55 protein-coding genes (2 of these 55 cut by a window edge) are annotated in these 57671 nt (G+C 48.1%); 33 read left to right on the forward strand and 22 right to left on the reverse strand.

Features of this window, described 5'->3' with window-relative positions; translation table 11 throughout:
- Positions 1-814: the 5' portion of an MBL fold metallo-hydrolase gene (locus KJS52_RS20770; RefSeq protein ID WP_213519113.1), read on the reverse strand. Its footprint begins 107 nt before the window's first position; the window shows 814 of its 921 coding nt (coding positions 1-814); the start codon lies at positions 812-814; its stop codon lies beyond the left edge, outside the window.
- 150 nt (positions 815-964) lie between these two features.
- Between KJS52_RS20770 and KJS52_RS20775 the strand changes: the two genes are divergently transcribed.
- Positions 965-1114: a hypothetical protein gene (locus tag KJS52_RS20775; RefSeq protein WP_213519115.1), complete on the forward strand. Its 150-nt coding sequence runs from the start codon at positions 965-967 to the stop codon at positions 1112-1114.
- A gap of 57 nt (positions 1115-1171) precedes the next feature.
- On the opposite strand, the gene KJS52_RS20780 is transcribed toward KJS52_RS20775, so the two are convergent.
- The 3 genes from KJS52_RS20780 to KJS52_RS20790 form a co-directional block, all read right to left on the reverse strand.
- Positions 1172-1948, reverse strand: a complete 777-nt coding sequence (locus KJS52_RS20780) for a sporulation protein (RefSeq protein ID WP_246563829.1) — start codon at positions 1946-1948, stop codon at positions 1172-1174.
- A 139-nt stretch (positions 1949-2087) separates the two neighbouring features.
- Positions 2088-2774: a PspA/IM30 family protein gene (locus KJS52_RS20785; protein ID WP_281425666.1), complete on the reverse strand. Its 687-nt coding sequence runs from the start codon at positions 2772-2774 to the stop codon at positions 2088-2090.
- A gap of 49 nt (positions 2775-2823) precedes the next feature.
- On the reverse strand, positions 2824-3042 hold the full coding sequence (locus tag KJS52_RS20790; protein WP_213519119.1) for a PspC domain-containing protein: 219 nt from the start codon (positions 3040-3042) through the stop codon (positions 2824-2826).
- 625 nt (positions 3043-3667) lie between these two features.
- Here KJS52_RS20790 and KJS52_RS20795 point away from each other — a divergent pair.
- Positions 3668-4561: an Rpn family recombination-promoting nuclease/putative transposase gene (locus KJS52_RS20795; RefSeq protein ID WP_213519121.1), complete on the forward strand. Its 894-nt coding sequence runs from the start codon at positions 3668-3670 to the stop codon at positions 4559-4561.
- 114 nt (positions 4562-4675) lie between these two features.
- Positions 4676-5293 (forward strand): hypothetical protein, encoded by a 618-nt coding sequence (locus KJS52_RS20800; protein WP_213519123.1) that lies wholly within the window; start codon positions 4676-4678, stop codon positions 5291-5293.
- Positions 5294-5303: 10 nt separating this feature from the next.
- Here KJS52_RS20800 and KJS52_RS20805 read toward each other — a convergent pair whose 3' ends face one another.
- The 5 genes from KJS52_RS20805 to KJS52_RS20825 all read right to left on the reverse strand — a co-directional run bounded on the left by KJS52_RS20805 (position 5304) and on the right by KJS52_RS20825 (position 10419).
- Positions 5304-6053, reverse strand: a complete 750-nt coding sequence (locus tag KJS52_RS20805; protein ID WP_213519130.1) for an NAD-dependent protein deacylase — start codon at positions 6051-6053, stop codon at positions 5304-5306.
- Positions 6054-6060: 7 nt separating this feature from the next.
- Entirely contained in the window at positions 6061-7293 is a 1233-nt protein-coding gene (locus KJS52_RS20810; protein WP_213519132.1) for a benzoate/H(+) symporter BenE family transporter, read from the reverse strand.
- Positions 7294-7390: 97 nt separating this feature from the next.
- Positions 7391-8581: an NAD(P)/FAD-dependent oxidoreductase gene (locus KJS52_RS20815; RefSeq protein ID WP_213519134.1), complete on the reverse strand. Its 1191-nt coding sequence runs from the start codon at positions 8579-8581 to the stop codon at positions 7391-7393.
- A 35-nt stretch (positions 8582-8616) separates the two neighbouring features.
- Positions 8617-9039: a helical membrane plugin domain-containing protein gene (locus KJS52_RS20820; protein ID WP_213519136.1), complete on the reverse strand. Its 423-nt coding sequence runs from the start codon at positions 9037-9039 to the stop codon at positions 8617-8619.
- Between the two features lie 753 nt (positions 9040-9792).
- On the reverse strand, positions 9793-10419 hold the full coding sequence (locus tag KJS52_RS20825) for a metallophosphoesterase (RefSeq protein ID WP_246563831.1): 627 nt from the start codon (positions 10417-10419) through the stop codon (positions 9793-9795).
- Positions 10420-10817: 398 nt separating this feature from the next.
- On the opposite strand from KJS52_RS20825, the gene KJS52_RS20830 reads away from it, so the two are divergent.
- A complete protein-coding gene (locus tag KJS52_RS20830) occupies positions 10818-11279 on the forward strand; it encodes a hypothetical protein (RefSeq protein ID WP_213519138.1) in 462 nt (153 codons plus the stop codon).
- Positions 11280-11399: 120 nt separating this feature from the next.
- On the opposite strand, the gene KJS52_RS20835 is transcribed toward KJS52_RS20830, so the two are convergent.
- Genes KJS52_RS20835 through KJS52_RS20845 form a run of 3 tightly spaced genes read right to left on the reverse strand, consistent with a single transcriptional unit; the run spans position 11400 to position 15423 of the window.
- Positions 11400-12569: an ABC transporter ATP-binding protein gene (locus tag KJS52_RS20835; RefSeq protein ID WP_213519140.1), complete on the reverse strand. Its 1170-nt coding sequence runs from the start codon at positions 12567-12569 to the stop codon at positions 11400-11402.
- The gene (locus KJS52_RS20840; RefSeq protein WP_213519142.1) at positions 12569-14293 is read right to left on the reverse strand and encodes an ABC transporter permease; all 1725 of its coding nucleotides are present in this window, start codon (positions 14291-14293) and stop codon (positions 12569-12571) included. The genes KJS52_RS20835 and KJS52_RS20840 overlap by 1 nt, the downstream gene beginning before the upstream one ends.
- 14 nt (positions 14294-14307) lie before the next feature.
- A complete protein-coding gene (locus KJS52_RS20845) occupies positions 14308-15423 on the reverse strand; it encodes an extracellular solute-binding protein (protein ID WP_213519144.1) in 1116 nt (371 codons plus the stop codon).
- Between the two features lie 170 nt (positions 15424-15593).
- Here KJS52_RS20845 and KJS52_RS20850 point away from each other — a divergent pair, with 170 nt between their 5' ends.
- From KJS52_RS20850 to KJS52_RS20865, 4 genes are all read left to right on the forward strand, one after another.
- Positions 15594-16514 carry a LysR family transcriptional regulator gene (locus KJS52_RS20850; protein ID WP_213519146.1) on the forward strand — a complete coding sequence of 307 codons (921 nt, stop codon included), beginning with the start codon at positions 15594-15596 and terminating at the stop codon, positions 16512-16514.
- Between the two features lie 11 nt (positions 16515-16525).
- Positions 16526-17041 (forward strand): peptide deformylase, encoded by a 516-nt coding sequence (def, locus tag KJS52_RS20855; RefSeq protein WP_213519148.1) that lies wholly within the window; start codon positions 16526-16528, stop codon positions 17039-17041.
- A 193-nt stretch (positions 17042-17234) separates the two neighbouring features.
- Positions 17235-18119 (forward strand): Cof-type HAD-IIB family hydrolase, encoded by an 885-nt coding sequence (locus KJS52_RS20860; RefSeq protein ID WP_213519150.1) that lies wholly within the window; start codon positions 17235-17237, stop codon positions 18117-18119.
- 142 nt (positions 18120-18261) lie between these two features.
- Positions 18262-18969, forward strand: coding sequence for a DNA alkylation repair protein (locus KJS52_RS20865; RefSeq protein ID WP_213519152.1), 708 nt, complete (start codon positions 18262-18264; stop codon positions 18967-18969).
- A gap of 171 nt (positions 18970-19140) precedes the next feature.
- Here the strand turns inward: KJS52_RS20865 and KJS52_RS20870 are convergent, their stop codons facing one another.
- The 3 genes from KJS52_RS20870 to KJS52_RS20880 are packed head-to-tail and all read right to left on the reverse strand — an operon-like array spanning position 19141 to position 21402.
- Complete coding sequence (locus KJS52_RS20870; protein ID WP_213519154.1) at positions 19141-19482, reverse strand: AzlD domain-containing protein; 342 nt, start codon at positions 19480-19482, stop codon at positions 19141-19143.
- A complete protein-coding gene (locus tag KJS52_RS20875) occupies positions 19479-20189 on the reverse strand; it encodes an AzlC family ABC transporter permease (protein ID WP_213519155.1) in 711 nt (236 codons plus the stop codon). Before KJS52_RS20875 ends, KJS52_RS20870 begins: the two co-directional genes overlap by 4 nt.
- 43 nt (positions 20190-20232) lie before the next feature.
- Complete coding sequence (locus KJS52_RS20880; protein ID WP_213519157.1) at positions 20233-21402, reverse strand: MFS transporter; 1170 nt, start codon at positions 21400-21402, stop codon at positions 20233-20235.
- A gap of 128 nt (positions 21403-21530) precedes the next feature.
- On the opposite strand from KJS52_RS20880, the gene KJS52_RS20885 reads away from it, so the two are divergent.
- From KJS52_RS20885 to KJS52_RS20895, 3 genes are all read left to right on the forward strand, one after another.
- The gene (locus KJS52_RS20885) at positions 21531-22220 is read left to right on the forward strand and encodes a Crp/Fnr family transcriptional regulator (protein ID WP_213519164.1); all 690 of its coding nucleotides are present in this window, start codon (positions 21531-21533) and stop codon (positions 22218-22220) included.
- Positions 22221-22314: 94 nt separating this feature from the next.
- Complete coding sequence (locus KJS52_RS20890; protein WP_213519166.1) at positions 22315-22737, forward strand: Rrf2 family transcriptional regulator; 423 nt, start codon at positions 22315-22317, stop codon at positions 22735-22737.
- Positions 22738-23210: 473 nt separating this feature from the next.
- On the forward strand, positions 23211-23843 hold the full coding sequence (locus tag KJS52_RS20895; protein ID WP_213519168.1) for an NAD(P)-dependent oxidoreductase: 633 nt from the start codon (positions 23211-23213) through the stop codon (positions 23841-23843).
- A 143-nt stretch (positions 23844-23986) separates the two neighbouring features.
- Here KJS52_RS20895 and KJS52_RS20900 read toward each other — a convergent pair whose 3' ends face one another.
- Positions 23987-24736 carry a MerR family transcriptional regulator gene (locus KJS52_RS20900; protein WP_213519317.1) on the reverse strand — a complete coding sequence of 250 codons (750 nt, stop codon included), beginning with the start codon at positions 24734-24736 and terminating at the stop codon, positions 23987-23989.
- Positions 24737-25682: 946 nt separating this feature from the next.
- Here KJS52_RS20900 and KJS52_RS20905 point away from each other — a divergent pair.
- From KJS52_RS20905 to KJS52_RS20940, 8 genes are all read left to right on the forward strand, one after another.
- Positions 25683-26621 carry an ABC transporter ATP-binding protein gene (locus KJS52_RS20905; protein WP_213519170.1) on the forward strand — a complete coding sequence of 313 codons (939 nt, stop codon included), beginning with the start codon at positions 25683-25685 and terminating at the stop codon, positions 26619-26621.
- A 10-nt stretch (positions 26622-26631) separates the two neighbouring features.
- Positions 26632-27972, forward strand: a complete 1341-nt coding sequence (locus KJS52_RS20910) for an ABC transporter permease (protein ID WP_213519172.1) — start codon at positions 26632-26634, stop codon at positions 27970-27972.
- Complete coding sequence (locus KJS52_RS20915; protein ID WP_213519174.1) at positions 27965-29107, forward strand: ABC transporter permease; 1143 nt, start codon at positions 27965-27967, stop codon at positions 29105-29107. The genes KJS52_RS20910 and KJS52_RS20915 overlap by 8 nt, the downstream gene beginning before the upstream one ends.
- 4 nt (positions 29108-29111) lie before the next feature.
- The gene (locus tag KJS52_RS20920) at positions 29112-29795 is read left to right on the forward strand and encodes a response regulator transcription factor (RefSeq protein ID WP_213519176.1); all 684 of its coding nucleotides are present in this window, start codon (positions 29112-29114) and stop codon (positions 29793-29795) included.
- Between the two features lie 2 nt (positions 29796-29797).
- The gene (locus KJS52_RS20925) at positions 29798-30796 is read left to right on the forward strand and encodes a sensor histidine kinase (RefSeq protein WP_213519184.1); all 999 of its coding nucleotides are present in this window, start codon (positions 29798-29800) and stop codon (positions 30794-30796) included.
- 81 nt (positions 30797-30877) lie between these two features.
- Positions 30878-31561: an ABC transporter ATP-binding protein gene (locus KJS52_RS20930; protein WP_213519186.1), complete on the forward strand. Its 684-nt coding sequence runs from the start codon at positions 30878-30880 to the stop codon at positions 31559-31561.
- Positions 31558-34203: an ABC transporter permease gene (locus KJS52_RS20935; protein ID WP_213519188.1), complete on the forward strand. Its 2646-nt coding sequence runs from the start codon at positions 31558-31560 to the stop codon at positions 34201-34203. Before KJS52_RS20930 ends, KJS52_RS20935 begins: the two co-directional genes overlap by 4 nt.
- Positions 34204-34240: 37 nt before the next feature.
- Complete coding sequence (locus KJS52_RS20940; protein ID WP_213519189.1) at positions 34241-34459, forward strand: hypothetical protein; 219 nt, start codon at positions 34241-34243, stop codon at positions 34457-34459.
- Positions 34460-35312: 853 nt separating this feature from the next.
- Here the strand turns inward: KJS52_RS20940 and KJS52_RS20945 are convergent.
- Positions 35313-35609, reverse strand: coding sequence for a hypothetical protein (locus tag KJS52_RS20945; protein ID WP_213519191.1), 297 nt, complete (start codon positions 35607-35609; stop codon positions 35313-35315).
- A 150-nt stretch (positions 35610-35759) separates the two neighbouring features.
- Here KJS52_RS20945 and KJS52_RS20950 point away from each other — a divergent pair, with 150 nt between their 5' ends.
- Entirely contained in the window at positions 35760-37184 is a 1425-nt protein-coding gene (locus KJS52_RS20950; RefSeq protein WP_213519193.1) for a Sapep family Mn(2+)-dependent dipeptidase, read from the forward strand.
- Positions 37185-37197: 13 nt separating this feature from the next.
- Here KJS52_RS20950 and KJS52_RS20955 read toward each other — a convergent pair whose 3' ends face one another.
- Positions 37198-37356 carry a hypothetical protein gene (locus KJS52_RS20955; RefSeq protein ID WP_213519195.1) on the reverse strand — a complete coding sequence of 53 codons (159 nt, stop codon included), beginning with the start codon at positions 37354-37356 and terminating at the stop codon, positions 37198-37200.
- Positions 37357-37508: 152 nt separating this feature from the next.
- Here KJS52_RS20955 and KJS52_RS20960 point away from each other — a divergent pair, with 152 nt between their 5' ends.
- Genes KJS52_RS20960 through KJS52_RS20980 form a run of 5 tightly spaced genes read left to right on the forward strand, consistent with a single transcriptional unit; the run spans position 37509 to position 41579 of the window.
- Positions 37509-38456, forward strand: a complete 948-nt coding sequence (locus tag KJS52_RS20960) for an ABC transporter ATP-binding protein (RefSeq protein WP_213519197.1) — start codon at positions 37509-37511, stop codon at positions 38454-38456.
- On the forward strand, positions 38453-39184 hold the full coding sequence (locus tag KJS52_RS20965) for an ABC transporter permease (protein WP_213519199.1): 732 nt from the start codon (positions 38453-38455) through the stop codon (positions 39182-39184). Before KJS52_RS20960 ends, KJS52_RS20965 begins: the two co-directional genes overlap by 4 nt.
- Entirely contained in the window at positions 39181-39867 is a 687-nt protein-coding gene (locus KJS52_RS20970; RefSeq protein ID WP_213519201.1) for an ABC transporter permease, read from the forward strand. The genes KJS52_RS20965 and KJS52_RS20970 overlap by 4 nt, the downstream gene beginning before the upstream one ends.
- Positions 39868-39885: 18 nt before the next feature.
- Positions 39886-40977, forward strand: coding sequence for a sensor histidine kinase (locus tag KJS52_RS20975; RefSeq protein ID WP_213519203.1), 1092 nt, complete (start codon positions 39886-39888; stop codon positions 40975-40977).
- Positions 40974-41579: a response regulator transcription factor gene (locus tag KJS52_RS20980; protein ID WP_213519205.1), complete on the forward strand. Its 606-nt coding sequence runs from the start codon at positions 40974-40976 to the stop codon at positions 41577-41579. Before KJS52_RS20975 ends, KJS52_RS20980 begins: the two co-directional genes overlap by 4 nt.
- 36 nt (positions 41580-41615) lie before the next feature.
- Here KJS52_RS20980 and KJS52_RS20985 read toward each other — a convergent pair whose 3' ends face one another.
- Entirely contained in the window at positions 41616-42644 is a 1029-nt protein-coding gene (locus KJS52_RS20985; RefSeq protein ID WP_213519207.1) for an SPL family radical SAM protein, read from the reverse strand.
- A 302-nt stretch (positions 42645-42946) separates the two neighbouring features.
- Between KJS52_RS20985 and KJS52_RS20990 the strand changes: the two genes are divergently transcribed.
- The 5 genes from KJS52_RS20990 (at position 42947) to KJS52_RS21010 (ending at position 49935) form a co-directional block, all read left to right on the forward strand.
- Positions 42947-44311, forward strand: coding sequence for a cytochrome ubiquinol oxidase subunit I (locus KJS52_RS20990; protein WP_213519209.1), 1365 nt, complete (start codon positions 42947-42949; stop codon positions 44309-44311).
- Positions 44308-45324: a cytochrome d ubiquinol oxidase subunit II gene (locus KJS52_RS20995; protein ID WP_213519211.1), complete on the forward strand. Its 1017-nt coding sequence runs from the start codon at positions 44308-44310 to the stop codon at positions 45322-45324. The genes KJS52_RS20990 and KJS52_RS20995 overlap by 4 nt, the downstream gene beginning before the upstream one ends.
- Before the next feature lie 91 nt (positions 45325-45415).
- Positions 45416-47227 carry a thiol reductant ABC exporter subunit CydD gene (gene cydD / locus KJS52_RS21000; RefSeq protein ID WP_213519213.1) on the forward strand — a complete coding sequence of 604 codons (1812 nt, stop codon included), beginning with the start codon at positions 45416-45418 and terminating at the stop codon, positions 47225-47227.
- Positions 47224-49014 (forward strand): thiol reductant ABC exporter subunit CydC, encoded by a 1791-nt coding sequence (gene cydC / locus KJS52_RS21005; protein WP_213519215.1) that lies wholly within the window; start codon positions 47224-47226, stop codon positions 49012-49014. The genes cydD and cydC overlap by 4 nt, the downstream gene beginning before the upstream one ends.
- A gap of 99 nt (positions 49015-49113) precedes the next feature.
- A complete protein-coding gene (locus KJS52_RS21010; RefSeq protein ID WP_213519217.1) occupies positions 49114-49935 on the forward strand; it encodes a DUF368 domain-containing protein in 822 nt (273 codons plus the stop codon).
- 115 nt (positions 49936-50050) lie between these two features.
- Here KJS52_RS21010 and KJS52_RS21015 read toward each other — a convergent pair whose 3' ends face one another.
- The gene (locus KJS52_RS21015; protein ID WP_213519218.1) at positions 50051-50929 is read right to left on the reverse strand and encodes a helix-turn-helix domain-containing protein; all 879 of its coding nucleotides are present in this window, start codon (positions 50927-50929) and stop codon (positions 50051-50053) included.
- Positions 50930-51072: 143 nt separating this feature from the next.
- Between KJS52_RS21015 and KJS52_RS21020 the strand changes: the two genes are divergently transcribed.
- The 3 genes from KJS52_RS21020 to KJS52_RS21030 are packed head-to-tail and all read left to right on the forward strand — an operon-like array spanning position 51073 to position 55352.
- Positions 51073-52038 (forward strand): aldo/keto reductase, encoded by a 966-nt coding sequence (locus KJS52_RS21020; RefSeq protein WP_213519220.1) that lies wholly within the window; start codon positions 51073-51075, stop codon positions 52036-52038.
- Positions 52038-53060 carry a zinc-binding alcohol dehydrogenase family protein gene (locus KJS52_RS21025; protein ID WP_213519222.1) on the forward strand — a complete coding sequence of 341 codons (1023 nt, stop codon included), beginning with the start codon at positions 52038-52040 and terminating at the stop codon, positions 53058-53060. Before KJS52_RS21020 ends, KJS52_RS21025 begins: the two co-directional genes overlap by 1 nt.
- Positions 53061-53099: 39 nt before the next feature.
- Complete coding sequence (locus KJS52_RS21030; protein ID WP_213519224.1) at positions 53100-55352, forward strand: glycoside hydrolase family 95 protein; 2253 nt, start codon at positions 53100-53102, stop codon at positions 55350-55352.
- A gap of 130 nt (positions 55353-55482) precedes the next feature.
- Here the strand turns inward: KJS52_RS21030 and abc-f are convergent, their stop codons facing one another.
- Positions 55483-57432: a ribosomal protection-like ABC-F family protein gene (gene abc-f / locus KJS52_RS21035; protein WP_213519226.1), complete on the reverse strand. Its 1950-nt coding sequence runs from the start codon at positions 57430-57432 to the stop codon at positions 55483-55485.
- 99 nt (positions 57433-57531) lie between these two features.
- On the reverse strand, positions 57532-57671 hold the 3' portion of the coding sequence (locus tag KJS52_RS21040) for a hypothetical protein (protein WP_213519228.1). Its footprint extends 4 nt past the window's final position; 140 of the gene's 144 nt are visible here — the last part of the coding sequence; the start codon falls outside the window, past its right edge; the stop codon is at positions 57532-57534.

Consider the following 57671-nt stretch of genomic DNA (forward strand, 5'->3'; position numbering starts at 1 on the left):
GGGTATCATCAGCAAGATGGAAGGCATCATAATGCATTGGCACAAAGGTTTTCGCCTTAATATCGAGAAATGTCTGCACCGCTTCCTCTGGCGACATATGCGAGTCGCGCATAAACCACTCCGGCTCATAGGCTCCAATTGGCAGCAGAGCAACGGATATTTGCTTATAGCGCTTGCCGATCTCGAGAAACAGCTCATCGTAGCCGCTATCGCCGGCAAAATACAAGCAGTCCTGTTCGTGCTGCATCACCCAGCCTCCCCAGTGCGACGTATTCATATCCCACGGCGTACGTCTTGTCCAATGCTTGGCCGGAACAAAGCCGAAGGTGACCTCGCCAATGCGTTTTTCTGTCCACCATGAAAACTCCTCTACCCGTGGAAAGCCTTTGCGTTTCATCCATCCTCCCAGGCCTTCAGGAACAAGCATCGTAAAATCGCCTGGCAACCGTCGCAAGCTGCCAAGATGAAGATGATCATAATGGGCATGGGATAATACGACGACATCAATTGGCGGCATTTGCTCAATCGGAACGCCTGGAGGCGTTAATCTTTTTCCTAGGCCCATCGTTGTTGCCCATACAGGATCAGTGACGATGTTCAGTCCGCCAAGCTGTACAAGAAAGGTCGAATGACCAATAAAGGTAACGGCAGATTGCTTGCGATTGCTGGCAAGAAACGCAAGATCGGGTTCAACGCGGGGAACTGAAAACGAAAAGTCTTTTTTCTTTGAGCGCCGTTCCTTTTGCCATTGGCGCATTTGCGAGAAGGATTTAGCATTGGTAGAGCCATCCAAATTGACATATCTTTTGCTCATCGTTATCCGCAGACTCCTTTCAGTACATGCAAGTAAGAGTAAAATATCGCGTCACATTATAAAATGTAAATTTTTCTAAACGTATCTTATATTATTATAGTACGTGATAGTTTGAATTTTAGGAAATTTGCTTGTTCGGGAGATCTGACAATGAAGCATAAAAAATATATTTTAACATCTATTTTGACTATGCTGTTTTTGTTGGCTATACATCTAATTGATCTGCTGCCTATTGGCATTATTTTTGCTCCGCTTATATGGGGCAGAATTTATACAGTCATTAATAAGCGGTTTGAGTAGCTTTGCTTAATATGAAGCGGCGGCTAGATCGCTAGCCGCCGCGTAATAAGCATAGTATTAAACGTATCTGAAAATGAAGTTGTTCAGCTCACTTGCAATATAGTCAACACCTTGCGCAAGATGCTGCTGTTCAAAGCGCACATGTACGAATGATTCATCGACGTCCATCGCTTCAGCCAATGCTCCGAAAAAGCCGCGTGATTTGCGATCGATTTGCAGCAGCAGCTCAACGCCTCGCTCATCGGGGTAGAATATAATTTCCAGCTCATCGAGCTGATTGCGGTAATTCGTAGTAGGAACAAATTCAAATTCTTGCACGAAAGACATTCCGCCTCTGGCGTAGCGCGGTGCGTATTCACAAGAAACCTCACGCAGGCGGAAGCCAAGCCGATTAACAGCTTGCAGCACGACGGAGGAGTGAGGGTGAGGCAATACCTTAATATAATCCTGGTCTGTCGGATCGATAGCATTATTAATATCAAGGCCTGTTTGAATCCATACTGGCGTTCTTTCCATTGTTGCTGGCGTTATTGCTGGCAGCTGAAAGGATACCGGGAATTCGTGAACCTGACGAGCTTCCAAATTAAATTTGCCAGCAAGCAAAAACTTTGCTACGACGCCATTTTCTAGCATCTTCGCGTCATTCCGCTCTCTTATGTATTTGGTCATCACATAAGCATAAACATCATCAATTTGCTGTGCTACTTGACCGCCAGCGATACGGACAACGCCGTTAACCATTCCTCCAGCCTGGATTGTATCCTGATATAGCATCAGGTCTACTTTAGCAGAGCCAACACCCATGCTGGCAAACATTCGTTTGAACAAGGACATACGTTATAATCTCCTCCTTATATGGTACATATTACATGATACGCAGCTGTTTTACAGCAGTTTCAACAAAAAAAGGAGCTGCTTAGATTGTCAGTTTTCAATGACTTTCTAGGCAACTTCCTCGTGTGAATCCGTCTCATTAGCTCTGTTCGCTGCTCTTGGAGGATTGCTTTTGCATGAGACGCTGCAGCTCCTCGTCTACGTAAGCATTGCGCAGCTCTTGCTGCTGCTCCGCATAGCCAGTAGTAGGCGTTTTATAGCCATAGTTGCTTGCATAAACCTCCTGCTGGGCTTCCCATTCCATAATCTTTTGCTCGATCCGGTTGAAGCCTTGCGTAGCCGAGTTAGCCTGCAGGTTGCTTGCAAATGGGTAGCCTTTGCTTCCGCCTGTTTGCTGCAAGCGTGTCATAAGCTCTGAACGTTTGTTTTGCAGCTGTGCTTGCTCTTCCTTCATTGCTTCAATTCGCTGCTTAAGCTCAACAATTGCTTGAGCTGCCATTTGCTGAAGCTTTACGTTTTGATCATATTGCTCCTGGTAGAGCAGCTTCGCTTCAAGAGCTGCGCGCGCATCTCTTTCGCGACCTTCCAGAGCAGCCTGCTCGGCCTTTTCTTCATAATGAGCAATTTGGACATTGTTGTCATCCAGCTTGGCTTGCAAAATGCGCTCTTGTGTTTGCTGCTCGACAACCGCTTGCTCAGCCTGAGCGATTTGCTCTTCCAAATCTCTTAAGTATTGATTCATCATCATTGCCGGGTTTTCCATTTTATCCAACATTTCATTTGCTGCCGCTTTTGTCATACTCACAATTCGTCTTAAAATTCCCATAATCTGTTCCCTCTCTCTAAATCAAATTTGTGTAAGGTTTTCTTGAATTTTAGTAATGGTAATGGTTATAGTTCATGCTGCTATAAGGCGATTTTGGTACGAAAATCGATGAAACAATGTAGATGAACAGCATGGCGCCGAAGCTGCAGAAAGCGAAAATAACAAACAGTACACGAATTAAGGTTGGATCAATATTTAGCATTTCGCCAATTCCACCGCATAGTCCCGAAATTTTTCTATCTGTTGTTGAGCGAAATAATTTTTTCATTTTCATTTCCTCCTAAATATATTGGTATTCGTCTAAGCTTTGCTCCCTTGCAGGTGTAAAATATATCCGAAGCATCTGCTTGTTTTCTTCATGTCTTTATTGTAGAGGAGATTGGAGGCGCTGGTAACGGTCCGCGGGCGGTAAATGAACCTGGTCTTTAGGCAGGGAAGAACTGGACCTGAGGCGGAGTAACTGCACGTCAGAAACGAAAGAATAGGGCATTTCATGTTGTTTGGAGTGGCTGTGTTAGGGAATGATACTTAATTCATCCACAGAGATGTGCACAGTTTGTGCGTAACTAGCTGTTTATTTGTGAATAAACATTGGTGTCATGTGTATAAATAATAGGGATATGTGCATAAGTGTAAGATATCTTGTGGATAAGTGGATAACATAATGAAGTTATCGTTTAATTATGCACATGAAAGCTGATCAAAGTGTAGCAATATGTTATAATGGAGCTAATACATTGCGAAGCACGCACAATCTTCTTTTCTAATCCTGGAAAAGAGATCGTGCGTGTTTTTTTGTTTTCCGGGGCAAAAAATTTGCCCTGATTATCGTGAACTTCATTCTGTGCAGACTAATGGAATTTTCGAATTATGGTACAATAGGAGGAAGAGAAATGAGGCTTAATCCGAAAAATGATTTTTTGTTTAAACGATTGTTTGGGGAAGAGGAGGGCAAGCATTTACTGCTTGGCTTACTCAATGCCGTACTGCGGCGTGACGGAAAAAGGGAAATTACGAATGTTGCGCTGGTTGAGGATACGAAAGTGTCGCGAGAATTTGAAATTGAGAAAGAAGCTGTATTGGACATTGTATGTGAAGTCGATCACCAAGAGCTTGTTAATGTAGAAATGCAGATTCGTCGCTTTGAAGATATGGATTTGCGAAGTTTGTTCTATGTCGGCAAACTGATGACTGACTCCTTGCGAAATGGCCAACCCTATAATCAATTAAAGCGTTCAATAGGTATTAACATTTTGGACCATACGTATATTGAGCTTGAAAGCTATCATACAACGTTTCATTTATATGAGGATCAGGAAAGGCATTATATGCTGACAGATATATTGGAGCTGCATTTTGTCGAATGTCCGAAATTTCGCAGTCAGCCATTTAACATATCAGATCCATTGCACAGATGGCTGCGGTTTTTGGAACAGAATACTTCAAAAGAACAATTGGAGGAGTTGATAAAGGTGGATGATGTTATTAGAGAAGCAGAAGCTCGCTTAGCGTATTTGGCTAGCGATGAGGAAACACGACGGCGTTATGCAATGCGTGAGAAAATGCTGCATGATCGGGCAAGCTTAATGGACGATGCGAGAAGAGCAGGACTGAAAGAAGGCGCCGAGCAAGAAAATCGAAGAATAGCGACAAGTATGTTAAGGGAAGGAATGGAACTATCGCTCATCAGCAAAATTACGAAGCTGTCTGAAGAGCAATTACTGGAACTTAGAGCATCGATGCTTGACCAAGCAGAACGTGACGCTTCGGGGAATGAACGGATATAAGGGCAGCAAGCCAGCATCCGGCTGTACAGGCTGGAAGCTGGTTTTTTGCATACAACGTAAGGTTGATCAAAAAACGCAAGTTAAAACAAGCACTCATTTGGCAGGAGGATCAATATGCAGTTATTTCGCTTCCGCACTTCGGCAGAGCTGTTGGATGAATTTTTGCAGGAAAACTATATTAGTATAGATTTGCCATGGCTTAAAGAGGATGTAGAGTATATTGCTTGGGAGCAGCTATGCGCATCCTATAAGCAGGCAGATGGCAATGCAGAGCTTCGTTTCTTTCTCTATGAAATGCAGGATGAGGACCTGCTCATTGCGACGGATGGGGAACGAGCTTATTTGGGGGATTTGGGCGACTATTATTTTGTCGAACCAATGCTGGACGAACAGACAGCGAATCATAAACTGCCGCCTCGACTTCACCGCAGAGGCGTAACCTGGCTTAAACCGCTTGAGCTAGATGCGATAATGGCAGTTAAGCCGCTGGAGCCATTAATGGCTGCGCAGCAATCGATCGCAAAATTTACGGCATCCGTTTCCTTGGAAAGCTTTGAAAAAATGCTGAACGAGCCAACTGTTGACAGCTCCGATGCTGTAGCAGAAACGATAGTGGTCGATGCGGAAACAATTAAAGAAGCAATTGAGATTTTGAAGCAGGCACTGCGAAGTAACGACGCTGACAGAAGAGAACGTGCTGCGATTGCCCTGCTCGCCTATGCCAAAAAATAAGCCAAGCCTGTCAGGACAGACTTGGCTTAAGCCGCTCGCGCAGCTTGGTAAACACCGAAACGAGCTCAGCATGAATGACGATGTCGAATAAATCATCCTGAGAGGTCGGCTGCAAATTGACAATTGCGGTTACGGGTCGTTTTGCACGCGCTGCATAGTAGGGCAGCTCTTTCACGGGATAGACCTCAAGCGAGGAGCCAAGCGTCATGAACAGATCACAATGCGCGGCTGCCTCATATGCCTCCTCCAAATGCTGCACTCTGCCGCCGAACAGCACCACTTCCGGCTTCAAAATAAATTGATCAAGCTCGCAGCGGGGCACGGGCTGCTCCATTACATAAGCGAGCGGATAACGCCCGCCGCATTTTGGACAAAAAGCATGATCAAGTGTGCCATGTACCTCTAAAATATGCTTGCTGCCCGCCTTGCGATGAAGTCCGTCCACATTTTGCGTAACGATTGTCACCTGTTTGCCCAGCCTTTCCAACTCGGCCAGCACATGATGCGCTTCGTTCGGCTTATAGTCATCGGCGTGCTGCAGCTGAAAGATGTCCTTAAAGCTAAGCCAAAATTGCTTCGGCTGCTTATGGAAGTAAGTCTCAGACAATAAATATTCAACATTGTCGAGCTTGGCGTAAATGCCGTTCGCAGAGCGAAAATCGGGGATGCCGCTTGCCGTGCTGATGCCAGCTCCAGACAGCACCGTAATTTGTTTTGCTTCCGCGATCGCTTCTGTTAACTGCTCCAATGCATCGTTCATCAAGTAATCACCCTCCTATATCATAGTCTGACTTCGCTTGCGCGTGTGCCGAATCCTTCTCCTGTTCATCCTCCAACGCTTGTGTTCTTACATCTTGGCTCGTATGCTCCTTGAGCAGCCTTGCGATTAACGTTCCGACTATTAATGACCATAGCGCAGCGGATATGCCTAGCATCGTAATGCCTGCAGCGGAGATTACGAAAGCAAACAACACGGAAAAGCGATACTGCTTATTGCCAAAAGCCGCATTCATACTGTTTAAAAATATGCCCAGCAGCGAGTAGCCGATAATCATCGCTATAAAATAGCTCGGCAATATCGTAACATAAGGCACGACCAGCCAGGCAAAAATGCCAAAAATGACGCAAAGCAGGCTGGACAGTATTGCAGCCCGATAGCGCTTTTGCTTCGCGCCAGCTTCTTCGCTGCTGCACATCGTTGTCATCATGCCGCCAATATTGATCGTATGCCCGTTAAATAGACCGCCAAACATTGAGGCAAGTCCTGAGTACGTAATGATGCGGTTGACAGGAGCCGGATAGCCATTTTTGCCTAGCGCAGCAAGTGCTACTGCAATATCGTTGCTTAATACTAGCACGCTAATTGGCACTGCTAGCGATATAAAGCCCTGCCAGGTGAATTCAGGTATCGTCACAAGCGGCAGCTGATAGCGAAGCGGATCGACTGCCGGAAACGAATAGGTAATCATTAAACCGATCAAGCCCAGCACAATGACGCCGAATATAGGCGGCAACGCCTTGAAATATTTCGGAATTAAGAAAAATCCAATGAGCGCAAGCAGTCCCACCAGTGGGTTGGCTTGAAAAGCAGGTACGAGCTCTAGTATATAATGGGCTATTATACCTGCCAGCATCGCATCAATAACGGGACGAGGAATATGCTTGAATATAACATTGAACACGCGTGTTAATCCAAGGATTGCGACGATAGCTCCCGCCATGATAAAGCTGCCTACAATTTGCGGTAAAGTAAGCTGCACGGAAACGGTGCTTAAAAAAGCGATCGCTGTTAGTGAATGCGCGCCAGCGATTGGCAGCTTGTAGCGCCAGGCTAGCAATAAATTAAACAAGCCTGCAAGTGTATAAGAAACAAACATCCAGGATAGCATTTGCCGCTCATTCATACCTAATTGGGCGGCGCTGTGTACGACCAGAATTGTTCCGCCAGTGCAAGTCATTAAAGCAGACATTAAGCCTGCAGACCATTGTTTTTGTGTCACGATCATAAGCTCCTATTGCCCGATATATAATGAAAGCAGCCACCATGTCGTCCGCGACATGATGGCTGCAGGTTAAACATCAACGGATGTCAGATTACTACAGTCTTGTGTGAAGCACAGTACGCATAGATTTGATGTGAGAAAGGTAACGAATGTTACTAGCTTCCTTCATCAAGGTAGCAGGCAATCCTTTAAGCGAAGTGTTGCTTGCGCCTACTGTTGCTACAGCGTCTTTACGGCCTAAAGATGCAAGTGTGCCAGAGTTGACTGGGCTGAACTTTTCCATCTCCTTGCCGTTGAAATAAGCATATAAATTATAGCCTGCAAGCTCGCCCATTTGCCAAGCGTTTTGAGCTGTTGGCGCGTAAGGACGGCCGCCTTCTTCAGGGAATGCCAAAGCCGCATCTCCAACTACAAATACGTCAGCATGGGATTTGGATTGCAGGAATTCATTTACAGCTGCTTTACCGCGATCGCATTCCAGGCCGGAATCAGCTACGATAGGCAATGCAGCTACGCCGCCCGTCCATACGAATGTGTTGGCTTCAATAGTTTCGCCTGTTTTAAGCTCAATTTTGTTGCCAACAACGCCTGTAACAGGCACACCTGTAATAAATTCTACGCCGCGCTTGCTCAAGCTTTCAGCAGCACGTTCGATCAATGGATCTGGAAGCACTGGCAAAATTTTAGGACCAGCTTCAATCAGCTTAATTTTTAGCTCATGGAACGGTACGCCATATTTTTTCGCGATTTGCGGGAAGTTGTCTACGATTTCGCCGACAAGCTCTACACCAGTCAAGCCGCCACCGCCGATAACAATCGTTGCGTCAGCTTCATTTTTCGATTGCGCGTAAGCTTTAATGCGATCCTCAATATGCTTGTTGATTTTATTCGCATCGTCAACCGATTTCAGCACCATGCTGTTTTCTTCAAGTCCAGGGATGCCGAAGTAGCCTGTTTGGCTGCCAAGCGATACAACAAGTGCGTCATACGTAAGAGTAGTGCCATCAGATAGCTTAACTTCTTTATTGTCAACAGAGAAGGAAGCTACTTTTGCGATTTTCAAATTAACATCGTAGCCCTTGAACAATGTTTTCAAAGGAATGGCAACCGCTTCTTCGTTGATTGTGCCGCCTGCAAGGCGATGAAGCTCAGTAATAATTTGATGAGTTGGAAATTGGTTAACGACTGTAACCTTTGCTTGATTTTTGTCCATATATTTACGAACAGATTGTGCAGCAAGCACGCCGCCATAACCTGCACCCAAAATGACAATATGTTTAGACATAGCTAGTCCTCCGTCCATACTTTAAATGATTTCAATTATTTTTGGTTGGAACGCTCGTTGCAAACTTCAAGATAAGCGCTCATAAAGCGGAAAAGCTTCTGTGCTTGAGGGTCCTTCAGCATTTTCATCAAGCCGAACAAACCGATCACCTCAGAGCTTTTCTCTGCACGATCCTTTGCTTCTACAGCGTTAAGAGCAATCGTTCTTGCGCCTTCAATAACGGGTCCAACAATTTCAGTTGTTGCATGCACGATGTCACTTTTGAATACTTCGTCAGTAGCAAGCTGCTTCGTAAATGCGTAGGACTTTGTTAAAGTATTCACTAACTCGGTCAGTTGTGGCAGCTGATCCACTAACGTGTTTAGTGATGCCTGTACTTCCGGGTTAGCCAGCTTCTCAAGCAAAGCTTGTTGATCCGGAGTTACTGCAGATTGCGTTTGAGTGTTTGTTTCTGACATATCCAGGTCTCCTTTAAATAAAACTTCTTTAGCCGATTTGAACCAAAACAGAATGCACCTCGATCAGAGAAAACAGGTGCTCTATTTGGCGATAAACGACCTCAAGCTCGAAGATTTCGATCAAAAGGTTTTATTATCGTCAAGCCAATCATGAGTGTATAACCATACCATACCACATATCAGCATTTCTGTATTGTGATAAATTTCACCTATATTGAAATGAAATGGTCATCTTGCTTCATTAAAAATGAATAAGCAGTGAAAACATCGATTAGCACCAACCCCTACTCATAACAAAACCAGCAAATGAAGCTTCATTTGCTTGGCGAGGAAACAAGTGTGGCTATGGCTGCAATCACAACTGGCCTAAGCTGTTACCTCTATTATAGCCTAATATGTTGAAATCGTCTCTATACTTGTGTCAAATTTCTCGATATTGTGGCAAATAATTAAAATTATTTCGCAGAATCCTCAAATTTTGATAAAGCAGTGAGTGATTTTTGTTGCAGAGCAGCTGCTTGGCTTGTGCAAGCATTGTGCGAGCAGGCATCAGTCAATGGTGCATTTTATATTGCTAATTATAGGATATGTTATTTGTAGCAAACTTATTTATGGCAAATTCGCAAAATGATAGCTGCCTGCAAATTAAATTTTATAATCGGGTGAAAGAAGGAAGGGACAGGCGCTCAGTCTACTCAAGAGGATGAGCAGGTGAACGCCTGATGAACAGCTGAGTTGAACAGCAATTAAGGTTTACCAGTCTGTGTAACAGTGGACTTGGTTCGGAGCTGCAACGTCGATTGCATATTGGCAGCGGTTCGTTAAATCAACGAGGCTTAAGCAGCTGCCATGACCAGCGCCTGTATCCACTCCAATTTTGCCTGGGCCAAGCCATATCCGTCCAGCGGAGGCACCCAAGCGGAAGGTTGGGGTATGACCAAACACTACGGTATAAGCCTCAAGCGGCGGCGAGTTAAAAAACTCTCCTCTTATTTCCGTCAAATCTGTTGCTGTTTGCCGTTCCAGCGGGATGCCAGGACGCAAGCCCGCATGCACGAATAAATATTCGCCATCCTCGGCCCATAAAGGCAGCTCGGCCAGCCAATGCTGAATTTCAACTTGCTCCTGCTCGGCAAGTCCGAGATCAGTCGGAATTTCATCGAGCCATTTGCGCTCATTATTGCCCAAGATACCGAGCGCGCCACGTGAAATTAACTGCTGTACGATATTTAATGTACCTAATGAATCAGGTCCTTTATTAACCCAGTCACCTAATATATAAAGTCGGTCGCATTCGGCATCATAATGCGCCGCCCGCAGCAGCTGCAGCAGCAGCGGCCCATGGCCATGCACATCCGATACCGCCAATATTCTTCCCATTAAAGTTATTCAACACCTTAATTATTAAGTCAGCGCTTCGTAGCAAGCAGTCCTCCAGTCGCTTTTTAAATCGTAATGCTTTTATTATATTTTTTAAGGTAGCATTACGATGTTAAAGGCGACCCACTATCGTTTTTCAGCGCTTCGGAGCAAAGCATCCTCCAGTCGCTTTTTAAATCGTAATGCTTTTATTATATTTTTTAAGGTTGCATTACGATGTTAAAGGCGACCCACTATCGTTTTTCGGATGCTTTGCTCCTTCGCTGTAGCTTTTTGAGTGCAGGACCAAGAAGCTTGGACGCTAGTAGAAAATGAGGAGCGCAGCGTAGAGAAGAGCTACGTGAGCACCGGAGCCTTCGGTAGCGTGACATATTCGCCGTCGAATCCGCCGCGAAGCGGTGCATCGTCATCAAAGTCGGAGTTTTGAACAACCTCTTCAATCGAGGTTTAAAAAGCTTGGCTTTCAGGACCAAGAAGCTTGGACGCTAGTAGAAAATGAGGAGCGCAGCGTAGAGAAGAGCTACGTGAGCACCGGAATTTTCGCTAGCGTTCAAGATTCGCCGTCGACTACGCTACAACGCAATCGCATCGTCATCAAAGTCATGCTTTTTAAACTACCACTTCCAATCGAAGTTCAAAACTTCGGCTTTCAGGACCAAGAAGATGGCACGATACTAGAAGGCGAGGAGCGCAGCGTAGGCAAAAGCTACGTGAGCACCGGAGCCTTCGGTAGCGTGACATATTCGCCGTCGAATACGCTACAACGCAACCACATCGTCATCAAAGTCGGAGTTTTGAACAACCTCTTCAATCGAGGTTTAAAAAGCTTGGCTTTCAGGACCAAGAAGCTTGGACGCTAGTAGAAAATGAGGAGCGCAGCGTAGAGCAGAGCTACGTGAGCACCGGAATTTTCGCTAGCGTTCAAGATTCGCCGTCGACTACGCTACAACGCAATCGCATCGTCATCAAAGTCATGCTTTTTAAACTACCTTCAAATAGATCATGGTTCTTTCTGCGGGAAATAGCAGCCCCACCCTCCCCCCCTCGGGACAATGGCGTTCGTGGAGCGTATGGACAAGCTGTCCATCTTTTAGTTTTACAATTAAGCGCCAGCGGACGCCCTCGTAAATCGCTTGCTGCACTTCCGCTGCAAGCAGATTATAGCGTTCTCCACGCTTCATTGCTTCCGTGCCAGCATAGGATGCGACTTGTTCAGCAAGATACACACCTGATGCCCACGAAAATGGTTCACCTTCGTCAAGCACTGTGATCGACTCCGGGTGCAGCATAATTGTGCCTTGCTTGCCTGCTGCTGATTGGGCTGGCAGCTTGCTGCAAATTCCGGCTATATTGGCTTCTGCCAATTGTACTGCCGAGTCCGCGGCATTTGATTCGTTAGGCCAAACAACCGCGTCGAGACGGTTGTGATAGCCCATAAGCTGGGCAACCCATGGTGAAGCGGGGCGCTCAAAAAGCTGATGAGGCTCGGCAAGCTGGTCGATCGCTCCGTCCCGCAATACGAGAATGCGGTCAGCGATTGCAAAAGCCTCCATCATATCATGCGTGACATACAGTGTTGCAATAGACAGCTGTCCAAGCAAGGCGGCCAGCTCATTGCGCATGTCGGTGCGCAGCTTAATATCGAGATTGGACAGCGGCTCGTCCATTAGCAGTATAGCGGGCTCAGTTGCAAGGGCGCGCGCAATGCCAACGCGCTGCTGCTGTCCGCCAGACAGCTCGGATGGACGTCGATCCAGTAAGCCATTGAGCCGCAGCAGTTCCTGCAGGCGCCCGAGTCGCGCATTCATTTCCTGTTTGCTTATTTTTTGTCTGCGCAGGCCGTAGGCCATGTTTTGCCGCACCGTCATATGCGGCCACAACGCATAGTCCTGGAACACCATATTAATCGGTCTTTTTTCCGGCGGTACGTACAATGAGCCTTGCTCAACAGGCTTCCCGTCAATAAATACACCTCCGCCGCTAGCTTGCGTCAGTCCGGCTACAATTTGCAGCAGGGTAGATTTGCCGCAGCCGGAAGGACCTAGAATACAGATGCGCTCTCCTGGTTGTAAGTCGAACGAGAGCGGATGCAGCACGGGCGTTTTGTCAAAAGATTTGCTAACCTCTCGCAAGGACAATATTGCGTTCATTATTCAGTTCCTCCTTGTTGGCGATCTAATTTGCCGAATAGCCGTTTGCCTGCCGTCTGCACCGTTAAAATAACGGCGATCACCGCCAATCCGCTTATAACGGTAGCGGCTGTCGCATAGCCGTAATTAGCAAATTCAAATGCCCGGTCAATAACTAACGGCATCAATACAAAATTAGGCGGCTGCAGCATCGACGACAGCGCCAAGTCAAATACGCTCGTTCCCATTGCCGCGAGGCTGGCAATCAGGATCGATTGGCGGGCCAGTGGCAGCACGATTTCGCGCATTCTGACTCCAATGCTCGCGCCTTGCACAGCAGCAGCCTTCAGCATCGTGCTGGACAGATTGGCAAAGGAGCCAAGCTGCACTCTGACCGCATAAGGAATTGCCCCTGCGACTGCGGCTATTACTAAGAGCGCAGGCTTACCGTACAAATGCAAGCCGATCGGCTCAAGCCATTTTTGATTCCAAATGAAAATGTAGCCGATGCCAAGCACTACCCCAGGAACGGCCAGCGACAATATCGAGAACAGCTGCAAATACGATTTGAAGCGCGACTCCGTAAACGTGATCACATAAGCGACGATAAACCCGATAACCATGCTAATTACTGCAGCGATTACAGCAATAAGCAGCGAGTGCAGCAGACCGTGCCAGAAGCTGAGCAGACGATGGTCGCCATCTGTGCCGAACAGCACCTCTTTATAATGGTGCAGCGAAAGATTGCTCCAGACGAGGCCGTTGCCCATTCGCTCCATAAAGGAGACGGCGACACTCGTCAGCAGCGGCACGCCCGCAGATAAAAGCAGAAACGCACAAACGCCGCTATTGATAAGCCAGGCTTTGCGCGGGCGTTTTTTTACCGTTTGCACCGCACGCGCATTTAAAAAGTCGAAGCGGGAGCGCCGTAGCGCAGCGATTAGAATAGCCATCGCAATTGCCAGCAGCGCAACGAGATAGAGTGCAAGCACGCCAGCCATATCAAAGCGTACTGGTGATTGATAAAGCGCGCTGTAAATCGAATACGGCAAGGTCGGAAACTTGTAGACGGTGGAAAGCGCAGCCGGCAGTCCAAAATCGCCTACTGTATCCATAAACACCAGCGTCCAGCCAGCGATAATCGATGGCGCAGACAGAGGCAAATAAACGGTGCGCCACACTGTAAATGGCTTAGCTCCGCAAAGTCTGGCGGCTTGAGCGAATTGGCGTACATTCCACTCGGTCGCTGCCAATATTGCCAGATATGCAAGCGGAAATTTGCTAAGCGCCATTACAAAGGTCAAGCCTGCTGGCGTAAAAATAAATGAAGTAATCCACGGCATACCAAGCGATTGATTAGCGATGCCGCCAGCTCCTGCAAACAGCACCCAGCCTTGTGCGATCATAAAGGATGGAACGATCAGCAGCACCCAAACTGCTGCGTCGAGCAAGCGTCCTGCTGAAAAATCCCACTGCGAGCGCAGCCATGCCAGCGCACCGCCTATTAATGTGCCGAGCGTAGCAGCGCCACCCGCCAGCGTGACGGAATTCCACAGCGATTGCCGCCATAGCGGACGATGGAACAGCTCGCCCAGAATCGTAATTTTATTAAATTGCAGCTCTCCGAAAAACAATCCCGGCAGCAGTGCATTCAGCAGCACAGCGAGCAGCGGTAAAAATATAAAAACAGCAAGGAGGAGGGTGACTCCCCCTCCCCAGCGAGCTTCACTAGCATTTCGTGTCATAGCTTTGCCTGCTCCTATTGCACATTTTGGTCAGCGAACCATGTTTTAATGTCCAGTTCATGCTCGGACGCCCACTGTGCATCCGGCAGCATGAAGCTGCCGTCCTGACGGCGCTCTTCCCGCATCTTGACGCCCTCAGCCAACGGCGTGAAGTAGCTGTCGCTTGAATCGAGCGATGCAAGCATTTGCTGGGTCTCTGGCTGCATCATAAACGATACAAACGCTTTAGCGGCTGCTTCATTTTTTGTTTGCTTGCTTATTGCGACTACGCGCAGGCTGCCTGGCGCGCCCTCATCCGGCCAAATCACTTCAATTGGCTCGCCAGCTTCCTTTAAGCTGTAAGCATTGTGCTCCTGCAGCGCTGCTACATGAATTTCGCCGCTAAGCAAAGCTTGTCCGACAGGACCATTTTTCGGGTAAACATTAAGTCCGTCCTTCATGCGCTGCTCATACATCGCTTTCGTTTCCTCTACGCCCCATTTATGAAAAAAGGCAGAGACGAGTGGATAAGCAGGAGCTGCTACAGCTGGATCGGCATGACCAACTGGACCATCGTATGCGAAAAACTGCTCCCAGGTTTGCGGTGCTTCCTCCGCGCTGACCAGCCCTGTATTGTAAGCAATAACGGCTGCCGCATGAATCCCGACTGGATAATAGGCATAATCCTCAGGCACTAATGAAGCGCCATATTCGGATAGCTGCTCAAGCTCTGGCGGCTGCCAGCCTGTCAGTAAAAAATCGCGGTCGGCCAAGCTGCGAATCGAGCCGTGTCCATCCATCAGCAGCACATCCCACTGCGGATTGCCACGCTCTGCCTCGATTTTGGCTAGCGCTTCGCCTCCACCATAGTGAACAGCTTCAATCTCAAAGCCAGTCTGCTCTGTAAACAGCGGACCAACAATATCAACGAAATCATTGCCGTATAAGTAAATTTTTTCTCCTGTATCCACTGGTTCCTTGTCAGCTGCTTCGCCTGGAGCTGGAGCAGCCGTATTTTCGTTGCTGCTTGCTGTGTTGGCAGGCTGCTGAGAGCTGCTCGTATGTGCAGGTGAAGCGTTGCTGCCACAGCCTGCTGCTACTACACTTACGAGCAAGCAGAGCACCAGCGTTCTAATTTTAAATTTGTTCATGATTCCCTCCCGGTTTTATCCCTCTTTTTCATAAGGATGATTGTGGTACTGGAATCATTGTAAGCTTGGAGCTTTATGCTTATATCAATGGAGCGTTAACATAAAGTTAAATATAATTAATGATATAGATGATATAATAGATATTATTAATGATAAGAAGGAGTTAAGCGATGAATTTGCAGCAATTAAAGGTGTTCGTGCTTACGGTGCAGCTGCAAAAGCTGTATCTGGTCGCCGAAAGACTAGGGATTACGCAGCCGACTGTGACGTTCCATTTGAATAAACTGCAGCAGGAGCTTGGCGTAGCGCTGTTTCAAAGCAAATCCTATCATGTGCTGAAGCTGTCAGAGGCAGGGGAAGACTTGTACCATTATGCAAAGCATATTGCGGTTATGTCAGACGAAATTGATGTATTGATGGATGAGCATCGGCAAATGCGTCGGGCGCGCCTGCTCATTGGCAGCACGCATACGCCAGCTACCTATATGCTGCCTAGGTACATTGCTGAGCTAAAGCGGCATCACCCGCAGCTGGCGATTTTGCTTGAGGTTAAGCCAGCGCCATTTATAATGGACAAAATTAAGGCGTATGAGCTGGATATCGGCATTATATCGGAAACGTCAATTGAAGACGATGAACTGGTATCCGTTCCATTGACGAAGGATGATCTAGTCGTTGTCTTTCACCCTGAGCACCCTTTCGCGACATTGAGCGATTCGCAGTGGCAGCCGTCATGCTTGGCGCAATACCCGATTGTGTCGCATGAGCAAGGCTCAATTAGCCGCCAATTGATTGACAATTGGTGCGAGCGGCAGCAGGTCGAGCTGGACGTTGCGATTGAGGTGTCGGGCTCGGAGGCGCTGAAAGCAGCTGTTCTGCAGCAGCTTGGCTACGGTATTTTATCCGAAACCGCAATAAAAGGCGATGTGCAGCAGGGGGCGCTTATCGTTCGACCGATTCCGCGGTGGTCCTCTGAGCGTCATATATTTGCGATTCGTCATAAGAAGAGACTGATTACGCCGGCGATACGTCTATTTTGGGAGCAGCTGCAGCGCTCATTTCAAATCGAAAGAGAATTTTATCGAAAGTGAAGGTGGTTAAGATGACTGTTAAACAAATTTTACCGTTTGGCGATCCAGTCCTGCGAAAGAAAGCGAAGCCTGTAACGGAGCTGAATGCAAAAACGTTGAAGGTGCTTGATGATATGGCTGAAACGTTGTATGCGCGTGAAGGCCGCGCCGGCTTGGCAGCACCGCAAATCGGCTTGCTGCGCCGATTGGTTGTAATGGATTGTGGTGACGGGCTAATTGAGCTGATCAATCCCGAAATAGTGGAAGCAAAAGGGGAGCAGCTTGGCCCCGAGGCCTGCTTGTCCTTTCCCGGCTATGCCGGTATTGTCAAGCGAGCGCAATTTGTAAAGGTGACAACGCTGACGAGATCGGGAGAAACCATTACGCTAAATGCGGAAGGCTACCTGGCGCGCTGCATGCAGCACGAAATCGATCATCTGAACGGTGTACTGTTTGTTGATCATGTTCGTGACAAATGGCTGTATCATGAGGAAACCAAGCAGCGCATTGATGTGCTGCAGGTTATTGCATTGACGAATCGAGTCTAGCAGCTGCTGGACTCAGCGTCCTCGGACTAGTAAATTTGTGTAAATGGCCCCCCTAGTATGCAAAGTAGGCTATAATGGAAGTTGATAGTGTCTTGCAGCATGAAAAGATAGGGCAAAAGCTTTCGAAGTACTTTTCATGCGAGGCTAAATCATTGCAAGTAGCAGCATGAAAAGTTTGAGGAGGGTATGCCGCATGAAATTAATTGCATCGGATATGGATGGAACGCTACTGAACAAGTACTGGAGAATAAGCGAGGAAAATCGTCAAGCCGTGCTGGATGCACAAGCAGCGGGCATTCATTTTGTTATAGCTACAGGCAGACCGTATACGAACGTCAATGTCATTCTTGAGGAAGCGGGCATTTCTTGCCCGGTTATTAGCCTAAATGGGGCCCAAACTCATGATGCCAACGGTAGACTTATTGCTAGTCAGCCTTTGACCAAGCAGCAGGTTCGTGCCGTTCACAATATTTTAGTAGAAGAAGATATGTATTTTGAGCTGATGACCGATATCGGTGCGATCAGCTTGAGCTATGATCGTTATGTCGACATTATGAACTTCCATGGAGAAATCGAGCTGTCGCATTTATCGCAGCAGGAACGGCAGGATACGATACTGCGAATGTGCGAGGAGCGAATTCGCAATGAGCGCTGTCAATTTGTCGACTCATTTGAGTCGTATTTGGAAAATGAACAGCTGGACATTCTTAAAGTATTTGCATTAACGAAAGATGAAGAATGCTTTAAACGCTGCGATGCGCGCGTGCGCGAGCTTACTGGGCTGGCCATCTCATCCTCAGCATTTGGTAACTTGGAGATTAATGCTGAGCGTGGCAACAAAGGCTATGCTGTCATGCAATATGCCGCATCGCTCGGTATAGAGCCTGCGGAAATTATGGCGATGGGTGACGGCTTTAATGACTTGACGATGCTGCAAATGGCAGGCAGAGGGATTGTGATGGGCAATGCACCGCAAGCGCTGAAGGATTTAATTCCGCTGCAGACGAAGAAAAATACGGAGCACGGTGTAGCGCATGCAATTCGCGAGCTGCTTGCGACGGTCGACGTCGTTCGTTAATAGCGCTTGTTTTTAATTGGGAATTATAAATGAATTCATATTTTGAAAATAGCTGAAAAGTCACTTTTTAGAAAAGTGGCTTTTCTTGTTCAATTTAATCGTATCGTTGGCATAAGAGCGGCGATGAAAGGAGAGGTTAAGCATGACGTATGAACAATTGCTGGAAAGTCTTGAGGGGCTTGGATCAGAGCAGATCAAGAGGATATATATTAATCATGGAGCTAAGGAGCCATTGTTTGGCGTAAAGACTGGCGATTTGAAGAAGCTGGTCAAGCATGTAAAGAAGGATCAGGATTTGGCGCTGCGTTTATATGCCTCTGGAATTTATGATGCGATGTATTTGACTGGTTTGTCCGTAAATCCAAAGCTCTTGTCTAAGGAAATGCTGCAAGCATGGGTTGAACAAGCGAATTGCTATGCATTGGCGGAATATACGGTTGCTGGTGCTGCTGCAGAAAGCGAACATGCCTTGGAGCTGGCTAGAGAATGGCTGCAGTCGCCTGAAGAGATGATTGCAGTTTGCGGCTGGAGCACCTATACCAATTATTTGTCGATCACGCCTGATGAAAGCTTGAATTTGCAGGAAATAAGGGATCTGCTACAGAAGGCGAAAACGAAGATCCATGAGGAGCGTAATCGCGTCAGATATGCGATGAATGGCTTTGTTATAGCGGTAGGCAGCTATGTGCCAGCATTAACAGAGGAAGCGAAGCAAGCTGCCGAGCAGATCGGCAAGGTGCATGTCAATGTAGGCAACACAGCCTGCAAGGTGCCGCTTGCGACAGACTACATTAAAAAAGTAGAAGCGATGAATCGTGTGGGAGTGAAGCGCAAAACCTGCATCTGCTAAGGGCAGGCAGACAAGCAGACTATGCTCAAATTATTCCGACTATATAAATGGACAGTAACTACTAAATGCGGCAACGCACATCCAGCTCATATGCAGCTCACATGTGAAGCATCACATTGTACGGCAACCTCACTATGCAGTGCCGCATAGCATAGCCATAACTCTCTACAGCTAGCCACCCAGTGCTGGCAGCCACAGGCGCAGCAGTGCCATAGCCAGCACGCCTACAATAACAGTGAGGGCCAGGCTGCGCGTCCATATCGCTGCAATCGTCGTAGGAATAAGCGCCAGCAAATAGCGCCAGTCTACGACAAGCTTGTAGCCAGCTTCGATCGTCCATAAACCTTGCACGACGAGTGCCGTCAAGATGCAAATAGGAATATAGCCCAGCCATTTGCGTACAATAGTAGGCAGCTCAAACCGTTTTACGATAATAAACGGCACAATTCGCGGGATTAGCGTAACGAGACAGCAGCCGATGATAATGAGCAGCATCGTTGTTGAAATAGTCATCGCGAAGTCATCACTCCAATCGTCGCAGCTGTCATCGTGGACAGCAGCACTGCAAGATGAGAAGGCACAACATAGCTGTAGAGCAGCATAAACAGCACAGTATAGCCCATGATAGCTAAATAATGCGTCAGTTTGCTGCGGTTATGCTGCAGCTGAAGAATGAGCAAGGCGACAAACATCGCTGGCAGCGCAAAATCTATGCCAAGCGCATCCGGGTTATGAATCCATTGTCCAATCGCCGCACCTGCAAGACTGGATAATAGCCAGCATAGATAGGCTGTCAAATTAAGCCCGGTCATCCAATCGGCATTGAGCTTCGGCTGCCCAGCATGCTTGGTTGCAGCGACGCCAAAGGTTTCGTCGGTTAGCAGCGCGCCAATACTAATATTTCGCTTAAGCGAATAGTCGGCAAATGCAGGAGCGATCGTTAATGCCATTAAAAAATGCCTTAGGTTTACGATAAAGGTAGTAGCGATAATAACAGAAACAGGTGTATGTACAACGAGCAGGGCACATATGATAAACTGTGCCGAGCCAGCGTAAACAAGCAGGGACAGCAGCGATATTTCAAGTGGGCTCAAGCCCGCGGAAGAGCCAACGATGCCGAATGCGCCACCGATTCCAACATAGCCAAGCAGTGTAGGCAGACAGTCTTTAACCCCTTGCCCAAATTGTGCCCGCTCAGAGGATTGGCTTAACCTATTCATAACGAACACGAATCCTTTCCTGGTAATAAGGATCGCCAGACTGTCAGCTGACAGCCTGATGATTCTTATCTGTATTTTTACGTGTAATCGAGAATAAAGCAAGCAGCAGTGCAAAAGCCATTAGCAGAGCAGCAGTCCATGTTGTATTGGCAACATTATTGGTGCTATCTATAATATAGCCGCCAATGCCAGAGCCTGCGGCAATGCCAATTTGCAGTGCCGAGTTGTGAATGCTTTGCTGAATATCAGCAGTAGCTGGGTCGGTCTCAATCAAGTAAGCCTGCTCCGGAGGGGAAACTGCCCACGACATAATGCCCCATAAAACTAGCAGCACGACGAATAAGGCAAAGCTGTCTCTCGTAAATGAGATCGCCAGCAAGGTGAGCAAAAACGTTGTTACAATTGCAATAATCGCTCTGCGCGGATTAAGCTTGTCCGACAGCATGCCGCCAATATAGCCACCTGCAATCGCCGAAAAGCCGAAAATAAAGTAAATGATACTAATTTCTCCTGCACCCAAGCCATAAAATTCCGTCAAATAAGGAGACAAGTAAGCGTAAAATACATAGTGACCGCCTATGGCAAACATCATCATCCCATGAGCGGACAAAATTTTAATCCGCTTAATTGCGCGAAGCTGATCGCGTATCGTTATTGCTTTACCGGCAGGTACCCGGTCTATCCCGACCACAATAATGAAAAATGCGATAATCGTCAGTACGGATGCGAATAAAAATATAATCCGCCAGTTCCAATAATCACTGATCAAGACACCAATCGGAATTCCGATTACGATGGATGAGCTGATGCCCATCGATACCAAGCCAATCGCGCGTGCCATATAGCGTTCCGGCACAACCTTGACAGAAAGCGTAAGAGCAAGTACAACAATAAGCGAGCCTGAAGCAGCATTTATAACACGGGCGAGCATAAGCATTTCGTAGCTGGCTCCCCAGAAGGAAAGCAAAGTGCCGACGAAAAAGACAGCCAAAGCTGCAAGCATTATCTTTTTACGCTCAAATTTTGAAGTAACGATAAACAGAATCGGTCCTGCCAATGCGAATATTAAAGAAAATACGGTAATGAGCAAGCCTGCTTTAGTAATGCTAATTTGCAGGTCTGCGGCGATTTGCGGTAGGATGCCGCCAATAATAAGCTCGATTAGCCCGACGACAAAGGCCGAAATCGTTAAGGCAACTACTTTAATGTTCATGTTCTGATGTTCATTCCTTTTGTTGGAACCTGATGATTTTAAGGTTTCTCTCATATTTCTGATCTATTATAAAGAATAACAACAATGTGAAATAGGACATATGTCCGAAAAGCCGAGGGGGACATTTTATGGTGCAGCAAGAAATCGAACAGTGGTTGGAGCAATTTGAGCTGCAAAGCTTATTTCATGAACAGACATGTGCGCAAATGATTATTCATAGGCTTAAATCAGGCGAGACGCTGATCCAAAGCGGCGATCAGTTGAATATGCTGTATGTGCTCGTGGAAGGCAAGCTTAAAATTTCCATGACGCTGCCTAATGGACGCTCGCTGCTGCTGCGATTCTGCTACCCTGTATCGATGATCGGAGATGTCGAGCTGGTCAATAAGGAGCTTGCCAATTGCACAGTTGAAGCTGTTAGCGAGGCAACCTTAATTGCTGTTCCACATCGCGTGCTGCAGGAGCGTGAAATGAACAACCCAACCTTTCTTGTCTATTTGCTTGATCAGGTGTGCCATAAGCTGAATACGATCTCCTTGTCTGCAAGTGTTAATTTGCTTACTTCAGTAGAAAGCAGATTTGCCAGCTATTTGCTGTCCATTTCCCAAAATCAGCCGTATTTGCATTTTAAGCGCGGTGAGCTGGAAACAACGAAGCTGACGGAAATTGCCGAGCTGCTTGGGACCAGCTACCGTCATTTGAATCGGGTTATGAAAAAATTTATTGAGCAGGGCTTGATTGAGCGGCAGTATAGCGGTATTGTGTTGCGTGATCTCCAAGGACTGGAGGAGCTGAGCAACGGTAACCTTTACCGTTAATCCAGGTCAGACAGCAGCAAACAACAACTTTTTTAATAAACTGTTGCAATTTTTAATAAATGTAACTATAATAATTACATTGGAGTGAGAAAAAATGGTCAATCATCGGATGTCAGTTGCGCTTCATATTTTAAGCTTAATTGCAATTACGGAGCATAAAGAGCAGCTAACCTCAGACTGGATCGCGAACAGCGTAAACACGAACCCTGTAGTGATTCGCAGGCTAATGTCCAGCTTGAACAAAGCAGGCTTGATTCGGGCAGGGCGCGGCTTAAAAGGAATGACGTTGACACGCGAGCCAAGTGAAATCACGTTGCTTGATGTGTACAAAGCAGTGGCTCCTAATCATGAGCTGTTTGCCATTCATCAAGACCGCAATATGGACTGTCCGGTCGGCTGCAATATTGAGCATAGCTTGAACAATATGTACGGCGAACTGCAAGGGAAGCTGGAGCTGGAAATGAAGCAAAAGACGTTAGCGATGCTTTTAGCGGGGGTTCAAAAAGCGGAGCTTTGATGACGATGTTAGGCGTTGCAGCATAGTCGGCGTCGAATATGTCGCGCTACCGAAAGCTCCGGTGCTCACGTAGCAAGTGCCTACGCTGCGCTCCTCACTTTCTAGTATCGCGCCATCTTCTTGGTCCTGAAAGCCCCGTTTTTGAACTGTCATTGAAGGGGAAGTTCAAAAACTGGACTTTGATGACGATGCGATGCTTCGTAGATTAGTCGACGGCGAATATAGCATTCATCGGGAGCCTGCGGTGCTCACGTACCAAAACCGTACGCTGCGCTCCTCATTCCCTAGCTTCATGCTATCTTCTTGGTCCTGAAAGCCCCGTTTTTGAACTGTCATTGGAAGGGGAAGTTCAAAAACTGGACCTTCTGACATCTCAATTTAGCATTAGATCGGATCTAGCTGTAGCTAGTCGATCTTTTTTTCTCACCACTAATGTAACTTTTATTATTACAATTTATTAGGAGGAACAGATTATGAAAATTGCAGTAATTGGAGCAACCGGCAAGGCAGGAGAAAAAATTGTGGAGGAGGCTTTGCAGAGAGGGCTTGAGGTGACAGCGATTGTTCGTGATGCTTCCAAGCTTCAAACACAAGGAGTAACGGTAATTGAGAAAGAGATTGCAAGCTTGCAGGCAGAGGATGTTGCAGCTTTTGATGCAGTTGTTAATGCGTTTGGCGCACCTGCTGGTGCTGAGCATTTGCATGTTGAGTTGGGCAAGCATTTGATTTCTATTTTTGCAGGCTTGTCTACACGCTTAATCGTTGTTGGTGGCGCTGGCAGCTTGTATGTGGACAGCGAGCTGACAACCCGCTTAATGGATACTCCGGATTTTCCAGCGTTGTATTTGCCTACTGCACAAAATCAAGGCCGCAATCTTGAGGATTTGAAGGCGTCTGATATTAACTGGACATTTGTAAGCCCGGCTGCCTTCTTTGATCCAGAAGGACGCCGCTCAGGCTCTTATACATTGGGTGGAGAGCAGTTGATTGTTAATGAGCAGCAAGAAAGCTATATTAGCTATAGCGATTACGCAATTGCCATCGTTGATGAAATTGTCGAGCCTAAGCATATTAAGCAACGCTTCAGCGTAGTCGGCTCAAAGTAAAACTGTACAGTCGGTCGACATGATATTAAATAAGACGAGTATGGAAGATTGCTTAGCTCCACACTCGTCTTATTTGTGCTTAGGTTATTTTACAGTCGCCGACTGTAAATGATTTTAAGTTGGTTGCATGTAGCAGCTACTGCTTATTGCTTTTGCAAATTGCCCCAGTACGCCATTGCTTCACTCATATATTGCGCCAGCCCTTGACCATATTGGTCAATGTTGGCTGTAAAACGCTCATCCTGAACATACAATTGGCCTAGCCCGATAAAGGCGTCATAGCTGTAAGTTCCAAAGTTGGAGTTAAGCAGCTCATACCAGCGCTTCACAAGAGCCATTGTTTCTTCACTGTCAACCGGTGTACCGATGCGGTCTGCCAGTCCTTGATAAATTTCATTGCACTGCTGTTCAAGCTCAGCCTTTTGCTGCTGGGATAGCTTGCCGAGACGCTGCTTGCTTTGGTCCACAGCTTGGTCTCCCCATTTTTCACGAGCTTCCTGCTCATACGGATTAATATTCCACTTTAATCCTGCAAATTTTTCTTCTGTACTCATCTGTATTTCCCCTTTCACATGTGCGATTGTTCGATCAATGGTAGCAATCATCACCTCTAGCTGTTCTCGCTTCGCGAGCAGCGAGCGTCGCTGGAGCTGAAGCGCTTCAAAGGTGTTGAAGTCAGGGCTTTGCAAAATGCTGCGAATTTGCTTCAGGCTGAAGCCAAGCTCTTTAAAGAACAAAATATGCTGCAGCGTTTGCAAATTTTCTTCAGAATACTGTCTATAGCCAGCTTCTGTTACATGATCCGGAATAAGCAAACCAATCTCATCATAATGATGGAGGGTGCGTATGCTTACGCCGACAAGCTGTGAAACCTGCTTTACATTCATTTGTATCACCTCTGTAGGTTATATCTTAAAGTATCACGCAACGTAAGAGTCAACATAGAAGATGTTTAAAAATCTGGACTTTGATGACGATGTTTCGCGTTGTAGCATATTCGACGTCGAATATGACACGCTACCGAAGGCTGCGGTGCTCACGTAGCTTGTGCCTACGCTGCGCTCCTCGCCTTCTAGTATCGTGCCATCTTCTTGGACCTGAATGCCCAGATTTTTAAACCTCGATTTGAAGGGGATGTTTAAAAATCCGGACTTTGATGACGATGTGTTTCGTTGTAGCGTAGTCGACGGCGAATCTTGATCGCTAGCGAAAACTGCGGTACTCACGTAGCTTTTGCCTACGCTGCGCTCCTCGCTTTCTAGTATCGTGCCATCTTCTTGGTCTTGAAATCCTAATTTTTGAACCTCAATTTGAAGAGGTTGTTTAAAAATCTGGACTTTGATGACGATGTAGCTTCTCTGTAGCGTAGTCGACGGCGAATCTTGGACGCTAGCGAAAACTGCGATGTTCACGTAGTTTTCTGCCTACGCTGTTCTCCTTGTTTTCTACTAGCGTCCAAGCTTCTTGATCTTGCCCTAAAAAAACTACAGCGGAGGAGCAAAGCATCCGAAAAACGGGAGTGTGTCGCCTTTAACATCGTAATGCTACCTTTAAAATTAAATAAGAGCATTGCGATTTAAAAAGCGACTTGAGGATGCATTGCTCCGGAGCGCTGAAAAACGGGAGTGTGTCGCCTTTAACATCGTTAATGCAACCATAAAAATTAAAATAAGCGCATTACGATTTAAAAAGCGACTTGAGGATGCATTGCTCCGGAGCGCTGATTATGTTCGTTATGTTGCCCTTTGTGCTTGGAATAAAGCGGCTTAACAAAAACTTTATTGTCCTGCTGGGAGTCGTTACCTATAATGAGATTAGATTTGGGAGAGGGTGGTAGGTTTGTTAAAGGTAGAGCAGCTTAGTAAGAGTTATGACGGAAAGAGCATCGTTGATCAATTGCACCTGCATATAAAAGCCGGGGAGGCTTATGGTTTGCTAGGTCCCAACGGAGCGGGCAAGTCGACGACGATAGGCATGATTAGTGGTCTTATTAAGCCGCAAAGTGGCAGTATTATGATCGGTGAGGTCAATATGCTGCAAGCTCCCAAGCAAGCACAGCGTTATATTGGGATTGTGCCGCAAGAAATTGCGCTATATTTGAAAATGACTGCACGGGAAAATTTAATGTTTTGGGGAAGAATGTATGGCTTGAAAGGGCAGCAGCTGAAGCAACGTGTTGCGGAAGTGCTGCAAATTATTGGACTTGAGGATCGGGCGAATGACAAGGTGGGTGCTTATTCGGGCGGCATGAAGCGCCGCGTCAATATCGGCGCAGCGATCTTGCATGAGCCACAACTGCTGATTATGGATGAGCCTACTGTCGGTATTGATCCGCAGTCGCGAAACCATATTTTGCAAACTGTTAAGCAGCTTAATGAACAAGGCATGACCATTATTTATACTAGCCACTACATGGAAGAGGTGGAGTATCTCTGCACGCGAATCGGCATTATTGATCACGGCAAGCTGCTTGCAGAAGGAAGCATTGAGCAGCTGCAGCAGCTGGTTGGCAATGCAACGACGATACATATCCATTTGGAAGAGGCTGTGGAAGATGAACAGGACCTATTGGCCAAGCTTGTCACGCTTTGCGAGGGCAGAAGCTTTACGATTAAAGAGAGCGTCATTACGACGTTAAGCAATGAGCCACAGACAGTGCTTGTCCGCATCCTGCCGCTGCTGGAAGCCGAGCATATTACAATCAGCAAAATTGATATACAGAAGCCGAACTTGGAAACGGTGTTCCTGCATTTGACAGGCCGTTCCCTTCGCGATTAGGAGGGAAACGATGCGAAGCATATGGATATTTTTCAAGGATTTAATTCTACTGCTGCGGGATAAGCAGGCGTTGCTGACGATGATCGCCATGCCATTGATTCTAATTGGCATACTCGGCATGGCATTCAGCAATTTGTTCTCCGAAAGTGACACTACGAGCGATGTTAAAGTGGCAAGCTTCGAGCTTGCTGTTGTTGATCTTGACCAGTCGACGTATAGTACGAGGATTACAAATGAGCTGCTTGACCAATACTTGAATGATTATATAGATTTGCAATTGATGTCGCTTGCCGAGATGGAGCTTGCATTAGCTCAAGCAACTGTCGAGCAGGCGCTTATTATTCCTGCCGGCTTTGAAGCTTCAATCAATAGCGGTGAGCAGGCTGCTGTCACCTTGATAACTGCGGGAACCTCAACGTATCCTGAGCTCATTTTAAATAGTGCGCTGCTGCAGTACAGCATGACGAACGCTGGCATTGAAGCTTCCATCGCATTGCTTACAGAGCATTATGCGCAGCAGCCGCCAGAAGCGGGAATGATGACACCTGAGCAGCCAGCATCAGATGCAGGAGCGAGAGCGCCAGGAGGGCAGTCAGCACCTAGTCTGCCAGCAGCAGATGCAGGAACGAGAGCGCCAGGAGGGCAGCCACCATCTGATCTGCCAGCAGCATCTGAGCTGCAACAGCAAGCGGAGCAGACCGTGCCATTGCATATTGAAAATGTGAGAGGAAGCTCTGAGACGGTTAGCTCCTTTCAATATTACGCGGTTGCAATGGCCGTCATGTTTCTGCTAATGACCGTTGTCATCTTGATCGGCTCCATGATTGAGGAGAAAAATGAGCCCGTATATGACCGTCAGCTTACGACGATGCTGCAGCCATGGCAGTACATGCTCGGCAAATTTATCGGGCTGTTTCTCATCAGCAATTTGCAGCTGCTCGTTATTGTAGCTGGCACAGCTTTACTATTTGGTGTAAACTGGGGAAATTCCACACTTGGCCTGATGCTTACGATGCTGAGCTTTACGATGAGCACATCAGGGCTGGGTGTATTTGTCGGCTCCTTTATTCAGAAGGAATCGGTATTTACGAATGTAGGTATGATCGGTACGCAAATACTTGCTGCGATAGGAGGCAGCTTTGTGCCTATCTATCTGTTTCCTGAATGGATGCATGTAGCAGCGAAGGTTGTCCCTAATGCGCTTGCACTCCAAATGTTTCTGGAGCTTATGTCTGGCGGAGCAGCTGCGGATATTTGGCAGGAAGCAGCGATTGCCACTGCTGTTGGAATCGTGCTCATGCTGCTGGCATGGCTGCGCTTGATGAAGCAGGGAGGTGAGCGCCGTGTATAGTGTGTTGCATATTATTTTGTTTCGTTTAAGGCAAATGCTGAAGGAGCCATCTAATATCATTTTGCTGTTTGTCATGCCGATTGTATTCAGCCTCATTTTCGGCAGCTTTGCCCTTGATGGCGGCGGTGAACCTCCAAAAGCAGTAATCGTTGCAGAAAATTGCGAGCTGTGCGGGGAACTGAGCGGCCTGATCGCAAAAAATCCTTCTTTTACGTGGGAGTATCAATCGGAGGAGGAAGCTCGCACGCTTGTTGCTGAACGCAAGGTTGTAGCGGCAATCGTTGTAGAGCCGCAGCCTTATGAGCGGATTCAGGCTGGAGAAGCGCCTTATCGAGTCATTATGAATGAGCCGACAGAGGATTATATCGTGCTGTCCCAGTTTGTAAGAGGGATTATCAATATGGTTCTTATGCAGCATGAAGTCGTTCGCGACACTGGAGAAGCCGGACTTGTGCAGGTGCCGCACAGTATTAACGCTACACCGCTGATTGAGCTTCAGCAGCAAAGCTACCAGGCTTATTTGCTGAAAGGAGAAGATCAGGCGCGCAAAGCATCGCAATCGACAAGAGCGATTGGCTTCACGATTATGTTCCTGATGTTCACGCTAAGTGGAACCGCAGCGGTCATCTACAACGAGCGCAAGGATTTCACATGGCAGCGGCTGCGCACCACTGCAGCTACCTTTTCACAAATTATTTGGGGCTATATCGGCTCGTTCTGGGTGCTCGGCTGGCTGCAATTTGCGGTGATGCTGTTGTTTATTTATATTGTCTATGGCTCGACATGGGGGCTGTATCTCGTGCCATTCGTCTCATTGATGATATTTATGGTTGTTGCCTTCAGCATGATGCTGGTTACGCTAATTAAGTCGAAAAAGCAAGCAGAAGCGCTAAGTTCGATTATTGTCGTTAGCACCTGTATGCTGGGCGGCGTATATTGGCCATTGGATATAGTACCGGATATGATGCAAAAAATAGCTCTTGTCATTCCGCAATATTGGATGATGCAAGGGATGAGCGACGTTGCGCTCAACATTACTGACTGGTCAATCATGTGGAAACCTTGGTTAATACTGTCAATATATAGTATACTATGTCTAACGGTCGCGATTCGTAAACTTTCAAAGGAGCAGTAATAGGATGAAGGTACTCATTGTCGAGGATGATCGAACGATTGCAGCAGGCTTGGAGTATTCATTGCAGCAGGAGCAATATGAGGTTGTCATCTCTCATACAGTGAAAGAGGCAGAGGCGATCATTAAGGAACGCCATGAGCAATTCAGCATATATATTTTTGATCTTAATTTGCCTGATGGCTCTGGTTATCAATTGTGCAGGCTGGTCAAGTCGTTGCATGAAGCGCCCGTTATTTTTCTATCTGCAATAGATGAAGAGGTAAACATTGTGATGGGGCTTGATATGGGAGCCGATGATTATATAACAAAGCCTTTCCGCGTTAGAGAGCTGTTGTCGCGGATGAAATCGGTGCTGCGCCGTTATCAGCTGGCAGCGCCTAATAAATCAATTATTTCAATCGGTGATGTGCAAATTCATACGATCGAGGCCAAGGTATTCAAGGGGCGGCAGGAGGTCGCCTTGACTGCACTTGAATATCGCTTGCTGCTTATTTTCGCCAATCATCCCGGTCAAGTGCTGTCACGCAATCAACTGCTGGAGCGGATTTGGGATGTGGCTGGCGACTTTGTCAACGACAATACATTAACCGTATATATTAAACGTTTGCGTGAAAAGCTTGAGGATGACCCTGCCCAGCCAGAGCTTATTGTAACGGTGAGAGGCTTAGGCTACAGGATGGGGGAATAGACATGCTGCGCAATAATGAATTTCGTTTATATTTGGCTTTGCAGCTGCTTATTATGGCAGCAGCACTTGGTGCGGCACTGCTATGGCTTGGCTGGGAGGCATTTTGGCTTGTACTCGCTGCAATTGTGCTTACCTGCATAAATTTTTACGGCTTTACCAGCTGGAGATATCGCGAGCTGATGCGCTTATCGCAGTATTTAAGGAAAATTGCCGCAGGCGGCTATGCCTTGGATATACGCGACAATCGCGAAGGCGAGCTGAGCATATTAAAAAATGAAATATTTAAAGTAACGATGCGGCTCTCGGAGCAAAGCGAGTATTTGCTGCGCGACAAGGAGCGGATGAGCGAGGCATTGTCCGACATTTCTCATCAGCTGAAAACGCCGCTGACGTCAATGGGGGTCATGCTGGATTTATTAAAGCAGCGGGATCTTCCGCCAGAGAAGCAAGGGCAATTTCTCGCTCATTTGCAGCAACAGCTCGAGCGAATGGAATGGCTTATAACGGCGCTGCTGAAAATTTCGAAGCTGGAAGCGGGAACGGTACTGTTTCAGCCGGAGCCTGTCAGAATGCGGGATATCGTTCAGCAGGCGCTGCAGCCGCTGGAAATTCCAATCGAGCTAAAGGAACTGAGCGTCCAGCTTGCAGGGGACGAGCAGCTGTATCTGAATGTCGATAAAAAGTGGACGGTAGAGGCCATTCTCAATATCGTGAAAAATGCCGTCGAGCATACGCCTGCAGGCGGGCAAATTAAGCTGACGATGTCGCAAAACTCTTTATACAAAGAGCTGACGATTGCAGACAGCGGGCCAGGCATTGCCAAAGAGGATTTGCCGCATCTGTTCAAGCGTTTTTACCGCGGCAGTCATGCCAGTGAGGCGAGCGTTGGCATAGGGCTGGCGATGTCATACAGCATTATGCAGGCGCAAAACGGAAAAATTGAAGTCAGCAACGGCATCGCTGGCGGAGCGCTTTTTTCGCTGAAATGGTATGCCAAGTGACGATTTAGTCACTTTACAGTCACGTGGACGTCATATGCCATCGATATACTACCTTTAGAACATATACATGGAGGAATTTTGATGGATATATTGAAGGTGGAAAACCTGTCCAAAGTTTATGGAAAAGGTGAAAATCAAGTTCACGCGCTGAAGGATATTTCATTTACAGTGAAAAAAGGCGAATTTGTCGCAATTATCGGGCCGTCTGGCTCTGGCAAGTCTACCTTGCTGCATTTGCTGGGAGGTGTAGATAAGCCAAGCACCGGCAAGGTTTATGTTGACCAAACTGATATGTATGCGCTAGGGGAAACCCAGCTTGCGGTATTCCGCCGTCGCCAAATCGGTTTGATCTATCAGTTTTACAACTTGATTCCTGTCTTGACAGTTGAGGAAAACATAACGCTGCCGCTGCTGCTAGATGGCCATAAGGTTAATAAGGAGGAATTTCGCACGCTTGTCGAGACATTGAATTTGGAGCATCGACTGAAGCATTTGCCGAACCAGCTTTCAGGCGGGCAGCAGCAGCGTGTCTCGATCGGACGTGCGCTTATTAATCATCCTGCAATTATTTTGGCCGATGAGCCGACAGGCAATCTGGACAGTCAAAACAGCAAGGAAATTATGGACATGCTCGTCATGTTCAACAAGCGCTTCAACCAAACGCTAATTGTCATTACTCATGATGAGCGGATTGCGCTGCAGGCCGACCGGATTATTACGATCGAGGACGGCAGGCTTGAAAAGGTTGAGGTGATCAGACCGTGAATATTGTCAACAAGCTAACGCTGCGTCACATGCTGCTGAACAAGCGTCGTACGATGGTTACAATAGCGGGCGTTATTATTTCGGTGGCGATGATTACGTCTGTTGCGATTTTAGGAGTCTCCTTTCTCGATTTGTTCAAGCGGGAATCGATTGCCAGTATCGGCAATTGGCATATGAAATTTTATAACACACCAGCATCCAAGCTGGATGTGCTGAAAGAAAGCAAATATGCTGATGAATTGTTACTGGAGCACGAAGCAGGTTACGCCTTGCTGACTGAGCAAGGTGTAACTGAAGGTAGCAGCACTAAGAAATTTATTCATGTAAGGGAATATAATACTGCGGCCTTCGACAAGCTGCCGCTTAAGCTGCTCGATGGAAGGCTGCCGACCAATGAGCATGAAATCGTTGTGCCCGAGCACTATGTGAAGCGCTACAGCCAGGATGGGCTCGTTATAGGCAGCACCATGACGATGACGCTGGGACAGCGTGTCCAGGTCAATGAGGAAGGCGAGCAAATATTTCTGGATCAGGGAATTGGGCTGATGGTGGAAGAGGATAAGCTGCTTGAGCAATTCGTGCCTAAAGGGCAAGCCAGCTATACAATTGTCGGCATCATTGAGCGTTTGGACTGGGAATATGTCAGCTCTCCGGGCTATAGCTTCTTAACCTATTTGAATGAGGCCAATTTAACCGACGATCAGTTGGTCACTGCCAGCTTATATTCTGCCAAGCCGGATAAAGGGATTTTTCAAGAATCTGAGAGACTGGCTAAAGAATTAGATTCGAAGCCTTATACTACGAACGGCGATTTGCTCCGCTACCAGTTTGTAAGCATGAATGGCGGATTTATAATCACAATGTATTCCTTGATGGCGATTGTAATGGGTGTTATTATAATCGGCTCAGTTTCGCTTATTTATAATGCATTTGGCATTTCAGTTGCGGACCGCTCGCGTTATCTTGGAATGCTGGCGAGTGTAGGTGCGACACGTCGCCAAAAGCGAAATTCGGTTTTGTTCGAAGGATTAGTGATTAGCATTATAAGCATTCCGCTCGGCATATTGGCTGCCTTGGCTGGACTGGGCATTACGTTTGCCGCGATCAATTCCACAATAAAGGACGTGCTAAGCGTTTCGGTAGGGCTTGAGCTGAAGATGAATCTTGGGGCAGCGCTGCTGGCAGTAGCCGTAAGCTTAATCACGATTTTCCTGTCTACATGGTGGCCAGCCAAACGGGCATCAAAGGTTTCAGCGATTGATGCGATTCGCCAATCGCAGGATGTGAAGCTGACGCGCAAGCAGCTTAAGACATCCAGGCTTATTCGCAAGCTGTTTGGCATGGAAGCGGATATTGCGATGAAAAATATTAAGCGCAATAAGCGCAGATATCAGATTACTGTGTTTTCCCTTGTTGTAAGTATTATGCTGTTTTTAACCGTTTCTTATTTGACAACTGCACTGAAAACGACGGTGTTCAGCACAAGTGAAGGGATCAACTATGATCTGAAGGTTTCTTACTATGATGCGGAAGAACCTAATGTTGACATGATTGCTTCATTAGAAGGCGTGAAGGAATACAATCAAATGGACATTATGTATACCAATGTTCAACTGCCAGTCGAGCTGCTGCCGGAGCAGGTGTTGAAGGCAAAGTTTGGGGAGGATCCGCATAATGAGACGGTTGGCATGCCTGTATTCTTCTATCAGCTGGAGGATGACAAGCTGCTGGAATTGGCGGATAAGGCAGGAATTAATGCGGATAGACTGCTGGATGCGGATCGACCGCAAGCGATCGTTTATAACATAAGCAAGTTTTACAATCCAGTAGATAAGCGTTTTGTGTATGAAGCAGCATTGTTAAAAACAAGCGATATAGAGCTGCAATTGCGAGCGTTGGAGTATATACAAGAGACGAATGAGGCAGGCGAAGAAAGCGTTAAAGAGCAAAAGATAGACATGGGGAGCATTGAACTGGTTGGCAGTACGAAGTCTGCACCGATTGGCATGGTTCATGGCGGTAAAAGCGGTCCTGAGGGAGTAGCACTAATCGTTAGCGAGTCAGCAATGTCCAAGCTTAAGCAGCACGACAACATGAATAAATACGAGAGTGGCGTTTATTTGACCAGTGATGATCCTAACAAGCTGGAGGAAGATCTTCGCGAAATCGAACAATTAGAAAGTTTTTATATTAGCAACAAGCACAAAAGTAAGCAAGTTGATGACGCGACGCTCTTTATTGTTTCGGTCTTCTCCTACGGGTTTATTTCACTGATTACGCTGATTTCAATCGCCAACATTCTTAACACAATTTCGACCAGCATAGCCTTGCGCAAGCGTGAGTTTGCCATGCTGCGTTCAATCGGCATGACCGAAAAAGGCTTTTATCGGATGATTAACTATGAGAGCCTGCTGTATGGCTTGAAGGCATTACTGTATGGATTGCCGCTCAGCTTTGGGATTATGCTGCTGATATATAATTCCGTGCAAAACACAACAACATATCGATTCGAGGTGCCGTGGTTTAGCATCGTAATTATGATAGTCGCTTTATTTATGATCGTGGGGCTGTCGATGATCTATTCCGGCTCCAAGGTAAAAAAAGGCAGCATCGTTGAAGCAATTAAGCAAGATAACTTGTAGCTTGGACGCTGTAGCAGTAGGAAGGGGGAGATTGCAGATGGCAAGTACAAGGTGCAAGGAACAGCTTGCACAATATGAGCTGATCATTTACCAAATGGCGATGCTGCTGCATCACCACGAACTATTGGCGACTGAGATTACAAAGCAGGTGCTCTGCCAGCTATGGCGTGATCATGAGTTTTTTGATCTGGAGCCCATCAAGCAAAGAAATCGCTTAATGTGGCTGGTCAGTAAGCAAAGCGTCAAACTTGCATAGCCAAGCTTGAATGAATTAGCCATTATACCAAAACAAACGGGTGCAGGTGAAAGCTTGGAGCAGAGACTCCAAGTTAACCTGAACCCGTTTTTAGTTGGGGGAACACTGCTAAAGAATTTGTATAACGCTATTTATAACAAATGCGGTCATTCTCAATTCTAACGAATCTATAGAAGCTTATTGGACAATTTCCACTGCAAATGCGGCTGTATTCCGAACTTAACGTTATGAATATTCGTTAGATTTCCTCTAATACCTAATCTGCTCAATAACGTTCTACAGATTCATTATTTCAAACTCCCCTTCCAATCGAGGTTTAAAAGCAGGGCTTTCAGGACCAAGAAGCTTGGACGCTACTAGAAAGCGAGGAGCACAGCGTAGGCACAAGCTACGTGAGCACCGCAGTTTTCGCTAGCGTGCCATATTCGCCGTCGAAAAAGCTACGAAGCGATGCATCGTCATCAAAGTCCAGCTTTTAAACTCCCCTTCCAATAAGGGTTTAAAAGCAGGGCTTTCAGGACCAAGAAGGTTGGACGCTAGTAGAAAACGAGGAGCGCAGCGTAGGCACAAGCTACGTGAGAACCGGAGTTTTCGCTAGCGTTCAAGATTCGCCGTCGAAAAAGCTACGAAGCGATGCATCGTCATCAAAGTCCAGCTTTTAAACTACCCCATCAAATCGAGGTTTAAAAGCAGGGCTTTCAGGACCAAGAAGCTTGGACGCTAGTAGAAAACGAGGAGCGCAGCGTAGGCACAAGCTACGTGAGCACCGGAGTTTTCGCTAGCGTTCAAGATTCGCCGTCGAAAAAGCTACAACGCGAACCATCGTCATCAAAGCCGTACTTTTAAACTACCTCTAAAGGCAGGCTTTGCGCCAGTTTGATCTGTTGAACAACCCCCCCTGCCCTGAAAGCTGCCTCCACACCTGCTGCTTAAATTCAGGATGGATGTATTCGGGAGATAAATATTTCCATGATTGCCCTAGAAGAGATAACGCCTCGGGAAAGCTGTGTACGATGATTGGCTCTTGCTGCGGTTCGCTTAAGTCATGGGAACGGTAAAATTCCCAGTTTCCTTCGCCGCGTTGGCGTGCCAGCAAGGAGATGTTGCCTGCTGCGCCTTTAACGCGCAATATCGTTTGCCATTGCTCCATAGTTAGCGCCGTCCTCCTTTAGCTTTCTTATAAATTCCGTAAATATATCAGGATCGTTAGTACTAATATACATCATTTACCATTTACTGCGCATCAATTTCCTGCAAATATGGTACGATAAAAGAAAGATTACATAAATGAGGGTTGATTATGAAGGAAAAACAGCTAATTGAGCAATATTTTGCGGCGCATAAGGAGCAGTTTATTGCCCACATTCAACGACTTGTGGAAATTCGCAGCGTCAAAGGAGAAGCACGCGAGGGGATGCCTTTTGGCGAAGGGCCAGCAGCAGCATTACAGGAAACGCTGGCAATCGCCGAAGAGCTGGGCTTGCTGACGAACAATTTGGAAAACTACGTTGGTACGATTAGCATCAATGATTTCGAGTCGAAGCTTGGCATACTCGGACATGTTGACGTTGTTGGCGAAGGACAAAATTGGAGCACAGACCCTTATAAGGCTGTTGTGATTGATGGCAAAATGTATGGTCGCGGCACTAGCGATGATAAAGGGCCTGTTATTGCAGCGATGTATGCGTTGGCTGCTGTAAAGGAGCTTGGCTTCCCACTGAAATACAATACAAAGCTGATTGTAGGCACGGATGAGGAATCAGGCATGGCCGATCTCGACTATTATTTGTCCAAGGAAGCAGCGCCGCCTTATGTGTTTACACCTGATGCTGAATTTCCGGTTATTAATATCGAAAAGGGAGCGATTCGCACCTCGTTTTCCGCGAGCTTTGCTTGCGAAACCGGGCTGCCGCGTGTAAATGAGCTGCAGGGCGGCTACAAAGTCAATGTAGTCCCACCAGAAGCAACAGCAGAGGTAGAAGGCTTGGAGCTGCCTGATATTAGTGAAATTGCAAGCAAGGTGACGACTAAAACTGGGGTTAATTTCGAGCTGCGCGATTTGGGAGAAAAAAAGGTGCACATTAAAGCAATTGGCATTGGCGGTCATGCTTCGACACCGGAAACAGCGATCAATGCTTTGACAGGACTGCTTGCACTCATTGCGGCTCTGCCCTTGCACGACTCTGAAGGACATCGCAAGCTGCGCGGCATCGCGGAAATCTTTCCACATGATGATTATTATGGGGCAGCTGCAGGACTGGCAATGGAGGATAAGGAGTCAGGCAAGCTGACGATGAATTTTTCGATTTTATCCTACAGCAGCAGCGGACAACTGGAAGGGCAGTTTGATAGCAGGGTGCCGCTCTGTGCTACCGAAGCGAACACGTTTGATGTACTTGAGCCAAAGCTTGCGCAATATGGCCTGAAGCTGGTGCGCGGCGGCTATGAACCGCCTCATCTTACTCCAGCAGATTCCTTGTTCGTGCAGACGCTGCTTAACGTTTATGAGCAATACACAGGGGAAAAGGGCGAATGCATTGCGATTGGCGGCGGAACCTATGTGCATGAAATTGAAGGTGGTGTTGCCTTCGGCCCGACGATGCCAGGCATCGATACGCGGATGCACAGCAATGACGAGTTTATTATTATTGACGATATGCTGAAGGCCGCGCAAATTTACGCGCAGGTCATCGTCGAGCTTTGCGGTGAGAAAAGCAAGCTGTAGTCGGCTTGACTGGTTAGCTGATAATTAGCAATGAAGCAGGGCTTTCCAGAAAAGCCCCTGGAACAAAAGCCAGAGCAAAGGAACAAAGGAGCAAAGCAATTCCGAAGCGTAAATGGAGGAATGCTTTGCTCCGCAACATCCCCTTCTTACTTCCACATAAATGTCTCTTCATTGCTTCTTACTCCTGTTACTCTCTGTGTCTGCTCATATGTGACGAGCAGAACCATATTTAATGACATATGTAACTATATAGTGTCTCTCGATCTTGCCATACTTGAAAAAGGAAGTTTGAACCCTTATAGATTACGGGAGGTTGATAGACATATGACGATTGCTTCTATGCGTGGCGTTGTTAAGAGATATGGCTCTTATGTTGCTTTGGATTGCATTGACTTCGATATTTATGAAGGAGAAATTATCGGTTTGCTTGGTCCAAATGGCGCCGGCAAGACGACGCTCATTCATGCATTAACGGGATTGACCCCAGTTGATCATGGCACGGTGTCTCTATTCGGGCAAGCCAAGCAGCCTTTTTCCAGGCAGAACAAGGAACGGCTTGGCTTGGTTACGCAGGATATTACCATTTTTGATGAGCTGACCGCCAAGCAAAACCTGCTATTTTTCGCAGGCGTGTATGGTTTGAAGGGCAAGGAAAAGCAGGAGCGGGTAAAGGAAGCACTCGATTTTGTCGGCTTGGGGGACAAGGGGGATAAAAATCCAGCCAAGTTTTCTGGAGGGATGAAGCGCAGGCTCAACATCGCTTGTGCGCTTACCCATCGGCCCAAATTGCTTATTATGGATGAGCCTACAGTAGGAATTGACCCGCAATCGCGAAATCATATTTTAGAGGCGGTCAAGAAGCTAAGAGACAACGGCACAACGATTCTATATACCTCTCATTATATGGAGGAGGTGCAGGCAATTGCTAGTAGAGTGATCATTATGGATCAAGGACAAATGATCAAGGAAGGCACGGTCGAGCAGCTTATTGAGACGATTCAGTCCGAGGAAAAGGTAAGAATCGATGTTACGGAGCCGTATCTCGTGCCGGTTAACCAACTCGAAGCAATTGCAGGCGTTAAGCAGGTAGCTGTGGCAGGCAATCAAATTTCTGTCATATCAGCAGCGGGCTCAGGCAATCTTGATCGTATTTTGACGATCGTCAAGGAGAGAACCGGGGTTGTTGGCATTCAAGCAGATAAGCCGAATTTGGAGGATGTATTTTTCACGCTGACAGGAAAACAGCTAAGAGACAGGGGGGAGCGGGAATGAGAGTAATTTCTACGCTACCCTTCACCTTGCTCAGAATGCTTAAAAGCTACATTTTTTTACTACTGCTGCTTGTTGTGCCAATGCTGCTTTTAACGTTTTTTTATTTTATTCTTTCCGATGCGGTTAACGAATCTGGTGAGTCGTATTTGTATGAAACAGCCATTTCACAGGTGCTGGTGTTTCAGCTTTTTGGCGGATCTATCGTTATGACCTTTATTCATTACGATTTGTTCACAAAGCATAAAGAACGGATGCAGCTGCTGCCGTTTCATTTGCCGATGTACGCAGCTTCTATCGTTGCCTGCGGCACGCTATTTTCGATTATACTGGGCGTTTGCTTGATGGTTTTTTCCCATTTTGTTCTTGGAGTTATGCTAGGAAATGAGCTTTGGATGCTGGTTATCATTTGCCTAATGGCAATTCTCTCCAGCTTGGTCTGCCTTATTTTAACCTTCTCGGTAAAAAGCTTCAAACTGGCGGAAAGGCTGAGCGAGATATATGGAATTGGCTTTGTCGTGCTGGCAGGATTGTTTTTTCCGATGCCGCAAACGCCTTTCTTTCAGTTTATGGGCTCATATGGCAATCCACTGGCCTTATCGATTATGTCTGTTAAAGAAATGAATCGCGGCAATTCGTCTGAAGCTTTGCAGTATGCCTGCATCCTGCTCCTGGCCATCGCCGTATTATTTGTTGTTATGCTGCTAACGGGAAGGAGAAAATGGGGATGACTATTTTCCGCTATACTCTAATTAGAAGCTTCGGCAACAAGACGAATCTGTTGTTCCTCACTCTTTTTCCTGTAATTTGCATATTTTTGCCGCAGGGAGAGCCTTGGCCGCCTCTGCCTTACGGCTATCAATATTTTGGTATTGTAATGCTGTTTGTTGGCATTCGCCTTGCTACGCTCATTATCGAGGATCGCGTCAATGGCGTCGTCAAGCGGCTGGCTATCGCGCCAATCAGCTATTTGCATTATTTAAGCGGCCATTTGCTGGCGTATGCCGTCATTATGGTGCTGCAATGTGTTATTGTAGTTTATGGCGGGGTTGCGATTGGCAGGGAGCTGGCGCAGCCCCACTTGCTGCTGCTGCTCTATGTGAGCTACAGCTTTGTTGCTTTGGCGATAGCTTTAGCCTGGGTCTCTATTTTTCGCAGCAAGGACACCGCCTTTCTTGTCTATATGTCGCTCATTTTTTTCATGTCGATCCTTGGCGGACTCATTATTCCGCTTGAAATGTTTCCGGATCTGCTAAAGCGGCTGGCTGTTTTAATGCCGACCTATTGGCTTGAGCGCGGGCTTGATTGGCTTGTTTATGGCGAGAGAATGGCAGACTATTGGATCGTTCAAGGTGTGCTGTGGCTTTATACGATTTTGTTTGTTACGATTGGCAGCTTTAAGAAGCTATATTAACCGACAGGAGGGGAATGAATGGCATTGAAGCTCGATCCGATGAAATTAGTTACGGGCTGGCGGTTTCTGCAGCTGGCCTTGCTTGTCCATTTGTGGATGATGGGCGAGCAGGGGACGGCTTCTTTTGTGTTCATTTTCCTTTTATTTATTATGACAGCGCTGCGCTGGCGTTTTCGTTTGCCGATATGGACAGTGCTTGCTGATATTGTCATTTGCCTTTCCTATTTCCCTATCACATTAATTAGCTACTATGGCTTGGCTTTGCCGATTTTCGAGCTCGCGCTAAAAGGAAAATGGCTATTGTCGCTCGTTTGCTTCGCTTGTTTTGCTATAGCTCCTGTTACCAGCTTGATGTTCTGGAACAATGTGCAGGCTGTAATGTTCGGCAGCTTTGCCTCGCTAATGCTCCATATGCAGCAGGCAATCAAACGGGAAGCTGATGAGCAGCGGCAGGCAAGAAGCGAGCTGGAAAGTCTGAACAAGCAGCTGCTTGAGGCTAATCGCTCCGTTGCGCAAAAGGCGAAGCTGATGGAAAGATACCGCATCTCACGTCAGCTCCATGATCATTTGGGGCATGATTTGACAGGTGCAGCGCTGGCGCTGCAGGCGTATGACTATATGGAGGACGGAGAGGAAGCCGAGAAGCTGCTGCAAGAGGTGAAGCTGCGGCTGGAGCGGAGCACTGCGAGCCTAAGAGAAACGGTCCATAACGTCACGCCTACAGCCTGGCTTGGTGTCGAAAGCCTGGAGCAGATCGCGTCAAGCTTTCATCAATGTCCGGTTCGCTTTCAAAAATCAGGCAATTTGGGGCAGCTCGATGCGTATAGCTGGGAGCTGCTTGAAGCGTGCTTGAAGGAAGCGCTGACGAATATCGCCAGACATAGCGATGCGACAGAGGTCGTTGTCGATCTGCAGGCTACGGATTCCTTCTTGCGCCTGTCGATTAAGGACAATGGCTCGCTTAACAAAGGAGAGCCAGCCGGAACCGGTCTGAGAGGCCTGAGAGCACGAGCGCGGGCTCTCGCAGGAAGCATATCGGTCAACCGCGAGGACGGTTATCATATCGTGTGCGTGCTCCCTGTAGGAAAGCAAGGGGGAGAAGCAGAATGAAGCTGTTAATTGTAGATGATGATTCGCTTGTTTGCCGCAGCCTGCAAATTTTACTGGGCAAGGAAGCGGATATTGAAGTTATTGGCATAGCAAGCAGCGGCCGGGAAGCGTTGGAGCTTTGCAAGCAAGAGCTGCCGGATGCTGTGCTGATGGATATTCAAATGCCGCTCATGAACGGCATCGCATGTACGGCAGAACTGAAAAAGCTGTATCCCGCCTTACGAATTATGATGCTAACCACCTTTAATGATGAGGAGCATATACGTTCCGCCTTAAAGGCGGGTGCGGATGGTTATCTGCTAAAGTCGGCTGCCATTGAAACGATGGCTAATCAGCTTAGGGCGCTTGTATCAGGCACCGCTGTATTGGATCGCAATGTATTTAAAGCGATCATCGAGCCAGAGCATAACACGCTGGACGGCTTGACGGAGCGAGAGCAGGATATTGTCGAATGCGTCGCTCAAGGGCTGTCGAACAAGGAAATTAGCGAGAAGCTTTATTTAAGCGATGGAACGGTACGCAATATGCTGTCGATTATATTGGATAAGCTGGAGCTGCGCGATCGCACGCAGCTGGCGATCTACTATTGGAAGCGAAAATAAGCCCATGCATGACCCCGAAGCGCTGTAATCGTGGAATTAGAACGGAAAAGACAGCTGCTCCAGTGCCGGCGTAATTTCCTGCGCGGTGACCGGGTGCGTCGGCCGGGGAACCACCCGGGTTCGCGCGTCCCGGCTTCCGGCCCCGGGGGTGAAGCACGACGCACTTGGCAACTCTTGCTTCTTCTCGTACTCCGTGCCGGACAAGCGGTACTTGGCGAGCAGTTCGGATGCCAATGCTTTGAAGGACTCGCGGTAGCTGTTGTCCGCGTAGGCGCCTCCGGCATACAGCGCGCGGTAGCGCTGCACCAGCTGCGGCTCATGCTGCTGCAGCGTTCGCAGAAACCAGGCCTTTACGTCGGGCGAGAGGCGCAGCAGCGAGATCATCGCGAACTGGGCACCGCTTGCTTGTGCGGCTTGCAGCAGCGCTTCCAGCTCCTCTGGGGAGTCAGTCAGGAACGGCAGGATCGGCGCGGCAAAAATGCCGGCGTGAATTCCGTGCTCCGTCAAGTACCGGACGGTCTCCAGCCGTTTGACCGGATGCGGCGAAGCTGGCTCCAGCTTGCGGATAAGCTCCGCATCCAGCGTGTTGACGCTGATATTAACTGAAACCTCGCTCATTTGGGCGAGGATGTCAAGATCCCTCATAATGAGCGGCGAGCGGGTGGTCACGTTGGTGCGAATCCGGTACTTGGCCAGCAGCTTGAGACATTCCCGGGTCAACTGCTCCTTGGCTTCCACCGGTTGATAAGGATCGGTAGCAGTGCCGATCGCAACCTGGCCGACGTGCCGACTGACCGCGTCGATGTCGAAAGCGAATCTTCTTGCCAGGGCAGCCAGCTGTCGCTCTAGCGCCTCGGCCGCATTTTCCTTGACGGAGATGTGGAACTGGAACTCGTCATCCGCATTTTTGCCCTGAAACGCCTGGAACGCCCGGGCATAACAGAAGCTGCACCCGTGCCCGCACCCCCGATACGGGTTGATCGACCACTCGAAAGGCATCGCCTCCTCTTTAACGCGATTTAATGTCGTTTTGCTTTGTATTCGTTCATAACGGGTTTGCTGCATCCCTTTGTCCTCCTTTTGCACACGCCACAATCATTTGGATTTAATCCCTTCTTATTATACCAAACATATGTTCTTATTCAAATAAAATAAATATCATATGATCGCCAACGAGGCAATAACTCGATCGAGTCGTTTTTGTGACTTTCACCGAGTTGTCAGAAAGATTCGTTACTTTTTTGAACGAGAGCGTTTCGTGATTATTTTGAGACAATGCTTAGCTATAATAGCTGTTATCGAGGAGGAGCTGTATATGGCTTATCCCGATAGATGAACGATTCAGGGGTGAAAGGAGATAGATCAGGATGGCTGTAGATACGGTGCTGTGGAGCAAATGGCTGACGGGGCTTACGTTAGCATTCCATGCCATATTTGCCACGGTTGGCGTTGGCGTTCCGCTAATGATTGCGATTGCTGAATTCATCGGAATCCGCAAGAAGGATCCTCATTACACATTGATGGCCAAAAGATGGACGAGAGGCTTTGTAATTTCGGTCGCAGTTGGCGTAGTGACGGGGACGGCTATAGCATTGCAGCTTTCGCTTGTGTGGCCGAATTTTATGCAATTGGCAGGGAATGTGATTGCACTTCCGTTATTTATGGAGGTGTTTGCATTCTTTTTCGAAGCTATATTTTTAGGAATTTATATGTATACCTGGGATCGCTTCCGCAATCCGTATATTCATTGGCTGCTTACGATTCCAATTGTCGCTGGAGCAAGCATGTCGGCTTTTTTTATTACGACAGTAAATGGGTTTATGAACCAGCCGGAAGGATTTACGTTTGAAAATGGCCACTTTACAGCAGTCAACCCACTGCAGGCAATGTTTAATGCAGCGACAGCCTCGAAGGTGTTTCATGTGCTGTCTTCGGCTTATTTAACAGGTGCTGCTTTGCTGGCGGGGATCGCGGCCTTCACGATGCTGCGAAAGGGAGTCTCGGCGTATTATACGAAAGCATTAAAGCTGATGATGGTGGTTGTACTCTTATTCGGCTTGCTAAATACGCTAGCCGGAGATGTCTCAGCCAAGTTTCTCGCGGAGCATCAGCCTGAGAAGCTGGCCGCGGCAGAATGGCATTTTGAGACGGAAAGCGGCGCCGATCTAATCTTTTTGGGCTGGCTAAACGCGGAGCAGCAAATTGTAGGAGCGATTCAAATTCCGAAGGCACTCAGCTTCCTTGCCTTCGGCGACTTTAATGCTGAAGTAACGGGACTGGAGGAGTTTCCGCTAGATGAGCGTCCGCCGCTGCTTGTTCACTATTTGTTTGATTTCATGGCGGGAATTGGTTTTGTGATTTTGGGCGTTGCACTGCTATATTTTCTATTCTTGTTCTGGAAAAAGCGCAATGAGCTGAACAAATGGATGCTGCGGGCAATCGCTCTTACTGCACCACTTGCGTTTCTTGGTGTGGAAATGGGCTGGCTATATGCGGAAATAGGGCGTCAGCCATGGATTGTTCGCGGATATATGCGGGTAGAGGAAGCAGCTACCTCCTCTCCGAGTGTGCGCATTCTCTTCTTCGTTTTTCTGCTGCTGTATGTAGTGCTGGGGATGATGTGCGCCATTATACTGCGTCGCTTGTTCCGCAATAAGCCGGCAGATGAAGAGCTGGAAAAGCTTATGAAAGAGAAGCGGCTACATGCAATAGAAATGGGTGAATCAGTATGATCAGTTATGAGTTGATCGGGATTTCAGTGCTCTGGCTTTTTTTATATGGTTATTTAATTGTAGCCTCTATTGATTTTGGATCCGGATTTTTTGCCTTTTATGCTCGACTGACGAAGCAGGACCATCTGATCAATCGGTTAATTTCCCGATATTTATCGCCAGTATGGGAAATTACTAATGTGTTTTTAGTTTTCTTCTTTGTCGGGATTGTCGGGTTTTTCCCTGACACGGCTTATTATTACGGCTCTGCGCTGCTCGTTCCTGGAAGCATCGCGATTATTTTGCTGGCCATTCGCGGTTCCTTTTACGCCTTCGAAAATTATGGCTCCAAGGATAACATCGTCTATCTGTTTTTATACGGGGCATCTGGCTTGCTTATTCCGGCTTCGCTGTCGGTGGCGTTAACTCTTTCAGAAGGTGGCTTCATTATCGCCAATGGCGAATCCGTTAATCTAGATTATATGGCGCTGTTTACTAGTCCGCTGTCATGGATGATCGTTATTTTGGCCATTGTCTCGGTGCTGTTTATAAGTGGAACCTTTTTAGCCTTCTACGCTTCAAGAGCAGAGGATGCGCCAGCGCTTAGGCTGATGCGGAAATTCGCCCTTTTTTGGAGCACGCCGACCATTATTGCAGCTTTAACCGCTTTTATATATCTAAGTCAACATAATGAGCGGCATTATCAAAATATGATGGATTTATGGTGGCTGTTGGCGCTTTCTGTCAGCTTCTTTATGTTAGCGATGTGGCTGCTCTACAAAGGACGTCGTTACGGCCTGGCTTTTATAAGTGTCATGCTGCAATTTTTCTGTGCGTTTTTCGCTTATGGCATAGGTCATTATCCATATATTTTGGACCCATACATTTCAATTCAAAGCGGAGCTACGCACGAGTCAATGGGAGTGGCACTGGTAGCTGCCTTTATCGGCGGTCTATGCCTGTTAATTCCTTCTATCATTTTAGTGTTCAAGCTTTTTCTGTTTAATGTCGATTATGTTAAAGGTAAAAAATAAAAGGCCGCATGAGCTAAGTACCGCATGCCGCAAGACTACTCGCTCATATTGTAAGAATATTGCAACAATTTGGGCTAAGGAGGTGGTTTGAATGGGGCAAAGTAAAAACAAAAGCAAAAGCTTAATGTCTCAGCTTATGTCCTTGCAACGGAAGCGTCTTTACATGATAAGCGGCCTGTCGCTAATGCTTGGAGCAGCTATTGCAGGTCAGGCCGTATTGACGGCCGAAGCGGTTGAACGGATATTTGTCCAGAAAGCGCCGATATCTAGCATCGCTGCCATACTTGCGATACTGCTAATCGTAATTGCAGTACGGGTACTACTATTGCATGGAAATGGACGGATCGGTCTGCAAATGGCTGCTAGCGCTAAAACAGAGCTGCGTACTGCAGTGCTGCAAAAGCTGATCCACGCTTCTTTGCCGGCAGCGCTTCGCGGGCAAACAGGTGGCAAGGTCAGCATGACACTGGATGCTGTAGATGAAGCCGACAGTTATTTCAGCCAGTATATGCCGCGCATGATAGAAGCTGCTGTTATTCCGGTCATTATTTTGACTGTCGTATTTGTCCTCCATCCGCATTCTGGCTTCATTATGCTTGCTACAGCACCCTTTATTCCGATCTTTATGGTGCTTGTTGGTATGAAAACGAAGCGTAAGTCTGAGGAGAAGTTTGCTCAGCTGGCCGAATTCTCCAGCACATTTCTTGAGTCTGTTCAAGGGCTGGTTACATTGAAGCTGTTTGGCAGGGCGAGTCAGCAGCAGCAGGAAATTGAGCACAGCAGCTATAAATTTCGGGATGCGACAATGGGGATTTTGCGAATCGCGTTTACGAATACCTTTATGCTGGAAACGATCGTTATGCTAAGTATAGGGATTGTTGCGCTTGAGCTGGCGCTGCAGCTGCTCATATTCAAGTCGCTTTCCTTCCAGACTGCGTTTCTGATCCTGCTGCTAGTGCCTGAGTTTTACAGCCTGTTGAAAAACAGCGGCACAGCTTTTCATAGCGGTCGCACCAGTATGGGGGCCGTCCGTAAAATTGAGCAGCTTCTTGAGGATGCAGGCAAGGAGCCTGCAGCAATGACACTGGAGCATGTCGAAAAGCCGGCGACCGTTGCGCTTTCGCCCACTGTGGACGTCACTGTGGAACCGAATCGCAGGCCGCCAGTCATTGAAATGAGGGAGGTACGCTTTCACTATGCGCCCGGTTCCTTCGAGCTTAGCGCCGGCAGCTTCAAGATTCGTGCAGGAGAGCATATCGCGATCGTTGGAAAAAGCGGGGCAGGGAAAACAACATTGCTGCATCTTGTTGCCGGGCTGCTGCAGCCGACGACAGGCCAAGTGCTAATTGATGGGCTGCCGCTTGCACAGCATCAGGAGGCTGCTTGGTTTAAGCAAATTAGCTATATTACTCAGCATCCATATATTTTTGCCAGCACATTGGCAGATAATATTGCAATTGGCTTGGGTCGGAATGCTTCAAGAGCTGAAATTGTCCAGGCTGCAGAGGCTGCCGGGCTTGCTGCTGTTGCAGCGGGATTGGAGCAGGGCTACGACACCGTTGTAGGCGAAGGAGGCATTGGCCTGTCCGGCGGAGAGAAGCAGAGGCTTGCACTGGCGCGTGCCTTTCTGAAGAAGCCCGCCGTTATTTTGTTTGATGAGCCTACTGTTGGACTGGATTTGCATACCGAACGCATTTTGCAGCGTTCTATTGCCGAGCTTTCAGCGAAGGCAACGATGATTACGGTGGCACATCGCTTATATACAATCCGACATGCAGATTGCATTTTATTTATAGACGACGGAAAGCTGCTTGATCGTGGCAGTCACGACGAGCTGCTTGTACGTCTGCCACAATATGCTGCGATGGTGAATGTACAGCGTAAAGGAGGGAGCCGATCATGAAGGAGCTGGCTCTATTAACTAAAGCGCTTATCCAGGAGCGCAAAGATATTGCGCTTTCGATTATATGCGGGTTTATTGCCGGCATAGCAGGGGTCGTTCTTTTTGCTGCAAGCGGCTATTTGATCTCCCAAACGGTGTTTGCGCCGCCACTATATACATTAATTGTGCTTACATCGTTAGTGAAAATACTAGGTCTTCTGCGAGCGGCCAGCCGATACGGTGAACGCTTGTATTCTCATCGAGCTACATTTTCGATGCTCGGTCGTTTGCGGGCCTCTTTTTTTGCCAGGCTTGTTCCGTTAATGCCCAATCTTTTGGGCAAAAAACGAAGCGGTGAGCTGCTTGCGCGCATCGTAGGGGATGTCGAGAGCTTGCAGCATTATTTTTTGCGAGTAGCCTACCCGCCGATGATTGTTGTGATGGTATTTTTGGCGACGGTGTTATTCGTATCGGCTTATTCGGTCTGGGTTGCTTGTTTATTAATAGCGGGGATGCTTGCGACAGCCTTTGTTGTTCCGGGGCTTGTGCTGCTTGGACAGAGAAGGGTTCATGGCAAGCTGCTTGAGCAGCGTGCCGCCGTGTCTATTGAAGTGACTGAGCTGCTGTATGGTTTTGTTGATTTAAAGGTATACGGTCGATTAAAGGAGCGCGAGGAGCAGCTGCATATTAGCTCCGACGCATTAGTCGCCGAGCAGCATGCAGCAGCGCGAGGTCTGCTGCGCGGGCAATCGCTGCACACATTTGTAACGTATCTCATTTCCTGGGGCGTGCTTGCACTTGGCGCTTATTTAACTATAACTGGTTCGCTCGAAGGTGTTTTTATTGCTATGCTGCTGCTTGCTTCGCAAACATTGTTTGAAGAAGCGGCGCCACTAGCTAATTTGCCTGCTTATAAGCAGGATAGCGAGTACGCCGCCAAGCGGCTGGCAGAAACGGTTCATGAGGATAGCACGCGGCCGCCAGGCAAAGCGCGACCGCGAGGCAAAGTACAACCGCGAGACAAAGCGCAATCGCCAGGCAAAGCGCAACCGCCAGGCAAAGCGCTATCTGCCGAGCAAGCTGCTTCAATTGAGCTGTGTGAGCTTTCATTTCACTATGAACATAAAGACCGTCCGGTCTTAAAAAATATTTCACTGAGCATTCCGCCAGGCTGCAAAGCAGCGATTGTCGGACCGAGCGGCTCTGGGAAAACAACGATTTTTGAACTGCTGCTCAAGCTGCGTGCGTCGACAGGCGGCGAGATCCGATTAAACGGTGCTCCGATTACAGAGCTGGATGAAGCAAGTATTTGGCATGCAGCGAATGTTGTGTTGCAGCGCGGCCATTTCTTTAGAGGAACGATCCGTGATAATTTGCTTCTGGATGGAGAACAGCGTTCAGACGAGGAGCTGATGACTGCCTTGGAGAAGGTGCTGCTGTCGCACAAAGCTTTGGATGATGAGGTCTATGAAAAAGGAGAGAATTTGTCGGATGGAGAAAAGCAGCGCTTGGCACTGGCGCGAGCAATGCTGAGAAAAGGTCGTCGGCTATGGCTTCTCGATGAACCGACCTCCTCGCTAGATTATATTACCGAACAGCATGTATTTCAACAGCTATTGACAGAAGCAGCAGACGATACATTGCTCATCATATGTCATCGACTTACTGGGCTGGAGGAGATGGACCTGATTGTCGTGTTGGAGCACGGCAGCGTGATCGAGGCAGGCACATACGCACAGCTAATGGAGCAAAAGGGATATTTTTATGAAATGAAGCAAATTGAGCTGCAAATGATCGGTGATGAGTGAGCTCTGGTGACTGCCCTCCCTATGAATCTATTTTACAAGTGTGGTACACTTGGTAGATGTAGAAAAAGATAGAATCATTGGAGAAAAGGAGTAGAATCAATGGAGTGGAAAAATCTGTTGCGGGGATTCGCGATGGGCACAACCGATCTTATACCTGGTGTAAGCGGCGGGACGCTGGCCGTAGTGCTGGGCATCTACTATCAATTGCTGGAGTCGATTAGCGGCTTGTTCGGCAAGGACTGGAAGCGCCACTGGGGCTTTCTTATTCCGCTCGGCATCGGGATGGTTTCAGCTATCGTATGCTTGAGCAGGGTCATCGAATATTTGCTGGAGCATCATTATGAGCCGACACAATTTTTCTTTACCGGCTTAATTCTCGGCGTGCTGCCGATGCTGGTTCGTCAGGCAGATGTGAGACGCAATTTCTCTGTCATACATGTGATCGTTCTGCTAATCAGTCTGGTGCTTATGGCTTCCATGGCCTTTTTGTCTGGAGATGAAGATGCAGGTCCTTTAACTGCGCTTACAATCGGCTCAACGATTGGCTTGTTCTTTGCCGGCTGGCTTGCCAGCATGGCGATGCTGCTGCCAGGAGTGAGCGGGTCATTTGTGCTGCTGCTGGTTGGGGTTTATCCGACTGCGATTAATGCATTGTCGACGTTTAATTTCCCTATTATTATTACGATCGGATTAGGCGTATTGGCTGGTTTCTTCTTTAGCAGTAGAGCAATTCGCTATTTGCTTGCCAGCTATCCGCATATGACCTATGCTGTCATGATCGGCTTGATTGCCGGCTCGGTGTTCGTTATATTTCCGGGCATCGTGAGCGGTCTCGGCACTATCATTATTTGTCTGGTTGCCTTATTGGCAGGCTTGAGCATTGCGATGTACTTTGGCTCAGCCAAGCGGACTGGAAGCTAGCCGGGAGCGGGGCTTCAAACCGCTGGAGTTATAGATGCAAGCTAAGGAGCAGTCGGGAAGTCAGTAAAGCTGGCTTGCTGACCGCTCCTTTTTTGCTCGGCAACGCGCTGAGCGTTTACTTTATGGAGACGCTGCGACAGCGCGTTCTGTATTGGCCGGGCGTCTCGCCTGTTACTGATTTGAATACTCTGTAGAAATGGGTAGGTGTCTCATATCCGCATTTTTCAGCGATATCATTTACATTATCATCGGAATACGCTAGCCGCTCCTTCGCTTTAATGATCCGTTTCGCGTTGACATAGCCTGTGACGTGCATAGTAGTGAACTGTCTGAACACTCTTGAGAAATGCGAGGTTGACACGCAAGCCTCGCGCGCCAAGTCGGATAGATGAATTTCGCGCTCAGGATGCTCATCTATTTTTTTTAACGCCTGCAAAATCCACGAAGGTCCAATAGGCGTGCCCTCATGCGCAATGCTACCATTCGTCAGCAGATGGCGATTCAGTTGCAGCAGCAGCTGGCCTGTCGTCAGCCGTACAGCTTCGCGGTAGCCAGCTTCTTTGTTAGCAAGCTCCTCGGCAATTTGCGCGAGCACTGTTTCGACCAGGCTGCGCAACGCCCCAGCCAGCCCGAGCTTATACTGCTTTTTTCTACGGGCAAATTCAAAGCATTGCAGCGGAGAATAGCTCTCGTCAAGCGTGTGCCCGGCAATAAGCGTTGGTGCGAAAAAGACGGCCGTAGAAATAATAGGATCTTCAAGGTCCGGCAAAGAATGATGGATCGTATTGCCCGGGATGATGAACAGATCGCCAGCACTTTTATGATACAAGCAATTGTCGATAAAAAAAATCCCTGTGCCGCTATGAATATAGACGAGCTCGTAATGGTCATGCAGATGATTGGGCAGCTCCTTGTCCGGAAGCTTTACTGTTTTGTACACAAGGTCGAATGGAAACATTGGATCACCATTAAATGATTTGCGATAGGCTTGCATAATAGATACATGCCTCCTTTTTGGCTATAATTCACATCAAAAAATGATATAAAAATGATAGTTCTCGTGATTACAATATCATAAAACGGAATATACAATAAGGGTAATTGTAAAGCAAATTTTAAGGATGGAGTGATCCTGACATGAAATATAGGAAATTAGGCCAGACAGGACTCGATGTTTCGGTTCTTAGCTTCGGTGCCTCTTCGCTTGGATCGGTATTTCGGGAAACATCGGAGCGTGAAAGTATAAAGACCGTGCATGCGGCTCTCGATGCTGGCATTAATTACATTGATGTTTCGCCTTACTATGGACTGACCAAGGCGGAAAAAGTGCTGGGCAATGCGATCAAGGAATTGCAGCGCGATCGGTTTATACTATCGAGCAAGGCGGGGCGATATGGTGAGAACCAGTTTGACTTCTCAGCCAAACGAATTTTTACGAGCGTAGACGAAAGCCTGCAGCGGCTGAATACGGATTATCTCGACATTCTCTTCTTGCATGATATCGAATTTGTACCGTCTCCTATTATTGTGGAGGAAGCCGTTCCGGCTATGCAGAAGCTGAAGGAGCAAGGTAAAATCCGCTTCACAGGCATTAGCGGGCTTCCGTTGCAGCTTTTTGAGCTGGTGCTGCCGCAAATTGAAGTGGATGCGATTTTGTCTTACTGCCATTATGCTCTCAACGATACTTCACTGCTGGAGCTTCTTCCGCTGCTGGAGCAGCGCAAGGTTGGGCTGGTCAATGCCTCGCCGCTATCGATGGGACTGCTAAGCACCCGCGATACCGCAGCCTGGCATCCGGCAGACGCTGAGCTGAAGGCGATTTGCCGGAAGGCCGCCGAGCATTGTGCTTCCCGTGGCTACGATATTGCCCAATTGGCGGTGCAGTTTTCGACCGCTGATGATCGCATCCCGACGACGCTCGTTAGTACAGCGAATCCAGACAACATCGTTAAAAATGCTCGTTGGACCGAGCAGCCTATCGACGAGGAGCTGCTATCCGAGGTGGCTGACATTCTCGCACCAGTTCATAACCGAACCTGGCCAAGCGGACGTGCCGAGTACAACAGCAGACCGCAAGCTGAAGTAAAGGCAGGCGACGTCTAATGAAAGGGATTATTTGCAAGGAAGCCGGCCGTTTCGTTATGCGAGACGATTTGCCAGAGCCGGTAAGAGGCGAGGGAGAGGCCATTGTTGCGATTCGGCGAATTGGCATCTGCGGAACCGATCTGCACGCCTACCAGGGGAATCAGCCTTATTTTGCTTATCCTCGCATTCTTGGTCATGAGCTATCTGGAATAATCGAACAGATTGGCGATAATCAAGAAGGGCTAAAGGTCGGCGATCAAGTCAGTATTATTCCGTATTTGCACTGCGGTCATTGCGCTGCTTGTCTGAGAGGTAAAACCAACTGCTGCCGAAGCATGCGCGTGCTGGGCGTACATCTGGATGGCGGCATGCGCGAACGGATCGCCGTTCCTGTGTCCCATCTAATCAGGACGGAAGAGCTGTCCCTGGACCAGGCTGCACTGCTTGAGCCTTTGGCGATCGGTGCGCATGCATTGCGTCGAGCAGGCTTGCAATCCGGTGCTCGTGCGCTTGTAATTGGGGCCGGACCAATCGGGTTAGGTGTGATGGCGCTGGCCGAAGCCTTGGGGGCCGAGGTAGCTGCGATGGACGTAAATGCAGAACGACTTGTCTTCGCCAAGCAATGGGCCAAAGCTTCATGTACAGTAACAGCATCGTCAGAAGCTGCGAAGGAACGCCTGCTTGATTGGAATGGCGGAGAGCTGCCATCTGTAGTATTCGACGCAACGGGCAGCCTGCGTTCCATGTCAGACGCATTTGACTTGGTCGGTCACGGCGGCACGCTCGTTTACGTTGGACTCGCGAATGGAGATATTACGTTTAATGATCCTCATTTTCATGCACGAGAGCTTTCGCTTCTCGGCAGCCGCAACGCTACTCGAGAGGATTTTAACGATGTGATTGAAGCAGTGACGAACGCCAATATTGATCTAAATGCCTATATTACGCATCGCTGTGCGTTCGAGCGATTGACAGAACAGTTCGATGAATGGCTGAAGCCGGAAACAGGTGTCATTAAAGCGATAGTAGAGATTAATTAAGCACATTAATTAAAGTACATTTCAGAAGGAGCGAAAGCAATGAGCAACCATTTACAGGAGCACCGCTTGTGGTATGCAAAGCCAGCTAAGGAATGGAACGAAGCGCTGCCAGTAGGCAATGGACGGCTGGGCGCGATGATTTTTGGAGGAGTTCAAGCGGAGCGGCTGCAGCTCAACGAGGACTCTCTATGGTACGGTGGGCCGCGGGATCGCAACAACCCGGACGCACTGCCCAATTTGCCAGAGCTGCGCAGGCTGATCCTGCAAGGGAAGCTGAAGGAGGCGGAGGAATTGGCGTCGCTGACCCTTCCCGGACTTCCGGAAGCACAGCGCCACTATGTTCCGCTCGGCGACCTTCTCTTAATGTTTAAGGAGCAGGATGAACCCGTTACGGAGTACAGCCGCGAGCTTGATCTTGAGCGTGGGATTGTGACGGTGCGATACCGTGTCGGAGATATCGAGTATACACGAGAGATTTGGTCCAGCTATCCCGATCAAGCGCTGGTCATCCGACTCACGGCTAATCGTGGGGGCAAGCTCTCGTTCAAGGCTCGCTTTAATCGCGGTAACTGGAGATACCTCGAGAAAAGCGAGAAGTGGGGAGAAGACGGCATTATTATGAATGGGCATAGCGGCGGGGAAGGCGGAAGCACCTTCTGCGCAGCTTTGAAAGCGGTTCATAATGGTGGCAGCGCTCGGACCATCGGAGAGTACCTTGTAATTGAGAACGCTGATTCTGTTACATTGCTGCTTACTGCTGCCACAACGTTTCGCTATCCAGACCCGGCAGCTCTGTGCAGGCTGCAGCTGGAAAGCTTGCTTAGCTTAAGCTATGAGCAGCTGCAGGAGCGGCATATTGCTGATTACCAGTCGCTTTACCACCGTGTCAGCCTGACGCTGCCAGGATGTGCCAAGCTAGTTAGTCTGCCTACGGATGAGCGGCTTGATCGCGTGAAGCAGGGAGAAGCGGATCATGGGCTGGTTGCGCTCTATTTTCATTACGGCCGCTATTTGCTGATTGCTTCCAGCCGCCCCGGCTCACTGCCGGCGAATTTGCAAGGGATCTGGAATGACAGCTTTACACCGCCGTGGGACAGCAAATTTACGATCAATATTAATGCGCAAATGAACTACTGGCCGGCCGAGCTTTGTAATTTGGCTGAATGTCATGAGCCGCTGTTTGAACTGATTGAGCGCATGCGGGAGCCTGGCAGAGTGACGGCGCAAGTGATGTACGGGTGCCGCGGCTTTACGGCTCATCACAACACGGATATTTGGGCAGATACGGCTCCGCAGGATACGTATTTGCCAGCTTCATTTTGGCCGATGGGCGCTGCCTGGCTCTGTCTGCATCTATGGGAGCATTATCGCTATGGGCAAGATCTTCAATTTCTCGCTCGAGCCTACGATACGATGAAGGAAGCAGCGGTATTTCTGCTCGATTATTTGATTGAGGACGAGCAAGGCCAGCTCATTACCTGCCCATCTGTTTCACCGGAAAACAGATATATCCTGCCTAATGGGGAAGCGGGTGTGCTGTGCGCAGGAGCGTCGATGGACTTCCAAATCATTACGGCGCTTTTTACCGCCTGCATAGAGAGTGCCAAGCTGCTTGGGACGGATGAAGCATTCAGTGAGCAATTGACTGCTGCTTTGGAGCGACTGCCACAGCCGAAAATCGGCAAGTATGGACAAATTCAGGAGTGGATGGAGGATTATGAGGAGGAGGAGCCGGGACATCGCCATATATCCCATCTATTCGCCTTGTATCCTGGAGATGCGTTCACCAATGAAAGCACGCCAGAGCTAGCGGCAGCCGCACGGACTACGCTGACTCGCAGATTATCCTCTGGCGGAGGGCATACTGGCTGGAGCAGAGCCTGGATCATCAATTTTTGGGCAAGGCTGCAGGATGGCCAGCTTGCTTACGACAACGTTATGGCGCTGCTTCATCATTCCACGCTGCCTAACTTGTTCGACAATCATCCTCCGTTCCAAATCGACGGAAACTTTGGCGGGGCTGCCGGCATCGCAGAAATGCTGCTGCAAAGCCATACTCGAGTGATCCGACTGCTGCCGGCTTTGCCTGAGCTATGGCAGGAAGGGGAGGTTAACGGGCTGCGTGCTCGTGGCGGATTTACGCTCAGCTTGAAATGGGCGGCGGCGAAAATTACAGAAGTTGTTGTCACTTGCTCAGTCTCCGGGCTTTGCGAGCTCGAGGGTCCAGGGTTAGCTCCTGTCTCGTTTATGGCAGAGGCGGGGCAGACTTATACATTTAAAGGTGAGCTATGATGCTAATGAAGATGAGCTGTCTGCACAGTAAAGGCTGATGGCTATATAAGCTGGATAACGCTATTGGTGCTTAATGGGGTCCTTCTCCATTTGCAGCCTTTACGTTATCCAGCTTTCTTTAAATCTATTTCTAGTTCGGTTCGTTTAATGCAATCCATTGCTCCAGCAAAGCGTCCAGCCGGTGCCGGATTTCTTCTCGTTCACGCCATTTCGCTTCCAGCTCTGCTGGTTCGCCGCCTTGATCTATGCGGCTTAGCTGTTCGTCAGCGTTGGCAAGCTGCTCTTCCAGCTCTGCAATTTCCGCTTCCAGCTGCTTTAGCCGCTGCTTGCTTTTTGGCTCGCTTGCAGATTGAAGGCCAGCAGAACGAGCTACGGTCGGGTTGTTGGCAGCCCGCAGGTCCTTTTGTTGCAGCGGCGTGGTTGGTGACTGCTTCATCTCAAGTTCGGCCAATTCAGTTTGCTTGCTCTTGTAATTGTCGTAATTGCCCAGGTACGTAGTAATTTTTCCGTTTGCCAGCTCCCATACGCGCTGTGCCAGCCGATTGATGAAGTAGCGGTCATGGGAGATCGCAAGTATCGTTCCTGGAAATTGCTCCAGCGCTTCCTCCAGCGCTTCGCGCGAGTCCAGATCGAGATGATTGGTAGGCTCATCGAGCAGCAGCACATTCGGCTTGCGCAATACAAGCAAAGCGAGCCTTAATCGTGTCCATTCTCCTCCAGAAATGATGTGCAACGGCTTGAAAACATCTGCGCCATAGAACAAATATTTAGCCAATATGTGCCGCGCTTCACCTTCTTCCAGCCTGGCCTCAGTTCGGAAATAGTCCAGCACGGTCAGCTTGCCTTGCTGCACAGGCTCCTGCTGAGCCAAGTATCCGATCTCTGTGCGGGAACCGAGCTCAAGCTCGCCAGCATCGGGTTCGAACTGACCGAGCAGCAGCTTGAACAGTGTCGTTTTGCCTGAGCCGTTATCGCCCAGCAGCACGACCTTCTCGCCATAAAACAGCTGACCATCTACTTCCTGTAAAATCTTTCGATCGCCAAATTGCTTGACCAGCCCCGCGAAGGTTATGACTTTACGACCCGAACGCTCGAGCGGCGACAGGTCAAATTCTGCTGCTCTACGCTCCAATACGGGCCGCTTCACCAACTCCATGCGTTCGAGCGCTTTGCGAATCGAAGCAGCACGCTTGAAAAACTTCTCATTGCCGCCGATTCTGCCCCATTCCTCCAGCTGGCGTATCGTTTCCTGCATTTTTTTGCGTACCTTTTGCTGTTCCTGATACTGGGCAAATTGCTGCAGCAAGCGCTCCTCCTTTTCCTTGGCATAGCCGCTGTAGTTCGTAAAGTACAGCTGCGCTTCTCCATCCTCAAGCTCGATCATTTTCGTAGCGACAGCATCCATAAAGTAGCGGTCATGCGATACGATCATACAAGCACAGCTGCAGCTGCGAATAAATTGCTCCAGCCATTCTATCCCCTTAATATCCAAATGATTGGTCGGTTCGTCGAGCAGCAGCAAATCTGGCTGAACGACAAGCTGAGACGCGAGCAAAATTTTTGTTTTCTCTCCGCCAGACAAGCTGCCGAATAGGCGCCCATCATAGCTGTGATCAATTTGCAGGCCGTCTGCTACCTGATCGATGGCGGTATCCATGTCATAGCCGCCGCCTTGCTCAAATTGCTCCTGAAGGAGGGCGTATTTGTGCAGCAGCTTTTCCATTGCTTCAGGCTGTGCCGCCGCTTCTGGCGCTGACATTTGCTGTTCTAGCGCAGTCATTTCCTGCTTGATTGCTTGCACTTCCCGGTAGCCATAGCCTAATACATCATAGACCGTCATTTGCTCGAAATGCTCTGGAGCCTGCGGCAAATAGCCGATTCGCAAATCTTTGCGGATCGAGAGCATGCCGTCATCAGGCTGGTCGATGCCGGAGATTAAGCGCAGCAAGGTAGATTTGCCGCTGCCGTTGCGGCCGATCAGACCGACCTTTTCTCCGGCCTGGAGCATGAAGCTTACATCCTCCAATACGAGATGGGCGGCATAGTATTTTTTAATATGTTGAAGATGAATAATCGTCATAATAGGAGCCTCCTAAATAGCTGAGAGACCCTGTAGCATGCACAAAAAGAGCCGCGCTAGCAAGCGCGGCCCTTAAGGATTACATGCAATCCGTTGTGGTCAAGGCAGGCGTCTTCTCGCGAATGGTTTAAACGTATGCTTAAAAATGGACAGACTGATCCCGTTCGCAGAAAACGTAAATATAATGCCAGACAGGACAAGTCCAAGCTGGCTAATACGGTTGTTGACCATCGCGTGAT

This window comes from Paenibacillus montaniterrae, assembly GCF_018403185.1.
GTDB lineage: Bacteria > Bacillota > Bacilli > Paenibacillales > Paenibacillaceae > Pristimantibacillus > Pristimantibacillus montaniterrae.

Excerpts from the sequence above, each read along its gene's own strand:
- cydD (WP_213519213.1), top strand. The coding sequence starts at position 45,416 with ATGGGGCAAAGTAAAAACAAAAGCAAAAGCTTAATGTCTCAGCTTATG.
- KJS52_RS20965 (WP_213519199.1), top strand. The coding sequence starts at position 38,453 with ATGAGAGTAATTTCTACGCTACCCTTCACCTTGCTCAGAATGCTTAAA.
- KJS52_RS20870 (WP_213519154.1), bottom strand. The coding sequence starts at position 19,482 with ATGACTATTTCAACAACGATGCTGCTCATTATCATCGGCTGCTGTCTC.
- KJS52_RS20885 (WP_213519164.1), top strand. The coding sequence starts at position 21,531 with ATGGTGCAGCAAGAAATCGAACAGTGGTTGGAGCAATTTGAGCTGCAA.
- def (WP_213519148.1), top strand. The coding sequence starts at position 16,526 with ATGACTGTTAAACAAATTTTACCGTTTGGCGATCCAGTCCTGCGAAAG.
- KJS52_RS20865 (WP_213519152.1), top strand. The coding sequence starts at position 18,262 with ATGACGTATGAACAATTGCTGGAAAGTCTTGAGGGGCTTGGATCAGAG.
- KJS52_RS20940 (WP_213519189.1), top strand. The coding sequence starts at position 34,241 with ATGGCAAGTACAAGGTGCAAGGAACAGCTTGCACAATATGAGCTGATC.
- KJS52_RS20775 (WP_213519115.1), top strand. The coding sequence starts at position 965 with ATGAAGCATAAAAAATATATTTTAACATCTATTTTGACTATGCTGTTT.
- abc-f (WP_213519226.1), bottom strand. The coding sequence starts at position 57,432 with ATGACGATTATTCATCTTCAACATATTAAAAAATACTATGCCGCCCAT.
- KJS52_RS20825 (WP_246563831.1), bottom strand. The coding sequence starts at position 10,419 with ATGGGAAGAATATTGGCGGTATCGGATGTGCATGGCCATGGGCCGCTG.
- KJS52_RS20945 (WP_213519191.1), bottom strand. The coding sequence starts at position 35,609 with ATGGAGCAATGGCAAACGATATTGCGCGTTAAAGGCGCAGCAGGCAAC.
- KJS52_RS21010 (WP_213519217.1), top strand. The coding sequence starts at position 49,114 with ATGGAGTGGAAAAATCTGTTGCGGGGATTCGCGATGGGCACAACCGAT.
- KJS52_RS20845 (WP_213519144.1), bottom strand. The coding sequence starts at position 15,423 with ATGAACAAATTTAAAATTAGAACGCTGGTGCTCTGCTTGCTCGTAAGT.
- KJS52_RS20980 (WP_213519205.1), top strand. The coding sequence starts at position 40,974 with ATGAAGCTGTTAATTGTAGATGATGATTCGCTTGTTTGCCGCAGCCTG.
- KJS52_RS20805 (WP_213519130.1), bottom strand. The coding sequence starts at position 6,053 with ATGAACGATGCATTGGAGCAGTTAACAGAAGCGATCGCGGAAGCAAAA.
- KJS52_RS20995 (WP_213519211.1), top strand. The coding sequence starts at position 44,308 with ATGATCAGTTATGAGTTGATCGGGATTTCAGTGCTCTGGCTTTTTTTA.
- KJS52_RS21015 (WP_213519218.1), bottom strand. The coding sequence starts at position 50,929 with ATGCAAGCCTATCGCAAATCATTTAATGGTGATCCAATGTTTCCATTC.
- KJS52_RS20850 (WP_213519146.1), top strand. The coding sequence starts at position 15,594 with ATGAATTTGCAGCAATTAAAGGTGTTCGTGCTTACGGTGCAGCTGCAA.
- KJS52_RS20990 (WP_213519209.1), top strand. The coding sequence starts at position 42,947 with ATGGCTGTAGATACGGTGCTGTGGAGCAAATGGCTGACGGGGCTTACG.
- KJS52_RS21020 (WP_213519220.1), top strand. The coding sequence starts at position 51,073 with ATGAAATATAGGAAATTAGGCCAGACAGGACTCGATGTTTCGGTTCTT.
- KJS52_RS20960 (WP_213519197.1), top strand. The coding sequence starts at position 37,509 with ATGACGATTGCTTCTATGCGTGGCGTTGTTAAGAGATATGGCTCTTAT.
- cydC (WP_213519215.1), top strand. The coding sequence starts at position 47,224 with ATGAAGGAGCTGGCTCTATTAACTAAAGCGCTTATCCAGGAGCGCAAA.
- KJS52_RS20950 (WP_213519193.1), top strand. The coding sequence starts at position 35,760 with ATGAAGGAAAAACAGCTAATTGAGCAATATTTTGCGGCGCATAAGGAG.
- KJS52_RS20800 (WP_213519123.1), top strand. The coding sequence starts at position 4,676 with ATGCAGTTATTTCGCTTCCGCACTTCGGCAGAGCTGTTGGATGAATTT.
- KJS52_RS20985 (WP_213519207.1), bottom strand. The coding sequence starts at position 42,644 with ATGCAGCAAACCCGTTATGAACGAATACAAAGCAAAACGACATTAAAT.
- KJS52_RS20785 (WP_281425666.1), bottom strand. The coding sequence starts at position 2,774 with ATGGGAATTTTAAGACGAATTGTGAGTATGACAAAAGCGGCAGCAAAT.
- KJS52_RS20815 (WP_213519134.1), bottom strand. The coding sequence starts at position 8,581 with ATGTCTAAACATATTGTCATTTTGGGTGCAGGTTATGGCGGCGTGCTT.
- KJS52_RS20920 (WP_213519176.1), top strand. The coding sequence starts at position 29,112 with ATGAAGGTACTCATTGTCGAGGATGATCGAACGATTGCAGCAGGCTTG.
- KJS52_RS20790 (WP_213519119.1), bottom strand. The coding sequence starts at position 3,042 with ATGAAAAAATTATTTCGCTCAACAACAGATAGAAAAATTTCGGGACTA.
- KJS52_RS20820 (WP_213519136.1), bottom strand. The coding sequence starts at position 9,039 with ATGTCAGAAACAAACACTCAAACGCAATCTGCAGTAACTCCGGATCAA.
- KJS52_RS20860 (WP_213519150.1), top strand. The coding sequence starts at position 17,235 with ATGAAATTAATTGCATCGGATATGGATGGAACGCTACTGAACAAGTAC.
- KJS52_RS20925 (WP_213519184.1), top strand. The coding sequence starts at position 29,798 with ATGCTGCGCAATAATGAATTTCGTTTATATTTGGCTTTGCAGCTGCTT.
- KJS52_RS20840 (WP_213519142.1), bottom strand. The coding sequence starts at position 14,293 with ATGACACGAAATGCTAGTGAAGCTCGCTGGGGAGGGGGAGTCACCCTC.
- KJS52_RS20795 (WP_213519121.1), top strand. The coding sequence starts at position 3,668 with ATGAGGCTTAATCCGAAAAATGATTTTTTGTTTAAACGATTGTTTGGG.
- KJS52_RS21030 (WP_213519224.1), top strand. The coding sequence starts at position 53,100 with ATGAGCAACCATTTACAGGAGCACCGCTTGTGGTATGCAAAGCCAGCT.
- KJS52_RS20875 (WP_213519155.1), bottom strand. The coding sequence starts at position 20,189 with ATGAATAGGTTAAGCCAATCCTCTGAGCGGGCACAATTTGGGCAAGGG.
- KJS52_RS20930 (WP_213519186.1), top strand. The coding sequence starts at position 30,878 with ATGGATATATTGAAGGTGGAAAACCTGTCCAAAGTTTATGGAAAAGGT.
- KJS52_RS21025 (WP_213519222.1), top strand. The coding sequence starts at position 52,038 with ATGAAAGGGATTATTTGCAAGGAAGCCGGCCGTTTCGTTATGCGAGAC.
- KJS52_RS20780 (WP_246563829.1), bottom strand. The coding sequence starts at position 1,948 with ATGTCCTTGTTCAAACGAATGTTTGCCAGCATGGGTGTTGGCTCTGCT.
- KJS52_RS20835 (WP_213519140.1), bottom strand. The coding sequence starts at position 12,569 with ATGAACGCAATATTGTCCTTGCGAGAGGTTAGCAAATCTTTTGACAAA.
- KJS52_RS20955 (WP_213519195.1), bottom strand. The coding sequence starts at position 37,356 with ATGAAGAGACATTTATGTGGAAGTAAGAAGGGGATGTTGCGGAGCAAA.
- KJS52_RS20970 (WP_213519201.1), top strand. The coding sequence starts at position 39,181 with ATGACTATTTTCCGCTATACTCTAATTAGAAGCTTCGGCAACAAGACG.
- KJS52_RS20895 (WP_213519168.1), top strand. The coding sequence starts at position 23,211 with ATGAAAATTGCAGTAATTGGAGCAACCGGCAAGGCAGGAGAAAAAATT.
- KJS52_RS20890 (WP_213519166.1), top strand. The coding sequence starts at position 22,315 with ATGGTCAATCATCGGATGTCAGTTGCGCTTCATATTTTAAGCTTAATT.
- KJS52_RS20975 (WP_213519203.1), top strand. The coding sequence starts at position 39,886 with ATGGCATTGAAGCTCGATCCGATGAAATTAGTTACGGGCTGGCGGTTT.
- KJS52_RS20910 (WP_213519172.1), top strand. The coding sequence starts at position 26,632 with ATGCGAAGCATATGGATATTTTTCAAGGATTTAATTCTACTGCTGCGG.
- KJS52_RS20880 (WP_213519157.1), bottom strand. The coding sequence starts at position 21,402 with ATGAACATTAAAGTAGTTGCCTTAACGATTTCGGCCTTTGTCGTCGGG.